The 50,479-nt window shown below is 48.0% G+C and carries 51 protein-coding genes and 1 pseudogene (1 of these 52 cut by a window edge); 38 read left to right on the forward strand and 14 right to left on the reverse strand.

All coding sequences use genetic code 11. The annotated features are described in order from the left end of the window. The 12 genes from AC3WTF_RS15135 to cyoE form a co-directional block, all read left to right on the forward strand. Positions 1 to 318, forward strand: the 3' end of a protein-coding gene (locus AC3WTF_RS15135) for a dihydrolipoamide acetyltransferase family protein (protein ID WP_015239407.1). 876 nt of this gene lie to the left of the window's left edge; the window shows 318 of its 1,194 coding nt (coding positions 877-1,194); its start codon lies off the left edge, out of view; the stop codon is at positions 316 to 318. A 14-nt stretch (positions 319 to 332) separates the two neighbouring features. After that, on the forward strand, positions 333 to 1,712 hold the full coding sequence (lpdA, locus tag AC3WTF_RS15140; protein WP_020955512.1) for a dihydrolipoyl dehydrogenase: 1,380 nt from the start codon (positions 333 to 335) through the stop codon (positions 1,710 to 1,712). A gap of 106 nt (positions 1,713 to 1,818) precedes the next feature. Further along, the gene (locus AC3WTF_RS15145; RefSeq protein ID WP_492314296.1) at positions 1,819 to 3,627 is read left to right on the forward strand and encodes a sigma-54-dependent Fis family transcriptional regulator; all 1,809 of its coding nucleotides are present in this window, start codon (positions 1,819 to 1,821) and stop codon (positions 3,625 to 3,627) included. 65 nt (positions 3,628 to 3,692) lie between these two features. Next, on the forward strand, positions 3,693 to 3,875 hold the full coding sequence (locus tag AC3WTF_RS15150; RefSeq protein ID WP_003155535.1) for an H-type small acid-soluble spore protein: 183 nt from the start codon (positions 3,693 to 3,695) through the stop codon (positions 3,873 to 3,875). A 170-nt stretch (positions 3,876 to 4,045) separates the two neighbouring features. Next, positions 4,046 to 5,395, forward strand: coding sequence for a maltose-6'-phosphate glucosidase (gene glvA / locus AC3WTF_RS15155; RefSeq protein ID WP_007610111.1), 1,350 nt, complete (start codon positions 4,046 to 4,048; stop codon positions 5,393 to 5,395). A gap of 68 nt (positions 5,396 to 5,463) precedes the next feature. After that, the gene (locus AC3WTF_RS15160) at positions 5,464 to 6,225 is read left to right on the forward strand and encodes a MurR/RpiR family transcriptional regulator (protein WP_129003452.1); all 762 of its coding nucleotides are present in this window, start codon (positions 5,464 to 5,466) and stop codon (positions 6,223 to 6,225) included. A gap of 16 nt (positions 6,226 to 6,241) precedes the next feature. Further along, the gene (locus tag AC3WTF_RS15165; protein ID WP_007408531.1) at positions 6,242 to 7,828 is read left to right on the forward strand and encodes an alpha-glucoside-specific PTS transporter subunit IIBC; all 1,587 of its coding nucleotides are present in this window, start codon (positions 6,242 to 6,244) and stop codon (positions 7,826 to 7,828) included. Positions 7,829 to 7,964: 136 nt separating this feature from the next. Next, on the forward strand, positions 7,965 to 9,698 hold the full coding sequence (locus AC3WTF_RS15170) for an ABC transporter ATP-binding protein (RefSeq protein ID WP_007408532.1): 1,734 nt from the start codon (positions 7,965 to 7,967) through the stop codon (positions 9,696 to 9,698). Continuing rightward, entirely contained in the window at positions 9,679 to 11,496 is a 1,818-nt protein-coding gene (locus tag AC3WTF_RS15175; protein WP_492314297.1) for an ABC transporter ATP-binding protein, read from the forward strand. The genes AC3WTF_RS15170 and AC3WTF_RS15175 overlap by 20 nt, the downstream gene beginning before the upstream one ends. 167 nt (positions 11,497 to 11,663) lie before the next feature. Continuing rightward, on the forward strand, positions 11,664 to 12,068 hold the full coding sequence (catD, locus tag AC3WTF_RS15180; RefSeq protein ID WP_032870707.1) for a DoxX family oxidoreductase CatD: 405 nt from the start codon (positions 11,664 to 11,666) through the stop codon (positions 12,066 to 12,068). A 16-nt stretch (positions 12,069 to 12,084) separates the two neighbouring features. Continuing rightward, positions 12,085 to 12,942 (forward strand): catechol 2,3-dioxygenase, encoded by an 858-nt coding sequence (catE, locus tag AC3WTF_RS15185; RefSeq protein WP_020955517.1) that lies wholly within the window; start codon positions 12,085 to 12,087, stop codon positions 12,940 to 12,942. 365 nt (positions 12,943 to 13,307) lie between these two features. Next, positions 13,308 to 14,255 carry a heme o synthase gene (gene cyoE, locus AC3WTF_RS15190; protein ID WP_492314298.1) on the forward strand — a complete coding sequence of 316 codons (948 nt, stop codon included), beginning with the start codon at positions 13,308 to 13,310 and terminating at the stop codon, positions 14,253 to 14,255. A gap of 37 nt (positions 14,256 to 14,292) precedes the next feature. On the opposite strand, the gene AC3WTF_RS15195 is transcribed toward cyoE, so the two are convergent. After that, positions 14,293 to 14,844 (reverse strand): PadR family transcriptional regulator, encoded by a 552-nt coding sequence (locus AC3WTF_RS15195; protein WP_012117104.1) that lies wholly within the window; start codon positions 14,842 to 14,844, stop codon positions 14,293 to 14,295. 231 nt (positions 14,845 to 15,075) lie between these two features. On the opposite strand from AC3WTF_RS15195, the gene AC3WTF_RS15200 reads away from it, so the two are divergent. The 5 genes from AC3WTF_RS15200 to bstA all read left to right on the forward strand — a co-directional run bounded on the left by AC3WTF_RS15200 (position 15,076) and on the right by bstA (position 20,262). Next, positions 15,076 to 15,678, forward strand: a complete 603-nt coding sequence (locus tag AC3WTF_RS15200) for an NAD(P)H-dependent oxidoreductase (protein ID WP_047935460.1) — start codon at positions 15,076 to 15,078, stop codon at positions 15,676 to 15,678. After that, positions 15,669 to 16,757 carry an acyltransferase family protein gene (locus tag AC3WTF_RS15205; protein ID WP_046702350.1) on the forward strand — a complete coding sequence of 363 codons (1,089 nt, stop codon included), beginning with the start codon at positions 15,669 to 15,671 and terminating at the stop codon, positions 16,755 to 16,757. The genes AC3WTF_RS15200 and AC3WTF_RS15205 overlap by 10 nt, the downstream gene beginning before the upstream one ends. A 230-nt stretch (positions 16,758 to 16,987) precedes the next feature. After that, the gene (locus AC3WTF_RS15210) at positions 16,988 to 19,399 is read left to right on the forward strand and encodes a PEP/pyruvate-binding domain-containing protein (protein WP_129003449.1); all 2,412 of its coding nucleotides are present in this window, start codon (positions 16,988 to 16,990) and stop codon (positions 19,397 to 19,399) included. Between the two features lie 22 nt (positions 19,400 to 19,421). Next, positions 19,422 to 19,694 carry a ribonuclease inhibitor Barstar gene (locus AC3WTF_RS15215; protein ID WP_007408543.1) on the forward strand — a complete coding sequence of 91 codons (273 nt, stop codon included), beginning with the start codon at positions 19,422 to 19,424 and terminating at the stop codon, positions 19,692 to 19,694. 25 nt (positions 19,695 to 19,719) lie between these two features. Beyond that, entirely contained in the window at positions 19,720 to 20,262 is a 543-nt protein-coding gene (bstA, locus tag AC3WTF_RS15220; RefSeq protein WP_047935463.1) for a bacillithiol transferase BstA, read from the forward strand. Here bstA and AC3WTF_RS15225 read toward each other — a convergent pair. Both AC3WTF_RS15225 and AC3WTF_RS15230 read right to left on the reverse strand, forming a co-directional pair. Beyond that, positions 20,222 to 21,814, reverse strand: a complete 1,593-nt coding sequence (locus tag AC3WTF_RS15225; protein ID WP_106080353.1) for an MFS transporter — start codon at positions 21,812 to 21,814, stop codon at positions 20,222 to 20,224. The genes bstA and AC3WTF_RS15225 overlap by 41 nt on opposite strands. 108 nt (positions 21,815 to 21,922) lie before the next feature. Then, the gene (locus tag AC3WTF_RS15230) at positions 21,923 to 22,405 is read right to left on the reverse strand and encodes a MarR family transcriptional regulator (RefSeq protein ID WP_007408546.1); all 483 of its coding nucleotides are present in this window, start codon (positions 22,403 to 22,405) and stop codon (positions 21,923 to 21,925) included. Between the two features lie 168 nt (positions 22,406 to 22,573). Here AC3WTF_RS15230 and mprF point away from each other — a divergent pair, with 168 nt between their 5' ends. From mprF to AC3WTF_RS15245, 3 genes are all read left to right on the forward strand, one after another. Continuing rightward, positions 22,574 to 25,144, forward strand: coding sequence for a bifunctional lysylphosphatidylglycerol flippase/synthetase MprF (mprF, locus tag AC3WTF_RS15235; protein WP_039062788.1), 2,571 nt, complete (start codon positions 22,574 to 22,576; stop codon positions 25,142 to 25,144). Between the two features lie 94 nt (positions 25,145 to 25,238). Further along, positions 25,239 to 26,123, forward strand: a complete 885-nt coding sequence (locus AC3WTF_RS15240) for a PhzF family phenazine biosynthesis isomerase (protein WP_197200195.1) — start codon at positions 25,239 to 25,241, stop codon at positions 26,121 to 26,123. 76 nt (positions 26,124 to 26,199) lie between these two features. Next, positions 26,200 to 26,784: a nitroreductase family protein gene (locus AC3WTF_RS15245; RefSeq protein WP_007408549.1), complete on the forward strand. Its 585-nt coding sequence runs from the start codon at positions 26,200 to 26,202 to the stop codon at positions 26,782 to 26,784. 39 nt (positions 26,785 to 26,823) lie between these two features. Here AC3WTF_RS15245 and AC3WTF_RS15250 read toward each other — a convergent pair whose 3' ends face one another. From AC3WTF_RS15250 to AC3WTF_RS15260, 3 genes are all read right to left on the reverse strand, one after another. Then, positions 26,824 to 27,015 carry a YfhD family protein gene (locus tag AC3WTF_RS15250; RefSeq protein ID WP_003155508.1) on the reverse strand — a complete coding sequence of 64 codons (192 nt, stop codon included), beginning with the start codon at positions 27,013 to 27,015 and terminating at the stop codon, positions 26,824 to 26,826. A gap of 70 nt (positions 27,016 to 27,085) precedes the next feature. Further along, positions 27,086 to 27,196: a YfhE family protein gene (locus AC3WTF_RS15255; protein ID WP_003155504.1), complete on the reverse strand. Its 111-nt coding sequence runs from the start codon at positions 27,194 to 27,196 to the stop codon at positions 27,086 to 27,088. A 57-nt stretch (positions 27,197 to 27,253) separates the two neighbouring features. After that, the gene (locus AC3WTF_RS15260; protein ID WP_025284445.1) at positions 27,254 to 28,153 is read right to left on the reverse strand and encodes a TIGR01777 family oxidoreductase; all 900 of its coding nucleotides are present in this window, start codon (positions 28,151 to 28,153) and stop codon (positions 27,254 to 27,256) included. Positions 28,154 to 28,244: 91 nt separating this feature from the next. Between AC3WTF_RS15260 and recX the strand changes: the two genes are divergently transcribed. From recX to AC3WTF_RS15275, 3 genes are all read left to right on the forward strand, one after another. Continuing rightward, positions 28,245 to 29,036, forward strand: coding sequence for a recombination regulator RecX (recX, locus tag AC3WTF_RS15265; protein ID WP_012117114.1), 792 nt, complete (start codon positions 28,245 to 28,247; stop codon positions 29,034 to 29,036). 6 nt (positions 29,037 to 29,042) lie between these two features. Beyond that, complete coding sequence (locus AC3WTF_RS15270) at positions 29,043 to 29,357, forward strand: YfhH family protein (protein ID WP_007408553.1); 315 nt, start codon at positions 29,043 to 29,045, stop codon at positions 29,355 to 29,357. Between the two features lie 144 nt (positions 29,358 to 29,501). Then, positions 29,502 to 30,695 (forward strand): MFS transporter, encoded by a 1,194-nt coding sequence (locus AC3WTF_RS15275; protein WP_076982912.1) that lies wholly within the window; start codon positions 29,502 to 29,504, stop codon positions 30,693 to 30,695. A gap of 39 nt (positions 30,696 to 30,734) precedes the next feature. Here the strand turns inward: AC3WTF_RS15275 and AC3WTF_RS15280 are convergent, their stop codons facing one another. The 3 genes from AC3WTF_RS15280 to AC3WTF_RS15290 all read right to left on the reverse strand — a co-directional run bounded on the left by AC3WTF_RS15280 (position 30,735) and on the right by AC3WTF_RS15290 (position 32,295). Beyond that, entirely contained in the window at positions 30,735 to 31,124 is a 390-nt protein-coding gene (locus AC3WTF_RS15280; protein ID WP_020955526.1) for a DUF2606 family protein, read from the reverse strand. Next, the gene (locus AC3WTF_RS15285) at positions 31,087 to 31,998 is read right to left on the reverse strand and encodes a trypsin-like serine peptidase (RefSeq protein ID WP_020955527.1); all 912 of its coding nucleotides are present in this window, start codon (positions 31,996 to 31,998) and stop codon (positions 31,087 to 31,089) included. The genes AC3WTF_RS15280 and AC3WTF_RS15285 overlap by 38 nt, the downstream gene beginning before the upstream one ends. A 144-nt stretch (positions 31,999 to 32,142) precedes the next feature. Beyond that, positions 32,143 to 32,295, reverse strand: coding sequence for a small, acid-soluble spore protein K (locus tag AC3WTF_RS15290; protein WP_003155495.1), 153 nt, complete (start codon positions 32,293 to 32,295; stop codon positions 32,143 to 32,145). A 123-nt stretch (positions 32,296 to 32,418) separates the two neighbouring features. On the opposite strand from AC3WTF_RS15290, the gene AC3WTF_RS15295 reads away from it, so the two are divergent. The 6 genes from AC3WTF_RS15295 to AC3WTF_RS15320 all read left to right on the forward strand — a co-directional run bounded on the left by AC3WTF_RS15295 (position 32,419) and on the right by AC3WTF_RS15320 (position 38,430). After that, positions 32,419 to 32,688 carry a YfhJ family protein gene (locus AC3WTF_RS15295; protein ID WP_003155492.1) on the forward strand — a complete coding sequence of 90 codons (270 nt, stop codon included), beginning with the start codon at positions 32,419 to 32,421 and terminating at the stop codon, positions 32,686 to 32,688. 127 nt (positions 32,689 to 32,815) lie between these two features. After that, positions 32,816 to 33,343, forward strand: a complete 528-nt coding sequence (locus AC3WTF_RS15300; RefSeq protein WP_015417063.1) for an SH3 domain-containing protein — start codon at positions 32,816 to 32,818, stop codon at positions 33,341 to 33,343. An 85-nt stretch (positions 33,344 to 33,428) separates the two neighbouring features. Beyond that, complete coding sequence (locus AC3WTF_RS15305; protein WP_492314299.1) at positions 33,429 to 33,764, forward strand: SdpI family protein; 336 nt, start codon at positions 33,429 to 33,431, stop codon at positions 33,762 to 33,764. Then, entirely contained in the window at positions 33,757 to 34,617 is an 861-nt protein-coding gene (locus AC3WTF_RS15310; RefSeq protein ID WP_020955529.1) for an alpha/beta fold hydrolase, read from the forward strand. The genes AC3WTF_RS15305 and AC3WTF_RS15310 overlap by 8 nt, the downstream gene beginning before the upstream one ends. 210 nt (positions 34,618 to 34,827) lie before the next feature. Continuing rightward, positions 34,828 to 35,808: a glycosyltransferase family 2 protein gene (locus tag AC3WTF_RS15315; RefSeq protein WP_003155484.1), complete on the forward strand. Its 981-nt coding sequence runs from the start codon at positions 34,828 to 34,830 to the stop codon at positions 35,806 to 35,808. Between the two features lie 36 nt (positions 35,809 to 35,844). Beyond that, the gene (locus tag AC3WTF_RS15320) at positions 35,845 to 38,430 is read left to right on the forward strand and encodes a YfhO family protein (RefSeq protein WP_492314300.1); all 2,586 of its coding nucleotides are present in this window, start codon (positions 35,845 to 35,847) and stop codon (positions 38,428 to 38,430) included. On the opposite strand, the gene AC3WTF_RS15325 is transcribed toward AC3WTF_RS15320, so the two are convergent. Next, a complete protein-coding gene (locus AC3WTF_RS15325; protein WP_003155481.1) occupies positions 38,427 to 39,410 on the reverse strand; it encodes a metal-dependent hydrolase in 984 nt (327 codons plus the stop codon). The genes AC3WTF_RS15320 and AC3WTF_RS15325 overlap by 4 nt on opposite strands. Positions 39,411 to 39,635: 225 nt before the next feature. Between AC3WTF_RS15325 and mutY the strand changes: the two genes are divergently transcribed. Further along, on the forward strand, positions 39,636 to 40,733 hold the full coding sequence (mutY, locus tag AC3WTF_RS15330) for an A/G-specific adenine glycosylase (protein WP_032870730.1): 1,098 nt from the start codon (positions 39,636 to 39,638) through the stop codon (positions 40,731 to 40,733). Between the two features lie 6 nt (positions 40,734 to 40,739). On the opposite strand, the gene yfhS is transcribed toward mutY, so the two are convergent. Beyond that, the gene (gene yfhS / locus AC3WTF_RS15335; RefSeq protein WP_007408563.1) at positions 40,740 to 40,964 is read right to left on the reverse strand and encodes a mother cell protein YfhS; all 225 of its coding nucleotides are present in this window, start codon (positions 40,962 to 40,964) and stop codon (positions 40,740 to 40,742) included. An 81-nt stretch (positions 40,965 to 41,045) separates the two neighbouring features. Between yfhS and fabL the strand changes: the two genes are divergently transcribed. The 5 genes and pseudogenes from fabL to AC3WTF_RS15360 all read left to right on the forward strand — a co-directional run bounded on the left by fabL (position 41,046) and on the right by AC3WTF_RS15360 (position 44,953). After that, a complete protein-coding gene (gene fabL, locus AC3WTF_RS15340; RefSeq protein WP_003155478.1) occupies positions 41,046 to 41,798 on the forward strand; it encodes an enoyl-[acyl-carrier-protein] reductase FabL in 753 nt (250 codons plus the stop codon). An 84-nt stretch (positions 41,799 to 41,882) separates the two neighbouring features. Then, positions 41,883 to 42,035 (forward strand): annotated as a pseudogene (locus tag AC3WTF_RS15345) (gamma-type small acid-soluble spore protein); the annotation flags it as partial. A 160-nt stretch (positions 42,036 to 42,195) separates the two neighbouring features. Then, on the forward strand, positions 42,196 to 42,462 hold the full coding sequence (locus AC3WTF_RS15350; protein ID WP_003155476.1) for a YgaB family protein: 267 nt from the start codon (positions 42,196 to 42,198) through the stop codon (positions 42,460 to 42,462). 135 nt (positions 42,463 to 42,597) lie between these two features. After that, positions 42,598 to 43,128 carry a nucleoside tri-diphosphate phosphatase gene (gene ntdP / locus AC3WTF_RS15355; protein WP_003155475.1) on the forward strand — a complete coding sequence of 177 codons (531 nt, stop codon included), beginning with the start codon at positions 42,598 to 42,600 and terminating at the stop codon, positions 43,126 to 43,128. An 82-nt stretch (positions 43,129 to 43,210) separates the two neighbouring features. Continuing rightward, positions 43,211 to 44,953: an ABC transporter ATP-binding protein gene (locus AC3WTF_RS15360; RefSeq protein ID WP_014417243.1), complete on the forward strand. Its 1,743-nt coding sequence runs from the start codon at positions 43,211 to 43,213 to the stop codon at positions 44,951 to 44,953. A gap of 79 nt (positions 44,954 to 45,032) precedes the next feature. Here AC3WTF_RS15360 and AC3WTF_RS15365 read toward each other — a convergent pair whose 3' ends face one another. Together AC3WTF_RS15365 and AC3WTF_RS15370 are read right to left on the reverse strand one after the other, a co-directional pair. Continuing rightward, positions 45,033 to 46,100 (reverse strand): aromatic acid exporter family protein, encoded by a 1,068-nt coding sequence (locus AC3WTF_RS15365; RefSeq protein WP_007408566.1) that lies wholly within the window; start codon positions 46,098 to 46,100, stop codon positions 45,033 to 45,035. A 209-nt stretch (positions 46,101 to 46,309) separates the two neighbouring features. Further along, entirely contained in the window at positions 46,310 to 47,599 is a 1,290-nt protein-coding gene (locus AC3WTF_RS15370) for a glutamate-1-semialdehyde 2,1-aminomutase (protein ID WP_007408567.1), read from the reverse strand. 157 nt (positions 47,600 to 47,756) lie between these two features. Here AC3WTF_RS15370 and bcp point away from each other — a divergent pair, with 157 nt between their 5' ends. Next, a complete protein-coding gene (gene bcp, locus AC3WTF_RS15375) occupies positions 47,757 to 48,230 on the forward strand; it encodes a thioredoxin-dependent thiol peroxidase (protein ID WP_003155466.1) in 474 nt (157 codons plus the stop codon). Positions 48,231 to 48,354: 124 nt separating this feature from the next. Then, positions 48,355 to 48,792 (forward strand): peroxide-responsive transcriptional repressor PerR, encoded by a 438-nt coding sequence (gene perR / locus AC3WTF_RS15380; protein WP_003155465.1) that lies wholly within the window; start codon positions 48,355 to 48,357, stop codon positions 48,790 to 48,792. Between the two features lie 34 nt (positions 48,793 to 48,826). On the opposite strand, the gene AC3WTF_RS15385 is transcribed toward perR, so the two are convergent. Beyond that, positions 48,827 to 49,180, reverse strand: a complete 354-nt coding sequence (locus AC3WTF_RS15385) for a YgzB family protein (RefSeq protein WP_007408568.1) — start codon at positions 49,178 to 49,180, stop codon at positions 48,827 to 48,829. A gap of 202 nt (positions 49,181 to 49,382) precedes the next feature. Here AC3WTF_RS15385 and AC3WTF_RS15390 point away from each other — a divergent pair, with 202 nt between their 5' ends. Further along, positions 49,383 to 50,267 carry a nucleotidyltransferase-like protein gene (locus AC3WTF_RS15390; RefSeq protein WP_032867647.1) on the forward strand — a complete coding sequence of 295 codons (885 nt, stop codon included), beginning with the start codon at positions 49,383 to 49,385 and terminating at the stop codon, positions 50,265 to 50,267. Positions 50,268 to 50,479: the final 212 nt, after the last annotated feature.

A 50,479-nucleotide genomic window follows, 5' to 3' on the forward strand; every position in this document is an offset into this window, starting at 1 on the left:
ATCAGCACATCGGCACGCCGGGCGCGGGAAGGCAATGCTTCCGGAGATGACCTGCACGGATCGACATTTTCTATTACAAATCTCGGGGGTTACGGAATTGAGCATTTCACCCCGATTCTTAATCCGCCTGAAGCCGGTATTCTCGGAGTAGGCGCAAGCTATGAAACGCCTGCGTTTAAAGGAGATGAACTTGTCAAAAGCACCATGCTGCCGCTGAGCCTTACCTTTGATCACAGAGTATGTGACGGCGCACCGGCTGCGGACTTCCTGAAAACGGTCAAAGCGCTGCTTGAAGAGCCGGCCGGATTGATTTTATAGAGAGGGTGAAGAGATTGACACTAGCCATTATCGGCGGCGGGCCTGCCGGATATGCAGCTGCCGTGACTGCCGCGCGGAGGGGAGAAGAAGTCGTTCTGATTGACAAAGGGCCGCTCGGAGGCACTTGTCTCAATGAGGGGTGCATCCCGACAAAGTCGCTTTTGGAAAGCGCGAATGTGCTCGATAAAATCAGGCATGCAGATACATTCGGCATCGAACTGCCGCAAAACATTACACTCAATTGGGCCCGCATGCAGGGGCGCAAACGGCAAATCGTCAGCCAGCTCGTGCAGGGAATTCAATACTTAATGAAAACAAATCAGATTAAAGTCATCAGCGGGACAGCTTCATTTCTCACAGAGCAGACATTGCTTGTTGAAGGAGAAGGAGGCGCAAAAGACATTCTGGAAGCGGATCGGATATTGATTGCATCCGGATCTGAACCGGCGGAGCTGCCGTTTGCCCCATTTGACGGCGATTGGGTGATCGACAGCAAAGACGCGCTTTCTTTACAGAAAATCCCTTCTTCTCTGCTTATTGTCGGGGGAGGTGTGATCGGCTGTGAATTTGCCTCTTTATTCAGCCGGTTTAAAACGAAAGTGACGGTGATTGAATCGGCTGACCGGCTGCTCCCGGCAGAAGACGGAGAAATCGCTGCCGTTTTCGAAGACTCTTTAAGAGACAGCGGGGCTGATATTCAGACGAAAGCCGCCCTTCAGCGGATTGACAAAGAAAGGAAAACCGCCGTGTGGACAAAAGACGGCAAAGAAATTGAGGCTCAGGCTGATCACGTTTTGGTTGCAATCGGCAGAAAGCCGCGTTTGCAAGGCCTGAATCTGGAGCAAGCCGGCATCCGGTATTCTCCGCGCGGTATTGAAGTCAATGACCATATGCAGACCAATGTGCCTCATATATATGCGTGCGGCGATGCGGCCGGAGGAATGCAGCTGGCGCATGCCGCCATTCATGAAGGAATCACAGCCGCCGCGCATGCCTCGGGAAAGGAAAGCAAAGTCAATATGCGGGCGGTGCCTCGCTGTATTTATACATCGCCGGAAATGGCCGCTGTCGGGCTGACGGAAACACAGGCGAGAGAGACATACGGAGATGTGAAAATCGGAGAATGCTCATTTTCTGCTAACGGAAAAGCGTTAATTAAACATCAGCATGGCGGCAAAATGAAAATCATTGCCGAACCGGAATTCGGAGAAATCGTCGGCGTGTCAATGATCGGGCCGGACGTGACGGAATTGATCGGTCAGGCGGTCATGATGATGAACGGTGAAATGACGGCGGATATGTCGGAGCACTTTATCGCGGCGCATCCGACTCTGTCAGAAACGCTTCAGGAAGCCCTGCTGAATGTCACCGGACTTGCGGTGCATTCCGTATAACCGGAATACCCTTTCTCAGATGAGAAGGGGTATTTTTCGTTGAAAGCGCTTTATTTTTCCCCTACAATATATGAAAAGATGGTCTGAACAGGGGGGAGCGAATACAATGAATGTCATTCGGAATGATTTTAAAACCTGGAAGCGCTTTGTGAAAGAAGGCGTGCTTGATGAATCCCGTATTCAGAAGCGGGTGGCCGCCTCATGGCACCGCTGCAAAAAAGCCGACGTCAACCCTTATCTCGAAAAGGGGCCGAATGTAATGCCGGCAGATCATTTAGAAAGGCAGGCCGAAAAGCATGCGTTATTTTTAGCGGCCTCAACGCCGTATGCAGAAAGAATGAAAACGGCGATGCGGGAAATGGAAATGATGGTTCTCCTGATTGATTCAGACGGCGTTGTCCATTCAGTTGACGGCCACCCGCGCACCATTCATGAAGCGAACCGCATCAATTTCTTAAAAGGCGCCCGCTGGACGGAAACGGCCGTCGGCACGAATGCGATCGGGACGGCTCTTTATACAAAAGAGCCGGTCATGATACACGGCTCTGAACATTATTCGCTCGCTTCTCATCAATGGAGCTGTTCCGCCGCACCGATCCGTTATGAAGACGGGCGGCTGGCGGGTGTCATTGATATTTCCTGCCCCGCCGCCCGCGCTCAGCCGTTTATGCTCGGAATTGCCTCCTCCATCGCTTTTACGGCGGAACGGGAGCTTGCCCTAAAGATCAAAATGACAGAACTTGACATGATCAGCAAATTCGCCGGGCTTACCCGGTCTCACGATCCGATCGTGCTTTGCAATGACATGAGCCGGGTTATCGCCGCAAGCCGTCCCGTTCAGCATTTTACCGGACATACGCTGCGCGAGCTTGAGGAACAGGGCTATCACATCAAGCAGGCGAAGCGGGAGGAGAACGGCTACACATGCGTTTATTTATCCAAACGAGAAGAAAAGCCGTCTTTTATATTCCATGGTGCGGCAGGCAAAAGCCCGTCATCCCGACATATGCTTCAGCAGCTGGAGCTTGTCACCCGAACGGACGCAACCGTTTGTCTTACGGGAGAAACCGGGACGGGAAAGGAGGTTGCCGCCCGGGCGATTCATAACAACAGCTCCAGGAAAAACGGCCCGTTTATCGCCGTCAATTGCGGAGCGGTCCCCGAAAAGCTGATTGAAAGCGAACTGTTCGGCTACTCGGAAGGCGCCTTCACCGGGGCCAAACGGAAAGGACATAACGGCGCTTTGCAAAAAGCCGATAAAGGCACTCTTTTCCTCGATGAAATCGGAGAAATATCACACTCCATGCAGGTCGCTCTGTTACGGGTGCTGCAGGAACGGAAAGTCACCCCGGTCGGCGGGACAAAAGAGATTCCCGTTGACATCAGAATCATCACTGCCACCCACACTGATCTGAGACAGCTTGTCGAATGCAAAAAGCTGAGAGAAGATTTATTTTACCGGCTTCACGTCTGTCCGATCCACCTCCCTCCATTAAGAGAACGCACCGAAGACATTCCCGGCCTCTTCCTTGAATTTCAGCGAAATCGCGGCTGGCGGGGGGAGCTTCCTGATGACTTTTTAGACCTATTAAAGAGCCGGAAATGGCCGGGGAATATCAGGGAATTGTTTAATGTATTTGAACGTCTTTCCGTCATGTTCCCGGACGGACGGCTGTCAGAACGCCCCATCGCAGCCCTGCTTGAAGCGTCAGGTCTTAAAGAGGCGGCCGAGTCTTATGAACAGGAAGAAGCGTCCCCTGTCTCCATCCGGGAGCACATTCAGAAAAACATCATCGTAAACGCCCTTGAATCAGCGAAGGGGAATGTCACGCTGGCCGCCAAAATGGCCGGAATCCCGCGGAGCACGTTTTACAAACGCCTCAAAAAATTCAAACTCACCACCGGACAATTGTAAGAAACAAGCATACTTCTCTTGGCTGCCGGACACGTTATGTGTGAGGCCTAAAGGAGGTTTGAGACGTGAATACACAGCGTGCGAAAGACATTTCGGAATCCGCCGCCATGGCGTATGTGACGTACGAAGGAGTTCCGATTTATATTCAGCATGTCAACGAAGACAAGGAAACAGCCAGAATTTTTCCGATCGGAAATCCGCAATTTGAGCAGGAAGTGCTGCTTTCTGATTTACAAGAGCATTTTTGAGAATGGGTCTGCTGATGACAGCAGGCCTTTTTCGTACCTGTGGGAACTTTCCCGCTTTTTGAGAAAAATAACTAAAAATGATTAAATGATCTAACTCCTCCAAACCCGGTACAGATCGGACCTTCTCATGATATAAATAAAATGTAAACGTTATCAGAGGAGGGCTTCACATGACAGACAAATCATTCTCAATCGTTATTGCAGGCGGCGGCAGCACATTTACCCCCGGAATTGTATTAATGCTTTTGAATCACCTGGAAGAGTTTCCGATCAGAAAGCTGAAACTTTATGACAATGATAAAGAAAGGCAGGAGCGGATTGCGGGTGCGTGTGAGGTATTTATAAAAGAAAAAGCGCCGGACATTGAATTTCTGGCGACTGATGACCCAGAGACGGCTTTTACGGATGTTGACTTCGTCATGGCGCATATCCGCGTCGGAAAATATGCGATGCGCGCGCTTGATGAACAAATCCCGCTGAAGTACGGCGTGGTCGGCCAGGAAACATGCGGGCCGGGCGGAATCGCATACGGCATGCGCTCTATCGGCGGTGTTCTGGAGATTCTTGATTATATGGAAACGTACTCGCCCGACGCATGGATGCTGAATTACTCCAATCCGGCGGCGATTGTGGCCGAAGCTACACGGCGCCTCAGACCGAACTCAAAAATATTGAACATCTGCGACATGCCGGTCGGAATTGAGGATCGCATGGCGAACATCCTCGGATTATCTTCACGAAAAGAAATGAACGTCCGTTACTACGGCTTGAACCACTTTGGCTGGTGGACGTCCATCACAGACCGGCATGGCAATGATTTAATGCCGAAGCTGAAAGAGCATGTCCGTGAATACGGCTACGTTCCGAAGACGGAGGCCGAACAGACTGAAGCAAGCTGGAATGACACATTCAAAAAAGCGCGCGACGTACAGGCGGCTGATCCGGATACGCTTCCGAACACATATCTGCAATATTACTTATTCCCGGATGATATGGTGAAAAAATCAAACCCGAACCATACGAGAGCCAACGAAGTCATGGAAGGGCGGGAAGCTTTCATTTTCAGCCAATGCGATATGATTACGCGCGAACAATCGTCGGAGAACAGTGAAATTAAAATTGATGATCATGCTTCCTATATCGTCGACCTTGCCCGGGCCATCGCTTACAACACAGGGGAGAGGATGCTGTTAATCGTTGAAAATAACGGCGCGATCGCAAACTTTGATCCGTCAGCCATGGTTGAGATTCCTTGTCTCGTAGGCTCAAACGGACCGGAACCGCTCTCAGTCGGGAACATACCGCAATTTCAAAAAGGCCTGATGGAACAGCAGGTGTCTGTTGAAAAACTGACGGCTGAAGCGTGGGAAGAGCGGTCATTTCAAAAGCTGTGGCAGGCGCTGATCCTGTCAAAAACAGTGCCGAACGCCCGTGTGGCAAGACTGATTCTTGAAGATCTGATGGAGGCTAACAAGGACTACTGGCCTGAGCTTGATGTAAGTCCGTCTCCTATTTCCTGATGACAATCTTCCCCGTTTTCTTTATCTGTTATTCTATATAATAGAAAGAAAACGGGGGGATTTTTGGGATGAGTCTTGAAGAACTGGTTAATCAGCATTACGCGAAATTAAATGACAACGATTTTTATATTTTAAAATATATATTGAATCATAAACATACGTGCTACCATCTCGGTATCAATGACATGGCGAAAGCCTGCAATGTCTCTCGGTCTTCCATCCTGCGGCTCGCCCAAAAACTGGGCTTCAGCGGCTACAGTGAATTCCGGGTTTTTCTGAAATGGGAGGATCAGCCTGAAGAGGGCGAGAATATGACGTTTGAAAAGCTGCTGGATGATATTGAAGCCAATGTAAAATACGTGAAGTCAAAAGATATGACGGAGATGTGCCGGCTGATAGATGAAGCAAAACGGATTTTCGTTTACGGATCGGGGACGGCTCAGAGGGTGTGCGCCCGTGAGCTGCAGCGGATGTTTGTATCCCGGCGGAAGTATCTGATTTTAATTCAGGACATCACAGAGTTTAATATCATGTGTGATGATTTTAAGGTTGATGACGTATTCATCATTATTTCATTATCAGGCGAAACACCCGAATTAATTCCGCAGGTAAGGACCCTGTCCGCAAAGGGAGTTCCGTTTATTTCAATCACCAATCTGAAAAACAACGTACTGGCGCAAACGACGCCGTATAATCTTTATGCGACCAGCAAGCCGGTGACGTTAAGCGATAAAACGGAAATCGTCGCATTTGCCCCGTTTTTTCTGGTGGGCGAAGCGTTATTCCGTGCATTTGTTGATTATAAAGAGCTCGAAAATTTTGATAAATAGCGGGAGGTCACGTGAAATGATGCAAAAAGTCCAGCGCTTCGGCAGCGCGATGTTTGTGCCTGTTTTGTTATTTGCATTTTCCGGTATTATTGTCGGTCTGAGTACGCTGTTTAAAAATAAAACGCTGATGGGGCCGCTGGCTGATCCTGACGGGCTTTGGTATCAATGCTGGTACGTCATTGAACAGGGCGGCTGGACCGTCTTTAACCAAATGCCGCTCCTGTTTGCGATCGGCATACCTGTCGCCTTAGCGAAAAAAGCGCAGGCGCGGGCTTGTTTGGAAGCGCTTACAGTTTATCTGACATTCAATTACTTTATCAATGCGATTCTGACGGTTTGGGGCGGGGCTTTTCATGTCGATATGACTCAGGAAGCGGGCGGAACGAGCGGGCTGACGATGATCGCCGGGATCAAAACGCTTGATACGAATATTATCGGCGCCATCTTTATTTCATCTATTGTCGTGTATTTGCACAATCGTTATTTTGATAAAAAACTGCCGGATTTTCTGGGGATTTTTCAAGGATCTTCCTACATCGTTATCATTTCTTTCTTCATTATGATACCGATTTCGCTTGCGGTGGCATACGTGTGGCCGATGGTTCAGTCCGGAATCGGCTCGCTGCAAAGTTTTCTCGTTTCTTCCGGGGCGATCGGCGTGTGGATTTACACGTTCCTGGAGCGGATTTTAATTCCGACCGGCCTGCATCATTTTATTTACTCTCCGTTTATTTACGGTCCGGCTGTGGCTGAAGGCGGTATCGTCACCTATTGGGCGCAGCATCTCGGGGAATACTCTCAAAGCGTCAAACCGCTGAAAGAATTGTTCCCGCAGGGGGGATTCGCGCTTCACGGCAACTCGAAAATCTTTGGCATTCCGGGAATCGCGCTCGCTTTTTACGCCACGGCTTCAAAGGAGAAGAAAAAAATCGTCGCCGGCCTATTGATCCCGGTCACCTTGACGTCCATTGTCGCGGGAATTACAGAGCCGATTGAATTTACATTCCTTTTTATCTCTCCGTTTTTATTTGCGGTTCATGCTTTGCTTGCCGCTTCCATGGCAACCGTCATGTATATGGCCGGCGTCGTCGGAAATATGGGGGGCGGTTTGATCGAAGCTGCGACCTTGAACTGGATCCCGCTGGCGTCAAGCCACGGCTTGACGTATGTATACCAGATCATCATCGGGTTGTGTTTTACCGCTGTTTACTTTTTCGTCTTCCGTTTCCTCATTCTCAAATTCAACATCGCCACACCGGGCAGAGAAAAAGAGGAAGGGCAGGAAACAAAGCTCTATTCGAAAAAGGAGTACAGAGAACGGAAGCGGGCTTCAAAAGAAACAGCGGCGGCAGACGAAACACAGCGGGATACAGCCGCTTTGTATATTGAAGCGCTGGGCGGAAAGGACAATATTACGGAGGTCACCAATTGCGCCACCCGTCTCCGCGTCACTGTCGCTGATGAATCAAAGGTCAAAAGTGACGCCGATTTCAGAGAGCTGGGAGCCCACGGCGTCGTCAGAAAAGGCAGGGCGCTTCAGGTCATTGTCGGATTAGGCGTTCCGCAAATGCGGGAGCGCATTGAACAGCAATTGGATCAATAAGGTCAAAACCTTCCCTTCCCGGGAAGGTTTTATCTTTTTCGCAGATTATTGAAAAAACGGCACACCAAATTTCTTTATTCATTTGCCGGAAAGGCATAAAATAATAATATTGAACAAAGGATTTGGAGGCTTACACATGTCAAAGGCTTTATCATATGTAAAACCGTATTCTCTTTTAGCGGGAATCGCTCTGTTTTTCATGCTCATCGAGCTTGCGGTAGAGCTGATACAGCCCCTGCTGATCGGGAAAATCATTGACGAAGGAATTTTAAAGCAGGATCTCGGTACGGTTTGGCTGTGGGGCGGCGTGATGATCGGACTGACCGCTGTTTCATTCGCATCGGGCATTTTAAATTCATTCTACTCCGCCCACATCAGCCAGAGCTATGCGTATGATACGCGAAAAGGGCTTTTTCAAAAGATTCAATCCTTCTCCTATTCGACGTTTGCGCAATTCTCATCCACATCGTTTATCACCCGGCTGACAAACGATGTGACACAGGTTCAGAATATGCTTTTCATGAGTCTCCGGTTTATGCTTCGTGCGCCGTTAATGATCGCGGGGGGCATTATTCTCTCGCTGACCGTCAATGCGAAACTTGGGTTTTTTCTGCTGATCACGGTGCCGATTTTGCTTTTGTTTTTGCTGTGGGTGCTGAAAAGAGGCGGCGCGCTGTTTCGGTCTGTGCAAAAGCGGCTTGATCAGGTCAACACGATCATGCAGGAAAACCTGACGGCGATCAAACTGATTAAAGCGCTCCTCCGTGCAAACCACGAAGTGAAACGTTTTTTGAAATCGAATACGAAGCTGATGGAAAAAACGGTCTCCGCTTTTCGTCTCGTGGAAGCGGCGATGCCGATTTTAATGCTGCTGATGAACATTTGCATTTTGTTTATCTTATGGTTCGGCGCCAAAAGCATTGCTCAGGGCGGAGCGCAGGTCGGCGATGTCGTTTCCGTCATTAACTATGCGACGCGGATTACAGGCGCGCTGTCCGTCCTTCCTTTTCTCATCATGGTATTTTCCCGGGCGAAGGCTTCCGGAGAAAGAATCGGCGAGGTGCTGGAAACAGAAGGCGGCGAGGGAACGGGGCAGGACCCGGCACGGGCGCTTGCAGGCGGGATTGAGTTTCGCGAAGTGTCCTTCCGCTATCCGGGCATGGAAAAAGACGCGCTGCATCACGTGTCCTTTTCTGCCAGCCCGAAAGAAACGGTTGCCATTATGGGCGCGACAGGTTCAGGAAAATCAACGCTTTTTCAGCTGATTCCGCGCCTGTACACGGCTGATTCGGGCAGTATTTTCATAGACGGCAAACCGATCGGTGAATTCTCCGCTTGCGGGCTGCGCAGGGAAATCGGCTATGTTCCGCAGGAAGTGCTTCTGTTTTCGGGCACCATCCGTGAAAATATCGCCTGGGGGCGGGAGGATGCTTCACTAGATGAAGTAATGGAAGCGGCCCAAGACGCGCAAATCCATGACACGATTATGAAGCTGTCAAACGGATACGACACGGTGCTGGGACAGCGGGGCGTCAATTTGTCAGGCGGGCAGAAGCAGCGGATTTCCATCGCGCGCGCTTTTATCAGAAAGCCGTCCCTCCTGCTGTTAGATGACAGTACGAGCGCGCTTGATCTTCAAACGGAAGCGAAGCTTTTACAAGCGATCAGATCCTATGAATGCACGACACTGATTATTACGCAGAAAATAACGACTGCAATGAAGGCTGACACCATCTTATTGCTTGAAGACGGCGAACTGCTGGCCAAAGGCACGCACAAAGAGCTGATGGCACAGTCTCATCTGTACCGGCAGATTTATGAATCACAATTCGGAAAGGAGGGAGCTGACAATGCAAAAAGACATTCGTAAACCTTTCCGATATCCGAAAATACCGCTCAAATCAAATGAAGGCGGCAGAAAACGCGCGAAAGCAAAAGATACAAAAGGCACGCTGCGCAGAATCTGGTCTTATGTAGCCGAGAAAAAAGGGCTTTTAACCCTTGTGATCATCATGGTAGTCATAAGCGCCATATTCGGCCTGCTCGGACCGTTCGTCATCGGGAAAGCGATTGATCATTTTATCGTCGGACAGACGACAGACGGATTGGCGGGGGTGCTGTTCATCCTGTTTGGGATTTACCTCGTGCAATCATTGTCCTTATGGTTTCAAAACTATTGGATGATCAATATCTCGCAAAGCACCGTGTTTAAAATGCGGAGCGAGCTGTTTACCCATCTGCATGAGCTGCCGATTCCGTTTTTTGATAAACAGCGGCTCGGGGACTTAATGAGCCGGGTCACCAATGATATCGAAAATGTCAGCTCCACTTTAAATACATCCGTCATTCAAGTGCTGTCGAGCGTCATTACATTCGTCGGCACAATCTCCGTCATGCTGTACATGAGTCCGCTTTTAACATTGATCACGCTTTTGATTATTCCGATCATGCTTTTGAGCATTAAATGGATCACCAACCGGACGGGATTGCTGTTTAAACAGCAGCAGAAAAACCTCGGCGAGCTGAACGGTTTTATTGAAGAGTCGATATCAGGGGCGAAGGTCATTAAAGCCTATTCGAGGGAAGACCGCGTCATGAAACAATTTTTAGAAAAAAACGCGGCGTTACAATCATCGGGGTTTTGGGCGCAGACAATTTCGGGATTCATTCCGAAAGTCATGAACTCTTTAAACAATTTAAGCTTTACGATTATAGCGGCGGTCGGCGGGCTGTTTGCGCTGAAGGGATGGATCTCGATCGGTTCCATCGTCGTATTCGCCGAATACTCGCGGCAGTTCACGCGCCCTTTAAATGATTTAGCCAATCAGTTCAATACGATGTTATCGGCCATCGCCGGGGCTGAACGGGTGTTTGACGTGCTGGATGAAAAAGAGGAGCGGGAAGATGAAGAGCATGCGCTGTACCAGCCGATCAAAACGGGAGAGATTGAATTCCGAGATGTCTCCTTCGGCTATCAGGAAGACAGCCTGATCTTAAAACACCTGTCCTTCAGCGTTCCGAAAGGACAGTCCATCGCCTTCGTCGGACCGACCGGAGCGGGTAAAACAACCGTTACGAGCCTGATCGCCCGTTTTTACGAGCCGAATAACGGAAAAATCCTCATTGACGGAACGGACATCAAAAAACTGACGAGATCCAGTCTGAGAAAAAACATGGGGTTTGTCCTGCAGGATTCCTTTCTCTTTCAGGGCACCATCAGGGAAAATATTCGTTACGGCCGTCTGGATGCATCTGATCAAGAGGTGGAGGCAGCCGCAAAAGCCGCCAATGCCCACGGATTCATCGAACGGCTCCCGAAAGGCTACGATACCGTTCTTACCCAAAACGGCGCGGGCATCAGCCAAGGACAAAAACAGCTCATTTCCATCGCGAGAGCTGTGCTGGCGGACCCGGTGCTGCTCATTTTGGATGAAGCGACGAGCAACATTGACACAGTGACCGAAGTGAAAATACAAGAAGCGCTCGGCCGTTTAATGACGGGCAGAACAAGCGTCATCATCGCTCACAGGCTGAACACAATTCAAAAAGCCGATCAGATTCTTGTGCTGAAAGACGGCGAAATGGCTGAAAAAGGAACCCATGCCGAACTTCTAAGCCAGAACGGGTTTTACCGGGAATTATATGAAAGCCAGTTCCGGGAATCATAGATAGGGAAAAAGACCTCCGACAGAGTGCGGAGGTCTTTTTTTAGCGAAGGCAAATAGTACTTTTAAGTTATTTTCGTTAAATGTAACAAAATTACTTGACGTAAATAAGTTATGTATATATACTAGCTTACATAAAGTAAGTGATAATAATTTTCAAGGAGGATTTTATGAATAAATCATTCGAAACAGGAACACTGCTTTTAAGGGTTGTAACAGGTATTATCTTTTTTGTTCACGGTTTATCCAAGTTTCAAGGGTTGGAAGGAACTGCGCAATTTTTCCAGAGCATCGGGCTTCCGGCCTTTATGGTCTATGTCATCGCGACGATTGAGCTTGTCGGCGGGGTTCTGATCTTTTTCGGTTTGGCAACGCGCATTATCGGCGTTCTGTTTGCCGTCACATTAGTCGGCGCCATCTTCACGGCGAAGCTTTCCTCACCATTTATGGGCGGATCGGAATTTGATTTCATCTTACTGGTTGCGTCAATTCATTTAGCGCTTTCAGGAAGCCGTCTGCTTTCATTGGATCAGCTCCTTTTCAAATCAAAAAAGGGAGAAACTTTTTCAGCATAAGAAAGAAGGCGTTCAAATGACCGGCATTCATCAAGATACGGCAATCGGTTATGTCAAATTGACCATTAAAAATATGGAACGTTCGCTCGGCTTTTACCGGAATGTCATCGGCCTACAAGTCATCTCGCAGACAGATCGTTCTGCAAGACTGTCAGCAGACGGAAAACGCGTCCTGCTGGTGCTTGAAGAAAATCCAAGCGCCGTCGTTCTGCCGGAGCGGTCTGTCACCGGCCTTTACCATTTCGCGATACTTCTGCCTGACCGGAAAGAACTCGGCATCGCATTGGCCAGGCTGATTGAAAACGGCATCGCGCTCGGTCAGGGGGATCACGCGGTCAGTGAGGCTCTTTACCTGTCTGATCCGGACGGCAACGGTATTGAAATATACGCCGATCGTCCCCGCAGCACGTGGCAGCGCGATGCAGAGGGCAATTATGTCATGCAAACGGCGCCCGTCGATGTGGACGGGCTTTTGGAAGAAGCCGGAGCTGAACGGAAAAGCCGTCTCCCAGAAGGAACCGTAATCGGTCACATCCATCTTCATGTGACGGATTTACAGGAAGCCAAAGCGTTTTACACCGATATTCTCGGTTTTGACATTGTCGGCAATTACGCGGGCATGTCCGCTCTGTTTGTTTCGGCGGGAGGGTATCACCATCACATCGGTCTGAATATATGGGCCGGAAAACATGCGCCGCCGAAACCGGGAAACGCAAGCGGGCTGGATTATTACACCATCGCGCTGCCGCATCAAAAAGAGCTGTCACGTGTGACAAAAGCGCTGACCGATGCCGGCTTTGAGATCGAAGAAAAAGAAGAGGGCGTATTCGTCAAAGACCCTGTATCAGGGGCGGATATCGCATTTACACTGTAAGAAACAACCCTTGCCGTCTAACCGGCAAGGGTTTTTATTTTTATGAAGTTTTCTTGGGAAGGTTCGGGAAAGAAGAACGTCGATTTGCAATATACACACGGCTTTTGAGTGACTGAAGAAAGCGAACATCTCAGTGAGGCGCAAAAATGACTCGTGGAGCAGCCATCGCCGGCCCGATCTCAGGGCATCCGCTGGATTGAAAAAGCTGTATGGGCAGACTTTGAATAGAAAAAGGCAAAAGCCGCATCCGGTCACAAGATGCGGCTTTTCATACACAATTTACAATTGTGTGAAAAATGCCCAAAATAAATTGTGCTTCCTGATTCTTCCTGATATGATAAGCCGAAAAAGGAGAACCTGAACAAATGAACTCAAATGCAGCACAGACGGAACAGCCGATGAAGCATAACGGAAACCGGGTGACGATCAAGGACTTTATCATTCTTGCCAAACCGGGGATTATCATCTCAAATTCACTCGCCGCATTGGGCGGATTTTGGATCGCGTGGCTTCAGTCGGAAAGGACGGGCGGAGGGCCCGGGATATTTGCCGCCATGGCGGTTGCCATGATCGGAACGGCGTTGGTCATGGCATCAAGCACTGTTTTTAATAACTTTTTTGACCGCGGCATGGACGCAAAAATGGCGCGAACCCGCACCCGTGCCAGCGTCACGGGAAAAATACCGCCGCCGGCCATGATCTTGTACGGCACATGTCTCGGCGCATGCGGATTCATCATGCTTGCTTCACTTAATGTACTGACCGCCGTTCTTGGCCTGCTTGCATTTTTGCTGTATGCCGTCGTTTATACGCTTTGGTTTAAAAGACAATCCGTCTGGAGCACATTTGTTGGCAGCTTTCCCGGGGCGGCTCCGCCTTTAATCGGTTATTGCGCGCTGACCGGGTACATTGATATGCCCGCGATTTTGTTATACGCGATTATGTTTTTGTGGCAGCCGCCGCATTTCTGGGCGATCGGAATCAGGCGAAAGGAAGAGTATCGTGCCGCCGGCATTCCGCTTTTGCCGATCATAAAAGGCAATCGCGCCACAAAAATAAAAATGCTGCGCTATATTGCGGTTCTGACTGCGGTTTCGCTGCTCGTTCCTCTTTATATAGACGTCAGCCCGTTTTATACCGCGTCCGCTCTCCTGCTCGGGGCCATCTGGCTGTACCGGAGCGTCAAAGGCTTTCAGGCGGCGGATGACACGCAATGGTCGAAGGGGATGTTTTTTTATTCGATTGTGTATTTCAGTCTGCTTTTTCTTATTTTAATGGCTGATTCGTTTATCAATGCGGTTCTCAGAACGTAAACAGGCGGCTTGCAGATACAGAGCCGCCCCGTTTTGTTTATGCTTTTTTGATGAGAGCCAAAATATCTTCAAGCCAGGAAATATAATTCCGTTCCCGCTCAAGCGCTTTTGTCAGCACGAGATAATGGCCGAAATCAGGAGAAGAAAATGAATCCGCCTCCGCGGACGATGTCATCAGTTCTTGATAACTGTTTTCCAGATCGGACAATTTCTCCTTCCGCTTTACGAGCTGATCGGTGAATAGCTCATCCGCTTCTTCCTGCGTCAACGCTGAGATGAAATAAGCCTTCAGCATAAATTCATCCTTCACCGTTTCCGGAATCGGGTCTTTTTTCGTCAGCCAGGCAGCAAGCTCCAGTTCTCCCTTGTCAGTCAGCGTGTACATTTTTTTCTCAAGCTTTGTTCCTTGAATCGCAGTGCGAAACGTAATAAATCCCTCAGCCGTCAGTTTTTTTAATTCCGGATAAATCTGGCTGTGCTTTGCGCTCCAAAACTGGCCGAGCTCTTCCTTAAAATAGCTCGATATATCATATCCGCTCAATTCGCCTTTTCGCAAAAGCCCTAAAATCGCGTACTTTAAAATTCTCATGTTGTCCTCCAAGCCATTCATTTGACAGCTAGTATACCATACGGCCGCTCAAAAACGCAGAAGTGCCGGATGCTTGTCATTGAATCTGCGGCGGCAAAATCAGCAAAAATATGCAGAAAGGGGTTATCGAAACGGCAGCAGAACTGGAAAAAGCCTTTCTCATGTCTTTGCCTCATTCATATGACAACATGATATAATCATTGTAAAAATTAAGAAATAATGGAGGGACATATGAAGACGGTGATTGTGTATGCAAACCCGGATGAGAACAGTTTCAATGCGGCTCTCGTAAAATACGTCATCATGGCTTTAAAGGACAGCGGCCAAAGCTATACGGTCATTGACTTATACGCCGACCAATTTGATCCCGTGCTGAAGTACGGCGGCGAAAAAAAGCGCTCTGACATGAACCGGGACGCTGAAACGAAGAAATACCGGAAACTGATGAAAGAAGCGGATCATCTCATTTTCATCTACCCGCTGTGGTGGGGAGGCGTTCCGGCGATTATGAAAGGCTTTTTTGACAGAGTGCTTGTCGCCGGAGAAGCCTACACATATGAAAAAGGCCGCGTAAAAGGACTGCTCCGGGCAGAGACGGCACAGGTCTTTTATACGGCGGATTCCCCGGGCTGGTACTTAAAGTGGTTCCGGAAAAACTCGGACTGGATTACGCTGAAAAAAGGCATTCTGCAATTTTGCGGCATTCAAAAAGCCGAGCGGAACCTTTTTTCTGTCGTCAAAACGAGCACACCCGAGCTGCGGGAAAAATGGCTGCGCCAAGCATACGCTAAAGTCCGGCGCGCTTGTGAAAAAGGAGCGGCCGCATGCAGATAAAAGAAATTTTTGTGATTCGCTGCCTGTCCTGTTTAAGTGTGGTTCTGCTTCACGTAGTTTCAATGGTGCTGATGATTCAGGAAGAGTCCTTAGCCAGTGCCGCCCATACGGTTGATGCTTTTCGGACCCTGTTGATGTTCAGCACGCCGGCGTTTATCTTTATTTCGGAATTTCTGCTTGCCAGGTCATACCCGGGAGGCGTTCCCGCGGGTTTTTTAAAGAAAAGGGGCAAAGTCATTTTCGTGCCGTTTCTGTTTATTGCCGCGGTGGATGCCATTTTAATGAAAAGCGTGGCGGAAGAAGGAGCCGGCTTCGTTTCAGTGATCGGTAAATTTTTAGAGAATGTGTTTTTAGGAAACTTCATCGGCTACTTCATTCTTGTGATCTTTCAATTTTACATTCTCCATATGCTGCTGCACCGCTGGCTGAACAACACATCTCCCATGTGGGTGCTGTCTGTTTCGTTTATCATCAACGCCGTCTATCTGGCTTACTTTTCCATCTTTCATCCGCCGGCATCATCGGGGCTTGATTCTATTTTTCCGTTCTTTTGGGTTCCGTTTCCGGGCTGGGTGTTTTATTTCTGTCTGGCATTTTATTGCGGAAAGGAATATCCGCGTTTTTTATCGCTCATCAATCAGTACCGTTATGCGGTTTACTTCAGTGCGGCCGTATCGGCAATATTGATTGTGGCCGTTTCATATATCAGCGGCGGCTCCATTTCCTCTAAGCGTCCGGATATTATGATTTACGCGGTCAGTATGATCTTTCTGTGTTTTCATCTGTTTTCAAAGCTCAAAAAAGTGCCCGCGATTGTGATGATGATCAGCAACTATTCGTTTTCAATCTATCTGCTGCACTCCTACTTTTTAATCAGCGGATATCTTCTGGAAGGCTATTTGCGATCAATGCCTTTAGCGGCTGCCATCCTTCTTTTATTTTTGATCTGCACGCTCGGTCCCATTTTCTTATCTTGGGTGTGCAACCATTTCAGATACGGATACCTGTTTGTCGGGAAAGTGTATCAGCCGAAGCAGACCAAAAGAAATACGGCGGCGCATCAAGGCCGCACAGTCTGAAAAAAAGGCGGCGTTTCGGCCGCCTTTTTGATACGGAAGTTGACATAACCTGCAAACGAAACCCCCCGCTGCGGCCGTTTTGACGGATGCATTTATGACAACATAACGCCATCGATTTTCTCCCTTGTGAAGACCGATATATTGTATACTTATAGGAAATACTTTCAAAAAAAGTGAAAAAGAGAAAAACTGTGAGCTTGGATGAACGACTAAAAAGGAGCGGGGACATTATGAATGACTGTGTCAAAACATTCGGAGAACTTCCGGACGAACTTTATTCCTTTGCGGGAGGAAAAGGAAGCATTCTCTCTAAAATGTATCAAAGCGGGTATCCTGTGCCTGAAGGGTTTGTGATTTTGCCGTCTGCCTTTCAGGACGGACAGCTGCGCCATCAGGCGAGAGAGGCTATTGATCAATATGTGAAATCCATCCGCAGCCGCCATGCATCTGCGTTGTTTGCCGTACGCTCATCCGCGCTGAGCGAGGATTCAGCTCAGGCTTCCTTTGCCGGAGAATTCGATACGGTGTTGAATGTCAAAACAGATCAAGACATGTCCAGGGCGATTGATGAAGTCCGCCGATCGGCACAGTCAGAAAGGGTGAAAGCGTACAGCGCCGTTCAGGGAATGGAAGATGAGCATGAAATCGCAATCGTCATCCAGCTGATGATACCGTCTGAGATATCCGGAGTGCTGTTTACCGCAGATCCGATTACGGGGAGCAGGCGGGAGATGACAGGCAATTACGTCTACGGTCTCGGGGAGCAGCTCGTTTCCGGGGAAGCCGATGCCTATTCTTTTAAACTGGCACGGCCCAAGAAAAAATATGACGGCCCCGGGGAATTTCGCAAATATGCGTCAAAGCTCTATAAACTGGCGAAAAAGCTGGAAAAAGATCTTGGAGGGCCGCAGGATATTGAATGGGCCGCCGCGGGCGGGACATTGTATATTCTTCAATCCCGCCCGATTACGACCTTACAGGCCGGAAATCTGGAAACCTATGAATGGAATGATTCTTTCAGCGGGGATTTTTTATGGACAAACACAAATATAGGAGAAGCGATTCCCGATGTGATGACGCCGCTGACATGGTCGCTCCTCCGGAATCTGGATGAAGAGTCGGGCATCATTCCGGGTTATTATGTCTGGTCCGGCAATATTTGCGGCAGAGCCTATAACAATATGAGCCAGCCTCTTTCCGTTCTCGCCGCTTTCGGTCTGAATCCGAAAGGCGGAAAAATAGGAAAAATGATGAGCGATACATTGGGAGAAATCCCGGCGGAAATGAAGATTCCTTTATATCCGTTCTCAAAGTATGAACTTTTGAAGATCATCTCGAAAAAACTGAAACCGTATCTGTCGAAAATGAAGCTCGCGAAAAAAAACATGTCCTCCTACTTGGACGAATCGCCGGAGTGGTGCCGGAATATTGAGGAAAAGCTGAAACGGGCCGAAACGGAGCGGGCATTATTAGCGATATGGAACAATGAGATCTATCCGTATTTATGCAACGCGTGGTTTGCGTTAATATCCGGCGGGCGTGATTCTGCGCAATCCTCTTCGTCGTTAACCTCTCAATTAACAAAACTCGCAGGGATAGAAGATGCGAATCTCCTGCTGTCCAATCTGAGGGGAAAAGGCGGACTGGCCAGCCTGGAGCCGATTATCGGCATTGATCAAGTCATGAAAGGCCGTATGAGCGAGGAAGAATATCTCAGGAACCAAGGCCACCGTGGCCCGCATGAATACGAACTTTCCATACCGCATCCGGGAGAAAACCGGGATTGGCTGACGAAGCAGATCAAAGAACACAAGGAGTCGGGTATTGATGCCGAACAATTGCTTTTGAAACAGCAGCGGGCGCATGAACAGGCCTTCCGAAGATTTGAAGAAAAGTTTCCTCATAAGGTCAAATGGCTCAAAGCCAAAATGGAAAAAGCGTCAGAATACGCGAATATGAGAGAGACAACCAGATCCGAATTTGTCAGGGTGTACCGGACAGCCAGAGCATTCGCGCTCAGAGCGGCGGAAATGACCGGCATGAAGGACGATATTTTCTTCTTGTATCTGCATGAAATAACCGATCTGCTCGCGGGGAAAGAGCCGGCGGTTGCGTCAATTCAAGCGAGAAAGCAAAACTATGAAACCTATAAAAAACTGCCGCCGTTCCCATCCGTTATTAACGGAAGGTTCAATCCGTTTAAATGGGCTGAAGATCCTGACAGAAGAGCGGATTATTACGATGCTTTTATGCCGGCGGAAACTGATGATGCGCATACTTTAAAAGGTTTCGCGGGAGCGGCCGGGAGAGTGGAGGGCATTGTCCGTGTCCTTGATGCTCCGGAAGACGGGGATTCTTTTGCGGCGGGGGAAATTTTAGTGACTTCGACAACCAATGTAGGCTGGACCCCGCTTTTTCCAAGAGCGGCTGCTATCATAACGGACGTCGGCGCCCCTTTGTCCCACGCGGCGATCGTTGCCCGGGAACTGGGAATTCCTGCCGTTGTCGGGTGCGGAAATGCAACGTCAAAACTGAAAACGGGGGACAGGGTGGCCGTTGACGGCGGGCAAGGCATTGTCCAGCTGGAACCGCGGCAGACTCCGGTCACTTCTGAAGAGGAAAATGGTAAACTGATAGAATAAAAACATGGGAAAGGAGCCGCGCATGAATAAAGCAGTTATTAACGGGGAGCAAATCAGAAGTATGAGCGACCTGCACCAGACATTGAAAAAGGAACTTGCCCTTCCCGAATACTACGGTGAAAACCTTGACGCTTTATGGGATTGTCTGACCGGCTGGGTGGAATACCCCCTCGTTTTAGAATGGAGACAGTTTGAACAAAGCAAGCAGCTTACAGAAAATGGCGCCGAGAGTGTGCTTCAGGTCTTTCGTGAAGCGAAAGCGGAAGGCTGCGACATCACCATCATACTTTCATAATACGATCAACGGGAGAGAGACAAAAATGGAAAAACAAATCCTCAGCTATCCGATTGGAGAGTATCAGCCGGCTGAATCGATTTCGGCCGGACAGAAACAAGAATGGATCAATACGCTCGAACACGCTCCGGCCAAACTGAAACAAGCTGTCAGAGCGATGTCGGACAGTCAGCTTGATACGCCGTACCGCGAAGGGGGATGGACTGTCCGCCAAGTGGTTCACCATCTGGCGGACAGCCACATGAACGGCTATACCCGGTTTAAATTGAGCTTAACGGAGAATGAACCGGAAATCCGTCCTTATGATGAAAAAGGCTGGGCCGATCTTCATGATTCCAAAACCGCCGCTTGCGGGGATGCGCTTGAGCTGTTAACGATCCTGCACAGAAGATGGGCCGCTCTTTTGCGCTCCATGACGGAAGCCCAATTCAAACGGACATACTTCCATCCTGTATCTAAAGAGACGGTTACGCTGGAACAAGCGCTCGGACTATATGTCTGGCACTCTGAACATCACATCGCTCATATTACTGAGCTTTCCCGGAGGATGGGCTGGCATCTGTCTTAGAGGGTGCCGGCTTTCGGAAAAACGCCAAAACAGCCGCAGATACAATCGTGCATAATGAAATGACGGCGGCTGCCGTATAAAGATGGTGGTAGCCGCTGGCAATGCCCGCTTCAATCGCATCAGAAACCGCTTTTTTGACAGCGGGAACGGGGATTCGGCTCACTTGCTCCTGCAACGAAGAAAGTCCGCCGCCGATATCCGGCGTTTGCGCCTGATCAGCGGGAATGCCGCTTTTCGCTAAACGGTTTTTGATGTCATCTCCGATCCGGTCAAAGCCCGCTGTAATGAAGCCGGCATATAAAGCCGGAGCGAGCGTCAGCCCGACCTGCCTTACGAGTGACAGCGTGCCGAGCGCTGTTCCTTTGTTTTGGCCCGCCGTTTCTGATACAAGCACATTCAGCGGAGCCCCGAGCAGAAATCCGAAACCGATCCCCGCAATGACACTAGATGTAACAAATTCCCATTTATCCGTCACCCATAACGGAAACAGGCTGAAGCCTGCAAATGCGATGGCGCCTGATACAACCGCGGAAAAGACCGGCCCTTTTTTATCCGTGATCGCCCCGCCGAGCCACGCTCCGATGCCTGACGCCAAAGCGAGCGGCGTCATCCAATAACCCGCTTTCTCCGCCGATACGTGCAAATATTGCTCCGCATAAGAAGGAATAAAAATGACCGCAGCGAGCAGCCCTCCCGATAAAAATCCGATGACGAGCGTCCATTGAAACACTTTATTTTGCAGCAGCGAGTAGGCGAGAATCGGATCGCCCCCTCGGTTTTCAACCCGCTTTTCGACCTTAAGCAGCACCAGAAAGAGAAGTGCAGCTCCCAAAAGATACCCGTATACCTTTACGTCCATTATGCTTTCTGACAGCTTCGCCCCATCGAGATTCGTGATACCGATCATGCAAGATAAGATCGCAAGAGACAGCAGCATTGTGCCGGCGAGGTCAAGCCGTTTCGCCTCAGGCTCTTTCGTTTCAGCGATAAACAAACCGCCGCACACAACCAAAGCGGCGGCAATCGGCAGGTTAATCAAGAACAGCCAATGCCACGATCCGGTTACATCAAGCAAAAAGCTCCCGATATTCGGTCCGAGGACGGCCGCCATACCGTTCATCGCCCCTAAAAGCCCGAGAGCTTTCCCCTGTTTCTCCTTCGGAAGCACGGCCAGCACATGCGAACTCCCGATAATAAAAATTCCGCCGCCGCCAAGCGCCTGAATGAGCCGTGCCGCCAAAAACATCGGGAAGCTCTGACTGAGTGCGACAAGCAAAGAGCCGAGTCCGAACAGCCCGACTTCAATCATAAACAGCTTTTTCCGCCCGTATCGGTCCGACAGCTTGCCGACAATCGGCACACTGACACTGAGTCCCAATGTGTAAAGGGTCACTCCCCACGATCCCCATGAAGGAGAAACATCAAAAGAGCTGTTAATCGTCGTCAGAGCAGCGGAAATAATTCCGTTGTCCAGCGCCGCCATGAACACACCGATCGTAAAGAGAGTGATGGCCCGGCTCTGGTTTTTTTCTGTTTGCAATGGCTCCGGCATACTGATCAATCCTTCCGTTTTTAATTCACTTCGAATATATTATTCACTTCAAGTGAATTAAATGTCAAACAAAAAAAGGCCGCCGATACCGGCAGGCCTTTTTCATCTCTATCCCTGTTTGGAAGAATCAAGCGCTCTTGCCAAAATGGAAAGCCCTTGATTGACCGTTTGTTTTTCTTCAGCGGTCAGTGTTTCCAATGAACGCTTCAATTTTACATGTCCTTTTTGATAAAGGCTGCGGAAAATATCTTTCGCGTTTTCCGTTAATTGAACGACGACTGAACGGCGGTCTTCTTCTGACGGAGCGCGTGTAATGAAACATGATTTTTCTAAACGGTCAAGCAGCCCCGTCGTATTTGAAAGGGAAGCGCCCATTTTCTCCGCTATGTCACTCACCTTAAGCGTCCCGTGGTTGTTCAGAAGCATCAGCACTTTCATTTGCGGCATGCTCATATCAAGCTTCATCCACTCCGACACATCGCCGAGCCCCGCCGATGTCATCACTTTCATGTACAGCACCCAAATATCCCGTTCCTCAGGAGAAAAAATATCGCCGCTTAATACTGTTGTATCATGCAGATTATAATCCATCGTCTCACTTCCTCATTTATACTCCTGCATACCATATTACTGATTTTAATCAGAGAAAGAAAGTTGCAGACGAGTTTTGTTTGAATGTGAGGTGGTAGTGTATAATATGTTGGAGATTATTGGGGGAATTATAATAAATAAGCTATTTTATGATGATTGGAGAGAACATTGCTGACTAAAAAGAATGCCTTATCGATATTAAAAGTATTATTTCCTATTGCAGTTTTGCTTTTAGTCATTTATCAGTCCAAAAAGGAATTGACAGACCTTTCTTTTAAACGAACGCTGTACATTATTAACGGGATTGAGCGTTACGATTTATTTATTCTCGTTCTGCTCGGCCTTCTTGCCGTCAGCGCAATGTCCTTTTATGACTTTGTGCTGAAACGGACGCTTCGCCTCAACATTCCGAATTGGAAAGTATTCAGGGTCTCTTTTATCGCCAATTCCTTTAACAATGTCCTTGGATTCGGCGGTCTGGCGGGTGTCGGGCTGCGGACGATGCTTTACAAAGAACATACGAATGACGTAAAACGCCTCGTCGCAGGCATCGCCTGGCTTACGTCCTCAGCGCTGCTCGGGCTGTCCGTCTTCAGTATCCTGACCATCGCCCGCGTTCTGCCGGTTGGAGAGATTACAGGTGAGAAACCGTGGCTGTGGGCTGTTATCGCCGGAGTGGCGCTTATTGTGCCGGCAGCCTTAATCGCCGCTGGGATCAACAATAAAAAAGCTGGCGCAGAAGACGGTGAAGCAAAACCGAGGCATCCGGTTTTTTCTTACATCGGGGCATCGTTTGCTGAATGGTTTGCGGCGGCTGTCGTCATGTATTATTCCCTGTACGTCATGGGAATTCACGCGGATGTCCGCCATGTATTCGGTGTATTTGCCATTGCCGCTATCGGGGGAATCATCAGTCTTGTGCCGGGAGGATTCGGTTCGTTTGACCTTCTGTTTCTGCTCGGCATGCAGAATATGGGCTTTCCGCAGGAGGCGGTTGTGACATCCATCGTCATCTACCGGATTGTGTATTCATTTATTCCGTTTGTGTTCGGGCTGTTCTTTGCGGCTGGCGATTTAACGGAAAATACGCTTAAACGGCTGGAATCAAATCCGAAGATGGCGCCTGCTGTGGAAACGACGAACGTGCTTCTCGTATTCCAGCGCGCTATCTTAATCAGGGTGCTTTACGGTTCGCTGTCGCTTTTGGTTTTCATGGCGGGAGTCGTCGTGCTGGCGTCCGTCGCCCTGCCGATTGACAGGGAGACGGTCATCCCGCATATTCCGCGCCCGGCGCTCCTTGCGTTTAACGCGTTATCGTTAAGCGCGGCTTTGATTCTTTTAATCTTGCCGATTGAATTATACAAACGGACGAAACGTTCTTATTCAATGGCGGTTGCCGCGCTGGTCGGCGGTTTTGTGTTCAGTTTCTTAAAAGGATTGAACATCAGCGCGATCTTTATTCTGCCTGTCGTCATCGTATTGCTTGTGCTGTTAAAGCGGCAGTTTATCAGAGAGCAGGCTTCGTATACGCTCGGCCAGATGATTTTTGCGGCCGCTCTGTTTATTATCGCCTTGTTTAACTACAATCTCATTGCCGGCTTTATCTGGGATAAAATGAATCGGCTCTTGCGCCACGACTATTTCGTTCATAACAATTCGCACATTACATATGCCACGATGACGGCTATTATTGTTGTGCCGCTGTTTTTCCTTTTGTTTACGTTCTTTTATCATAAAAGATCGAAGCCGATCGGAGAAAAGGCCGATCCTGAACGGCTGAAGTCCTTTTTGGCGGAAGAAGGCGGAAACGCGCTCAGCCATCTCGGCTTTCTCGGGGATAAGCGGTTTTATTTCTCAAGCGACGGCAAAGCGCTTTTATTGTTCAGCCAGATTTCCAGAAGGCTTGTCGTGCTCGGTGATCCGTCAGGACAGAGAGACTCTTTTCCGCTTGTGATTGAGGAATTTCTGAATGAAGCGCATAAGCAGGGGCTGAGTGTCATGTTTTATCAGATCGAACGTGAAGATCTGGCGCTGTACCATGACTTCGGCTATAACTTCTTCAAGCTTGGAGAAGAAGCGTTCGTGGATATGGAGGCCTTTACGCTCTCAGGTAAGAAAAAAGCGGGGCTGCGGGCGATTAACAACAAATTTGACCGCGAAGGCTACACATTTCATGTCGGGGAACCGCCGTTTTCCTCCGAGTTTATCGCCAAGCTGAAAGACATTTCGGACGAATGGCTCGGACCGAAAAAAGAGAAAGGTTTTTCTCTCGGTTTCTTCGACTGGGATTATTTGGAACAGGCGCCGATTGCTTACGTGAAAGACGCGGAAGGGGAGATCATCGCTTTTGCCAACCTGATGCCGATGTATCAGGAAGGCGAGATATCCGTCGACTTGATGCGTTATCGGAAAAGCGCGCCGAACGGTATTATGGACGCGCTTTTTATCCGTCTGTTTCTCTGGGCGCAGGAAAAAGGCTATACTACCTTCAATATGGGCATGGCGCCTTTGTCAAACGTAGGAACGGCTTTTACATCTTTCTGGTCGGAAAGAATCGCGGCCGTCATCTTCAACAACGTCCGGTATATGTACAGCTTCAGCGGGCTGCGGGCCTTTAAAGAAAAATACAAACCGGAGTGGCGCGGGAAATACTTGGCGTACCGCAAAAACAGATCGCTGTCCGTCACGATGATTCTCGTCACCCGCCTGATCGGAAAAACCAAAAAAAGACGCCGTTAAAAGGCGTCTTTTTTTTCGAAGAATTAACTAAAAATTCTAATTTCACTCTGTTATACTGAATAACATGATCATAAGGTGAAAGGAAGGCTGATGAATGAAACAGGCAACCGTGTTTAAATATGAAGCGTTTTCCAATATTCCTGATTTGGGAAATCCCGCGGGAATCGTCTTTAACGGAGATGATTATTCAGATAAAGAGATGCAGATGATCGCCGAAATGGCAGGGTACAATGAAACCTCATTTCTCTGCAAAAGCGGAGAAGCCGATCTGCGCATCCGCTATTTTACACCCGGCCACGAAATGAATTTATGCGGACATGCTACCGTCGCCTCTCTTTACGCATTAATTGAAAAGGGAAGGCTTCAGGCTGATCAGACATATCAAATTGAAACAAAAGCCGGCATTCTTCCCGCAAAAGCCGCTGAACGAAACGGCCGGGTATACATCACACTCGAACAGGCTCCCCCGCAATTTCTGCCGTTTACGGGCGACAAAGTGAAGCTTGCCGCCTCGCTCGGGATTACGGCTGAGGATTTTCACAGCGGGCTGCCGATTGTTTACGGATCAACGGGGATCTGGACACTGATTGTTCCGCTGAGATCACTTAAAGCATCACGGAATATGGTGCCGGACAACGCACAATTTCCCGCTATTTTGCGCGATCTTCCGAAAGCGAGCGTTCATCCGTTTTCTCTGGAAACCGTTCATCCGGAAAGTGATATGCACGGACGCCATTTTTCTTCCCCTTTCTCCGGAACGACCGAAGATCCCGTCACGGGAACCGCTTCAGGCGTCATGGCAGCCTATATGCAGCAATACGGAGGCTCCGAAGCCGAATGCCTCACGATTGAACAAGGCCAGGAAATCGGGAAAGACGGAAAAGTGGAAATCAGGATCGCGGAGGAAAACGGAGAGATGAACATCAAGATGACGGGAACGGCCGTGTATGCCGAAACAATCAATTTTCAGCTTCCGTAACGGTTTACAAAAGCCGGTCGTATCCGTTATATTATAAATGATAATCATTTTCATTTGGATAGGAAGGTGAATCGGCATGCCGAAAACCGAACAATTACAGCAAAACGAAAGTCTTGCACATACAATCAGAAACAGAAGATCCATCCGGTCGTTTAAACCGGAAACCGTACCTTCTGAAGTCATATTAGATATGCTTGAAACGGCCGTTTACGCACCGAACCACAGACTGACGGAGCCATGGCGTTTTATCTACGCAGCAAGCGAAGCGGGAAAAGCAAAGCTTGCGGACAGCTACGTCTCATTTTTCAAAAAGATAAAAGATGATTTCAACGAGGAAAAAGAGCGGAACATGAGAAAAAACCTCAGCGCCGTTCCGGGATTTTTACTGGTCGTCTTAAAAGAAGATGAAAATGAATTTACGAGAAACGATGATTTCGCGGCGCTGAGCGGCATGATTCAAAACCTTCAGCTTCTCGCACATGAAAACGGCATCGGCATGGTCTGGAAAAGCGGCCGCATTATGTATGACAAACAGGTGCACCAAGACTTCGGCCTTGCTGACAATGAGCGCTTTGCCGCCATCATTCAAACGGGCTATCCGGATGAACAGCCTAAGGCGAAAGAACGGACGCCGGCAAAAAGCCTGTTTACCGAACTGTAAAAAAAATCCCCGTCTCTATACAGAGGCGGGGATTTCGTATTAGCGGGTTTTGCTTTTAGCTCTGTTGTCAGCGGCTTTCATCCGCGCCTGCGCTTCACGGTCAGCGGAATCAGCAAGCTCGCTTGAATATTCCTCATATGTGCCGTCTGTTTCGCGTTTCAAAGCATCCGGAACTTGAGGAAGTTTTTGTTTGTTTTTATCACGGTTTTTGTGAGTATGATTTCTGCCCATATCAATCGCCCCCTGAAAAAAGTGATATCAAACAAACATAGTATCTGCCCAATCCCGATCTTTATTCAGTTTATTTCCGTTTGGCTGCTCTTTCCGCTTTTTTGAATTCACCGGAATAAAGGACTTCCTGCATTTTTTTCAGATTGGCTCCCTGCTGATGTTTTTCGCGCTTCTTTTCCATAAAAGAAGACCCTCCTTCAAAACAGAATACCAATAGGATTGGCTTTTATTTCCGTTTTTATGCAGATAAGAGATCCTTTAAAGCGGAATCAAGTTCTTCATACGTAAATTGAAAACCGGATGTCAGCGCCTGCTTAGGCAGGGCGCGCTGGCCTTTTACGATCAGCAGGCTCATTTCTCCCAAGGCCTTCTCCAGAAAAAGTTCCGGTACGGGAATCCAATGGGGGCGGTGCAGGACGCCTGCGATCGTTTTTCCGAATTGCTTCATTTCCACGGGGTTCGGCGATGTCACATTCATGGGACCGGACAAGTCATCATGCTCCGCCGCAAAAGCGATAAGTTCCGCGGCGTCATCCACATGAACCCATGACAGCCACTGCCGTCCAGAGCCGATGGTGCCGCCGGCTAACAGTTTATAAGGGAGAACCATGAGCGGCAGGGCGCCTTTTTCACCGAGCATCACCCCGAATCTGGCATATACCGTCCGGATGCCGAGCGCTTCAATTTTCTGGCCTTCACGTTCCCACATATGAGCCGTATGACTGAGAAAATCTTCATTTGACGTATCGGACTGTTCGGTGAACGTTTTTTCTGTGCTTGTGCCGTAAATGCCGACGGCGCTGGCCTGAATCAAAGCCCGGGGTTTTTTCGGCTGCTGCTTCATAATCCGTCTGACTTCTCTCGTCGCTTCTATTCTGCTTGAGATGATTTGTTCCTTCGTTGTGTCCGTCCAGCGGTCAAAGATGGATTTGCCGGCGAGGTTCACCCATACATCAATAGGGGGAAGCTCGCGCTCAGGCGCCGCGTTTTCGGCCAGCCATTGAACATATGTCACATTTTTTTGTTCGGTTTCTCTCTGTTTTCTTGATAAAATATAGACATGATGTCCCCGGCGGGTAAACACACCTGTCAGATGCCGGCCCAGAAAACCAGTGCCGCCTGTCATCGCGATATTCATATCCATCTCTCCTTACACGTTGATACATATACTGTACCTCATTTGCCAAAAAGAAAAACGCCTGAACATCGGGGCGGGAAAGGAGACCGGGATGCCGTTTATTACAAAAATATCGACCCAAAAGAAAAATACCGAGCGCTTCAACATCTTTCTTGATGAGAAATATGCATTCAGCGTCGACGCCGACGTGCTTGTGCGTTTTGACCTGAAAAAAGGGAAAGAACTGGACGAGCTTGACATTCTTGAAATCCAGTACGGCGATGATGTGAAAAAAGCCTTTAACCGCGCCGTAGAATTTTTATCTTACCGGATGCGCTCTGAAAAAGAAGTCCGGGATCATCTGAAGAAAAAAGAAACGCCGGACATGGTCATTTCTGAAGTCATCCATAAACTGTACGATTACCGCTACTTAAATGACAAAGAATTTGCCGAAGCTTATGCGAGCACCCACAAAAAAACAAACGGCAAAGGCCCTGACGTCCTGTTCCGCGAGCTGAAAGCGAAAGGAATAGACGACGATACCATCAAGGAGACGCTCAGTGCGTTTACATTTGATGAGCAGATACAAGAAGCGCTGAAACATATCGGCAAAATCCTGAAAAAAGACAAAAAGCTGTCCACAAAAGAGATCAGACAGCGGGCGCAGATGCAGCTTCAGCGAAAAGGTTTCCCTTTCGACGTCATCAATGCCGCTCTGGAGCAGACGGAGTATGAAAATGATGATGAAGCCGAGATGGAAGCTCTGAAGGCTCATGCGGAAAAAGCGATCAGGAAATACCGCTATGACGGCAGCTATGAAAGCGGAATGAAGGTCAAACAGTACTTATTCAGAAAAGGATTCTCGATTGACGATATTGATCAATTCTTGCAGGAAGAGGAGTAAACTGAAATGGACAAACGATACAGTCAAATGACGCCTCATGAACTACAGACAGAAATTGCGGGACTGACGGAAAAAGCGCGAAAAGCGGAACAGATGGGCATTGTAAATGAACTGGCCGTGCTTGAACGGAAAATTACGATGGCCAAAGCTTACATGCTGAACCCGGAAGACTTTCGGCCCGGCGGGGTGTATCAGATAGAAGGTTCTGATGACACTTTCCGCATTGATTACATCAACGGCGTATTCGCCTGGGGACACAGATCTTCCCCGTCTGACGGGGAAGAAGCACTGCCGATTTCCGTTTTAAAAGAAAAAAAATAACAAAAGAGGCCGGTTCCGGCCTCTTTTTCTTTTCGGGCACATTCGTTTCAACCTTTCAGTAAAAAATGATTGAATTCATTTTTGATATCTTTTAAGATGGAATTCGTTGTTTTTTTAATAAAAAGGAGGCGATTTGCGTTGAATATCAAAATGAAACAGCCATCAGTGAAATTAATGATTTTTGTTTTAATGATTTGCACATTTTCCATCGGGTATACGGAATATGCTGTCATGGGTATTCTGACGTCGATTGCCGATGACTTTCATATACATGTATCTTCAGCGGGCATGCTTGTTACGGCGTACGCGGCAAGCGTCTGCCTGACAGGCCCGATCGTAACCATTATCGCGGTTAAGCTGCCGAGAAAGCCGGTGCTGCTAGGGTTAATGGGCATCTTCGTCCTTGCCAACCTGATGAGCGTCTTTGCGCCAAACTTCGCCGTGCTGGCGATTTCCAGAATTTTATCCGCATCCATCCACGGAGCTTTTTTTGCGATCGCCATGGTGTTTGCGAGTGAAATGGTGCCGCCTGAAAAACGTTCCGCCGCCGCGGCTTCCATGAACGGCGGATTAACCGTGGCGCTGATGCTCGGTGTCCCGTTCGGCTCTTATTTAGGAGATGCCCTTAACTGGCGGGCCGTCTTTTTCATTATTTCCGTTTTAGGCATGATCGGGCTGATCGGACTGATGCTGGTCGTACCGAACCGGAAACCGAAAGTGATTCCGATGCTGATGAATGAATGGAGTGTCTTTAAGCATAAGCAAGTGATTTTTTCCTTTGCGATCACCATTCTCGGCTACTCAGGCGTATTTATCGCTTACACGTTTATTGAGCCGATTTTAAGAGATTCAGCGGGGTTCGGCACAGTCGGCATTACAGGCGCATTATTTGCCTACGGTCTCGGCGGAGTGGCGGGGAATTTCTTCGCGGGGAAAGTGCCGCTCAAACTGCTGACACGCACGATGATCGGTGTGATGATCGGCTTGATCGGCGTCTTGGCGATTTTCCCTTATATCGCTGTTTTTCCCGCCGCCGCCGTTTCAGCGACATTTTTGTTCGGCGCATGTGCGTTCGGCACGCCGCCGCTTTTGCAGACCAAGGTTATTTCTTCCTCAGAAAACGGCACGACAATCGCCGCTGCGGTGAGCGTTTCCGCCTTTAACCTGGCAAACGCGCTCGGCGCCTGGATCGGCGGATTGATTCTCGGGGGAACGGGATCCTACTCATGGCTGTTTGCCGGCGGTGCGCTGATGACGGCTCTCGGCCTTGTGCTTTCCACGTTCGCTCATCTGTCTGAGAAGAAAGATGTTTATGATTACCAAGTGCATAAAGGATAACAAAAAGCTTGCAGGGGATATTCCGCCTGCAAGCTTTTTTCAGTGTTTCAATGTAATGCTGATCACCGTATGTTTATCACTCTCAGCTAAGGACATATTCCGGGTTTCCGGTACTCCGTCTTTTTCAAAAACGACGGCATAGGTTCCTTTCGCGCCGCTTTTCCATGCAATCTCGCCGTGGTGATCAGTCTTGCCTATTATCTCTCCGCGGTCTATATTCGGCTGATGATCTGACTCCGCCGCTTTCATCACGGTGACCGTCACACCGACCGCCGGTGAACCGTCTGCATCCTCAACATGGAGCGTAACGGGCAATGCTTTTTTGGCGGCGGAATCATCCGCTTTGCCGCATCCGCATAAAACGGCCGCGGCGAGAAAGAAAACAAAAGCTTTATTGATTTGACCAATATTGAATGTTGTCGAATACACTGTTTGTCACCCTTGTTCCCAGATTGTAAGACGACCCGCCGTTTGTATGAATCGCAATGGCGGTCTGGCCGGTGTCGCTGTAATTGCGGTAAACGGGCGATCCGCTCTGGCAGCCGTACGTATCTGTCGTATAAGTGAGTTTATATGTCTCGGCAGAACGAATCGGCTTGCTGTCCGACCACATGGAACCGGACACTTTGTCGCACGGATATCCTGTCACGGTTGAGGAAAGCCCGGCCGGACTGGAACTGTTGGTCGTCCGGTAGCCGTACCAGCCGACAGTATTCCCGGGCGACCCGTTTACTTTGATTGCGCCGTAGTCGTAGTTTGTGTCACCGTTTTCTGTCCACCCTTTGACACTGTAGAATGTCTTGCCTGAATAAGAGCCGTACGGGTACGATGATCCGTTGCGGCCCGGAGCTGCCGTAATTTTCGATGCCCAGCCGTTTTTCTGGTCATACACGCAATGTCCCGCCGTAACGATCGTGTCGGCATTGACAAAAAAACCGGTGCATCCGTAGGTGCTTGTGCTGCCGCTGTATGTAACGGTCAGCTGTGCTGTCGCTCGATATGGAAATGATGTTGTAGGAGAAATTCTGATTCGTTCGTCTGTCCCAATAATACTGGAAGGCTTTAATGACTTGATGTCAGCTTTGCTGTTTTGTGCAAGCTGTCTTTTGGTGAGGCCCGTTCCTTCATAAGCGGGGGATGTCTGTGTTGTTTGTACAGGCTGATTCTGATGTGCGTCAAACTCCTCACCGCTGTTTGATACAGATGTCTGCGGGCTGCCCGCTGCTTCAGCTGAAACAGCAAATAATGAAACTGACAGTAAGAATGCGGTAAGGCTCAGCAATCGTTGTGAAACTGTCTTCATTTTATAAAACCCCTCCTTTTTTGTCTACCGGCTTTCGTTTTAACATTTAACATATTATGGAATTTATTTAGCGTTATGACCGCAAAAGGATGTTTTTTTCCGCAAAAAAAAGACCGGGTCATTCCCGGTCTCTTACGGTGTGTGTTATCGTCTGCCTGAAGCTCTCATGCGCTCTTGCGGGTGCGAATTAATTGAACCGTCCGCCCGTTTAGAAGCGTAGTCATCCTTTGCCCGCGGTTCGCCTTCAAACTTATTATTGTTCTGATTAGGAAATCCTTTTGCCTTGTTCCGGACCATTTGTTTTCCCCCTCGGCCAATATCAAAAGGTTGCGCCTTCTGGACTGAAGACGTAAAGTTAGTATATGCCTGTGACAAGCTGCGTAAAAGCAGCAGGTTTTCCCAAGGAAAGGAGACAGAGACATGAATACATATATCGACAAACTGACGAATTTGCTGCTTGAGAAAAATGACATGCTCAGCTATTTGCAAGCGCGAACTTGGGTTGAGCTTTTATGGGGAGATTTCGAAGCGACTTACGCAAAAGCCGGCCGCCCGTATCAAGGAGAGCAAATGACGGAACGCGTCGTCAAGGAATGGATCGAATCATACGGCAGTAAGCTCCATATGTTCCAGAGCGTTCGGGAAGACGTTTCTCATTATTTGGATCAAAGCAGGGGTCTCCTGCATTAACATAGCAGTGCACCCGCCGGATATCGTCCGGCGGTTTTTTTTATAAAAGAAATAGGAAAATCATGTTTGGCGACCGGCGGAATGTGGAAATGTGTAATAACTTATAAAATAGCGGGGAGGAACCACAATGAACATGAAAAAGGGGTTAACCGCATTTATTCCGGCCGCAGGACTTTGCTTATTTTTAGCCGCAGGCACCGTTTTTTTCGATCCGGCAGCGAATGCCGCAGCAGTTCACCAGACAAAAATAGACACCGCAGCAGATACATATATCGTGAAAGCAGGAGAACTTAACGTCCGCAAAGAACCAAATAAACAAGGGTCGATTATCGGCACGCTTCGTTCAGAGGATTCCGTAAAGGTTAAACGGCTTCAAGGAGCAGATTGGGCTGAGATTGACTACAAAGGGCACAAAGCCTATATTTCCACGCATTTTCTGATGAAGCAGCCGGTGAAGGCGGTGACCGCGAAACAAACCGCTTTTTATACGCCGACTTTGGAAACCGGCAAAAAAGGGTCCGTTAAAGCGGGTGAAACCGTCAATGTGCTCGGCTGGGGGTTCAGCCATGACGGAGGGTTTGACCGTAAATGGGCGTACGTCACATACGGCGGGAAAGCAGGTTATGTGAAAACGGCCGACTTAACTCAAAAATAAAGATTCAGGCAGGCGAATGAGCCTGCTTTTTTTCTGAAACCTTCCGCCTTTCCTTTCGTAAAAGATGAAAAGGAGAGTGAGGGATATGATAATGGTGATCGGCGGCCTTCTGATGGCTGCGGCCGGCATTTTAGTCACATTTTTTCCGCCGAAGTCGATCAACAGCCTGTACGGATATCGGACGAAGCGCTCTATGGCGGATGAGTCGCAGTGGAAAGAAGGCAATCGATTCAGTGCGCTTCTCATGATTTTGTTCGGCCTTTTATCGGCGGCAGCTGGATTTGCGGGCAGCCTGCTTATCCAGCTGACTCAGCCGTTCGCCCTGATCGTTCAGGCCGTACTGTTGATTGCGATCAGCGTACTGATCATCGTCTTAACAGAAAGAAGATTGAAACAAACGGGGAGGAGAATCGATGAATGACATTACGTTTCACATGATCGAAACAAACGGAGTGACGCTGCACACGGCTTCAGCCGGTCCGAAAGACGGTCCTTTGGCGGTGCTGCTGCACGGGTTTCCGGAATTCTGGTACGGCTGGAAGAGTCAGATCAAACCGCTGGCGGATGCCGGATACCATGTTGTCGTGCCTGATCAGCGCGGCTATAATCTCAGTGACAAACCGGAGGGCATTGAAAACTATACCATTGATACGCTCAGAGACGACATTATCGGGCTGATCACGCATTTTACAGATGACAAAGCCGTCGTCATCGGCCACGATTGGGGAGGAGCCGTGGCCTGGCATTTGGCATCCACGCGGCCGCAATACGTTGAAAAATTGATCACGGTCAATATCCCGCACCCGGCGGTTATGCGGAAGGTCACACCGTTCTACCCGCCGCAGTGGAAGAAAAGCTCTTATATCGCTTTCTTTCAGCTTCCGGAAAAGCCGGAACGGAGATTGTCTGAAGACAATTACCGCGTATTGGATCACGCGATCGGCTTATCCGAACGACCGGCGCTTTTTTCACGGGAAGATGTCGACAGCTACAAAGAAGCTTGGGGCAGAAAAGGAGCGCTTACGGCGATGCTGAACTGGTACCGGGCGATCAGAGCCGGCGGTTTAGGCCCTGCCGTTCCGCTTAAAATGCCCGTTCCGTACCGATTAATATGGGGCGTCAATGACCGAGCGCTGAGCAAAAAGCTCGCCAAGGAAACAAAACGGATGATTCCAAACGGCGACTTAATCTTCATAGATGATGCCTCACATTGGGTCATTCACGAAAAACCGCGCATTGTCAGCCATTTGATTCATGAATACCTTCAGCAATAAAGTCTGTCCCGCGTACAGACTTTTTCTTTTTTTTCTCATATCTGCCGAAAAACATGACAAAATATAAACCATATGCAGAAAAAATTTTCTTTCCCTGTAACAAAAAAAGGGTTTAAACGTCATTAAAAAAAGGAAAAGCCTTACTGAAGTTTTGCGGACAATTCCTTTAAGGCCGTCCTAAAAAAAGAATAATACAAAGAAGGTGCCTTCATGAAACAAAGGTTAATCTCAATTATTATTCCGTCTTACAATGAAGGGAACAACGTCAAGCTCATTCATGAATCTTTAAAAAAAGAGTTTCAGACGATTCATTATGACTATGAAATTTTCTACATCAATGACGGAAGCGCGGATGACACCCTTCAGCAGATTAAAGAACTGGCCGCCAGAAACCATCGCGTCAAATACATATCTTTTTCCCGCAACTTCGGGAAAGAAGCGGCCATTTTGGCAGGATTTGAACACGTGCAGGGCGAAGCGGTAATCGTGATGGACGCCGATCTGCAGCATCCGACCCATCTGCTGAAAGACTTCATTCAGGGCTATGAAGAAGGGTATGACCAAGTCATCGCGCAACGCAACCGAAAAGGGGACAGCCCCGTGCGTTCCGTGCTTTCTTCCCTGTATTATAAATTTATCAACAAAGCCGTCGAAGTGGACCTGCGTGACGGGGTCGGAGATTTCCGCCTGCTGAGCCGGCAGGCTGTTGATGCCCTTTTGAAGCTGAGTGAAGGGAACCGTTTCTCGAAAGGGCTGTTCTGCTGGATCGGGTTTGACCAGAAAATCGTGTTTTATGAAAATGTCGAAAGGAAGAACGGCACGTCCAAATGGTCATTCAGCAATCTGTTCAACTACGGAATGGACGGTGTCGTCTCCTTCAACAACAAGCCCCTGAGGGTTTGCTTTTTCACCGGTATTCTGATATTGCTTCTGTCGATGGTTTATATTGTAACGACCTTTGTTCATATTCTGACACACGGCGTGTCCGTACCCGGATACTTCACCATTATTTCCGCCGTGCTGTTTTTAGGGGGCATCCAGCTTTTGAGTCTCGGCATCATCGGAGAATACATCGGCCGGATTTACTATGAAACAAAAAAACGCCCGCACTATTTAATTAAAGAAGCGAATATAACATACGGAGAACAAAATGAAACGAATTATACAAAAAAGCGCAAGTGGAACCATTAAACAGCCGCCGCTGTGCGCAGGGTCTGGGGACGTTGTATGAAAAAAAACAAATGGATCTTGCCGGCAGCCTGTGTGCTGGCTGCGGCAGCCGCTCATATTTTTTTCTTAAAAGAGTGGTCGGCAGGCCGCTATATGACGGGGTCTGGAGACGGGATCGCCCAAATGGCGGTCTTCAAAAAGCTGCTGTTTGATCAATATATGAACGGCAGGCTGTTTTACAGCTATTCGTTCGGACTGGGCGGGGGCGTGTACAGTCAGCTCGGCTATTATTTCTCTACTTCTTTTCTATTCCTGTTTATCTCCGCCGCTGTCCGCTTTTTGCAGCTTATTCAGCTGACGGGTGAGGCTGATGCGCTGTTTTGGGCGCAGGCCTCCGTTTTTATCAGCATTGTCAAGCAGAGTTTTATCATATTCACGGCAGCGTGTGTGTTCCGTTATTTCGTTAAACGGACGGTGCCTGCTTTTGCCGGCGCCGTGTTGTACGGGGTCTCAATTATTTACTTCCGGCATGAGGTATATTGGGACTTTTTCACTGACAGTATGGTGTGGCTGCCGTTGCTTGTGTTGGGCGCGGAAAAAATCATCCGGGAAAAAAAGCCGGCGTGGTTTATCTTCGCCTGTGCGCTGACATTGATCAACAACTTTTATTTTGCGTATATTAATCTGATTTTCATCGGCGTTTATATCTTATTCAGGTGGGTGATCCCCCTTGAAGGCAATGAGGCGGAAAGGCTCACTCAATGCAGGATATTTATTCTGTCGGGCCTTCTCGGGTTCGGCATAAGCGCAGTTTCCTTTATTCCTGTCGTATACGGATACCTTCATAATCTGCGGCCTCCGTATTCAGAGCATATTGCATGGCTTGATTTTTCCGACAACATTTTATTTTCTAGCCGGATAATCATCCTGCCGGCGGCTTTTTTGCTTTTTCTATTTACATTTACTTTATACAAAAACCGCTTGTTCCGGCTGTTTGCGGGAATCAGTCTGCTGTATATTCTGTTTCACTTCAGTCCGTTCGCGGCAAGTGCCTTTAACGGTTTTTCAGCTCCGCAGAACAGGTTTGAATACGTCCTGTGCTTCACGATTGCCGGAACGGTTTCAGCCGGGCTTTCTAAGCTTTCAGACATCAGCATGAAGAGTATGCTGATGTCCGCCGTACTCGTCGTTCTGCTCTATTGGAGCCAGGTGAGGCGGTACAGTCTGGATATTTCTGATCACGCCAACCTGCCCGTCATCCTTCTTCTGGTGCTGAGCATAGCCGCTTTCTTTGCAGCAAAGACAAGACTGAAAGGCGCGGTGCCCGCCGTCTATGCCGTCATTTTGCTTACGGCTGTGCTTACGGCTAATACATATGAAAAATATGCTTTATCAGAAGGCGGGAAGATTTATACGGTATCGCATACTTTTATGACGGGTGCTGACTATAAAGGCAAAGAGCAATCAGAGCTCATTCAGCGTCTGAAAGAAAAAGACCCTGATCCGTTTGCCCGTTTAGATTGGATGAACGGTGTCTTCAATAACACCCCGATCATATACGGATTCAACGGATTCAGCGTATACTCAAGCATACTGAACCGCAATCTGCTGTCCTTTTACTGGAACGACCTCCAGATTGACATGGGCAGAGAAAGCGTCAGCCGCTATGCGACATTAGGAAACAGGGCTAATTTATACAGCCTGCTTTACGGAAAATATTATATGACGGAAAAAACAAACGAGGCCGGCGTGCCGTACGGGTTCAAAAAAATCATGGAATCAACCCATTATGCGGTTTATCAAAATCAATATATGCTTCCGTTCGTACGGACAGCCGATCGCGTATATAACGAGGGCGGCCTGAAAAAAGCGCCCGCCCTTGCCAGGGAGCGGGCAATGCTTGACGGGATCGTCATGGAATCAAGCACAACCAACACGAAAAAAGCGCCTGAGGCGAAAAATATGATCCGCCATGCAGAGGTAGCGGCCGAACATGGCGATTATCATAACGGCATCCTGACGGTAAACGAAGACGGCGGCGGCCTGATCATTACGCCGCAAGCCGCTAAGATGGACGGCGGCGATTATTACGTCAGCTTTTATTTGAAGAATAAAGCGAAGGACCAGGGCTTTACTTTAAAAGTGAACGATTACACGACAACGAGAAAATCGAATCAATCCATTTACAAAACAGGTGTCAACGATCTTACTGTCAGAGTGCCGAATACAAAAAACATCCAAATCCGTCTGCCGAAAGGATCGTATCAGCTTGACAGACTGGCGCTTTATGAAGAACGGTACGATATGTTGAAAAGCGCATACCGAAAAGCGGAAAAAGAACCGCGGGCCGATCTAAGCTGGCGGGGAAATACGCTTCAAATCTCGTATGATAACAAAACCCGCGCGCCGTATATCATGCTTCCGATTCCATATGAAAAAGGCTGGGAGCTGAAGATAAACGGCAGAAAAAAGCAGATTGAAAAAGCGGATTATTCCTTTATTGGATTTAAAGCACAAAAAGGAAAAAACGATATTCAATTAACGTATTACCCGCCGTTTTTTAAACCCGCGGCCGCTCTATCGGTGATCAGCCTCGTGTTTGCGGCTATATATGTGAGAAGACAAAAAAAGCCCGGCTCTTAAACAGAGCCGAGCTTTAATTTTTTCTGCAATTTTTCCTCGCTGAAAATCCAGCCCGTGTAAGAAGAGAGAAGCTCTAAATCATGACTGAGGTGGACGATGGCGACAAAAGGATAGTGGCCTTTGCTCCGGTAGCGCAAATCAATAAAGCGCACCTCATAATGATCTTTAAAGGTATCGACCTCCCACCTGTAAACGGGGGAAAATGAAAGAAAGGCTGCAATATTTTCGTCCTGTTTCGCGGCCTTCATCACATCGGTTTCCGGAACGGGCACGCGGTTGAATGTATCCAATATCACGACATGGCCGTCAAGGCTTCTGCCGACATAAAAGGCATGCGCCGTCGTCACGGCGATACGCCACTGCCTGAATTTCATCGTCGGCGAAATAATGATGGTTTCAATCTCCTCTTCAATCATTTCGCGCAGCCTTCGCTTTATCCGCAGCTGCATCAAAAACCGGACGGCGTAATATCCTGCGAGGATGATATAAAGCATCAGAAATGTCACGCCCGGATGACCTCCGATATACCACACGGCAATCGCGGCCAAATGGCTGACGAAAATAAACGGATCAAAGGTATTGATTAAACCGAGAGCGATCCATTTTCTCGAAAATGGGCGGATAGCCTGCGTGCCGTACGCGTTAAAAATGTCAACAAACACATGCAACACGACAGCGAGGAGCGTCCACAGCCACAGGTGCAAAAAGTTCGCTTCCGGATAAAACATAAACAAAATACCCGGAATCAGAACGGACCAAAATAAAACGGCGGGAATGGAGTGCGTGAACCCTCTATGATTTCGAATATAAACGGCATTATTTTTCAGCTTCAATATGGTATCAATATCAGGTGCCTGAGAGCCGGCAAGAGCGGCGATCATAACTGCCTGAGACATGGGGGTGTGCATGCCGACGGCAGGATCAAGAGTTGCGATTCCGCCAAGCGCGATACCCATGACAACGTGAGTGCCAGTATCCATTGTTGACCTCCTAGCAGGCGTTAACAATCAGTCGCCCGCATATTTCGCATTATAAGATATTCCCCATTTTCTGTTTGCCCAATCATGGCGTTTATCCGCCGTTCTCATATGTTTCCGCTTTTTCTTTATCACTATTTAATGTAACATATTATCGTAACGTGCCCTAAGTTTACACCAAAATACGGTGTCAAGAAAAGCGGAACCCGAAACATCTGAGGAGAAGATATGAACGCACTTGAAGAAAAAATGAAACAAAAAGATATAGACAAATTTCGCGAGGACTTAATTACATGGTTCGAAAGAGAACAGAGAATTCTGCCGTGGAGAGAAAATCAGGACCCGTATCGGGTGTGGGTGTCAGAGGTGATGCTGCAGCAGACGCGCGTAGAAACCGTTATCCCTTATTTCCGGCGGTTTGTTGAGCAATTTCCGACCGTTTCGGCGCTCGCTGAAGCCGATGAGGAAAAAGTGCTCAAAGCCTGGGAAGGGCTAGGTTATTACTCCCGTGTAAGAAATCTGCAAAGTGCCGTAAAAGAAGTGCATGAGCGGTACGGGGGAGTCGTCCCTGCCGAGGAAAAGGAATTTGGCGGACTGAAAGGCGTCGGCCCTTATACAAAAGGCGCCGTGCTCAGCATCGCATACAACAAACCGATCCCCGCCGTAGACGGCAATGTGATGCGTGTCATGTCGAGAATTCTTTCCATATGGGACGATATCGCAAAACCTAAAACCAGAACCATTTTCGAACAGGCGGTATCCGCTTTCATTTCTCATGAAAAACCATCTGAATTCAATCAGGGTTTAATGGAGCTCGGCGCGATCATCTGCACCCCGAAATCGCCGTCCTGCCTGCTTTGCCCCGTACAAAAGCACTGCTCGGCATTTGCGGAAGGGACAGAGCGGGAGCTGCCCGTTAAAAGCAAAAAGAAAAAGCCCGGAATAAAAACAATGGCAGCCGTTGTGCTGACAGACGATCAAGACGATGTCTATATTCATAAACGGCCGCCAAAAGGCTTGCTCGCCAACTTGTGGGAGTTTCCGAATACCGAAACCCAGAAAGGAATCAAAACCGAAAGAGAGCAGCTTGAAGCCTATTTAGAAAAAGAGATGGGAACAACCGCTGAAATCGGGGAGCTGGAAGGTATCGTAGAACATGTTTTCACCCATCTCGTCTGGAATATTTCGGTCTTTTTCGGTAAAGTAAAACAAGTGTCGGATACAACGGAATTCATACGGGTCACAAAAGAGGAGCTCGAGGAATACGCATTTCCCGTTTCCCATCAAAAGATATGGAAAATGGCGGAAGAAAGCGGCCGCCTGTAAAAAGCGTCAGTCATAGCTGACGCGAGTGCCGTGGCCGTAATCCGCTTCATTCCGTTTCAGTCCGCCGCGGGCTTCGATTTCCTGAATCAGTTCCCGGTATTTGGACTGGCCTTCTTCGTTTAAATACGGCATAATTTGCTGGAAGGCATGATGGAAATAGGCGAGCTCTGAATCTCTCCAATCTTTTTTGGGCATCATGGCCAATTCGCCCATATCACGTCCGACATACATATAAAAGACCCCTTTCAACACATATTGCTTTTATTGTTTGTTGAATGAAAAGAACTATACACAGCAAGGAGCTGAGGAAAAATGGAACAAAATAAATGCGCACTGATCACGGGAAGCAGCCGAGGCGTCGGGAAAGCAGCCGCCATCAGACTCGCGGAAAAAGGATACAACATCGTCATCAATTACGCCCGCAGTAAAAAAGCGGCATTAGAAACCGCCGAAGAAATTGAAAAACTCGGCGTTAAAACGCTCGTCATTAAAGCCAATGTCGGCCAGCCGGCAAAAATCAAAGACATGTTCCGCCAGATTGACGAAACATTCGGCAGACTGGACGTGTTCGTCAATAATGCGGCTTCAGGCGTGCTGAGACCGGTCATGGAACTCGAAGAAACACACTGGGACTGGACGATGAATATCAATGCGAAAGCATTGCTTTTCTGCGCCCAGGAAGCGGCAAAGATGATGGAGAAAAACGGAGGCGGCCACATCGTCAGCATCAGCTCGCTCGGCAGCATCCGCTATCTTGAAAACTATACGACGGTCGGTGTCTCAAAAGCCGCTTTAGAATCGTTAACCCGTTATCTGGCGGTTGAGCTTTCTCCGAAAAATATCATCGTAAACGCGGTGTCAGGCGGAGCGATTGATACGGACGCGCTGAAGCATTTCCCTAACAGAGATGAACTGCTGGAAGATGCCCGCCAAAATACGCCGGCCGGCAGAATGGTCGAAATTAAAGATATGATCGATACGGTGGAGTTTTTAGTTTCTTCAAAAGCGGACATGATCCGCGGCCAGACCATCATTATTGACGGCGGACGCTCTCTGCTCGTATAAGTTTTAAAAAAAGATGAATAGCCTTATCATCTCCTGCGCATTCTAAAGTGCGTGGAGGTGATAACAATGGCAAACTCAAAATACAGCAAAACAGACGTTCAGCAGGTGAAAAGACAAAACCAGCAATCAGCTTCCGGTCAGGGTCAATACGGCACTGAATTCGGCAGTGAAACTGATGCGCAGCAGGTTAGAAAGCAAAACCAATCTGCTGAACAAAACAAACAGCAAAACAGCTAATCACTGAAACGAAAAAGCACTTCATCTTCGGATGGAAGTGCTTTTTTCTGTTGCCGAAACGACAAAACTTGTGATTCCTCTACAGAATGAGTCAAAGGGTTTTCCGGCGGAAAATCGAAATGGTAAGGAGTATCAACCTAAAAGCCTAAGGAGGAACCCGATGTCAGAGTTTGAAAAGCTTGTAAGTGAACAGATGAAAATCATGGATCAGCTTCTCGAGCTGCAGTCAGAACTTGACCGCTGCCGGCAGGTGGAAGCGGAACTCATCAGTCTGGAAAGAGATGCAAAGCTGGACAATGTACAGGACGAAATTGCGACAAAGCGAAAAGACCTGGCCGGCATACAGGAGTTATTCCAAAGGCAGACAGAGCAAGTCATCCAGTCTTATCGCAGCACGGAAAAGCCGTCTTCCTATGTGCAGAAATGAATGTGCCATTCCGGAAGCGGAGTGGTTCTTTTATTTTCATTTTTTAATTCGTAACGTTATAATAGTGAAAAGACTTGTCGGAAAGCAATTGCGGCTGCATTGACTGCAGGGCTTTACAGAAAGTAGGGGAGAAATATGGGATATCCCAAGGAAGGAGAAACCATTCAAATTCACAGCTATAAGCATAACGGGCTGCTTCATCGAATTTGGAATGAAACGACGATTTTAAAAAGTACGGAATTGTGTATCATCGGAGCCAACGACCGGACAATGGTGACGGAATCCGACGGACGGACGTGGGTGACGAGAGAACCGGCGATCTGCTACTTTCATGCCCGTCAGTGGTTTAACGTCATCGGAATGCTGAGAGATGACGGGGTACACTATTATTGCAACATCAGCTCGCCGTTCGCTTATGACGGAGAGGCCATCAAATATATTGATTACGATTTGGATGTCAAGGTGTTTCCGGATATGACGTATAACATTCTTGACGAGGATGAATACGATGACCACCGCAAATCAATGAATTACCCTAAAGAGATCGACAGCATTCTGAAGGAGTATCTGAATACGCTGCTGCACTGGATTCATCAGCGGAAAGGACCGTTTGCTCCGGAATTTGTTGATATGTGGTATGAACGGTATCTGCGCTATACAAAATAAAGAATACAATAAAAAACCTGTTGGGGTGTCAACAGGTTTTTCACATGGGCTCACACGCCTTAAAGAGAGAGGGGGATAAAGTGTGGGCGTAATCAGACGCTATATGCAATTTGTAAAGCCCTATAAAAAACAAATTTTTATCACAGTGTTAATCGGCATCATAAAATTCTCCATCCCGCTGGCTCTCCCGCTGCTGTTAAAATACGTGGTCGATGACATTATTCAAGGGAGCGGAACGGCAAGCGCTAAAACATCATCGCTATTCACGATAATGGGCATCATGTTCGTGCTGTTTTTAATTCTGCGTCCCCCGGTAGAGTACTATCGGCAATACTTCGCGCAATGGACGGGCAGCCGGGTGCTCTATGATATCAGGGGGGTATTGTTTGATCATATTCAAAAATTGAGCCTGAGGTTTTATGCCAACACGAGAACGGGCGAAGTCATTTCCCGGGTGATAAATGATGTCGAACAGACAAAAGACTTTGTCATAACGGGACTGATGAATATCTGGCTTGATATGATGACGGTGCTGATCGTCATCTGCATTATGTTTACACTCGATGTTAAGTTGACATTGATATCTGTCATTTTGTTTCCGTTATACGGAATTTCAGTGAAATACTTTTACGGCCGCCTCCGAAAACTGACACGTGAGCGTTCTCAGGCACTCGCCCAAGTTCAGGGACATTTGCACGAACGAGTTCAGGGGATGCCCGTCATCAGAAGTTTTGCCATTGAAGATTATGAACAAGCCAATTTTGATGAAAAAAACGGACATTTTCTGGACAGAGCGATCCGTCATACGAATTGGAACGCAAAAACGTTTGCAGTCGTGAATACCATTACGGATTTGGCGCCGCTGCTCGTTATCGCATTTGCGGGTTATTTTGTCATAAACGGTCCGCTGACGGTAGGGACGATGGTTGCGTTCGTCGGCTATATTGACAGAATGTACAATCCGGTCAGAAGATTGATCAACTCATCGACGACGCTGACCCAGTCGATCGCTTCAATGGACCGCATATTTGAATTTATCGACGAGCCGTATGAACTGACTGATAAACCGAATGCAGTAAAAGCTGACGGCATTAAGGGCGAAGTTGAATTCCGAAATGTCTCGTTCCGTTATGAGGAAGGAAAAGAAACGATTTTGCAGGACGTTTCCTTAAAGGTGACAAAAGGGGAAACCGTCGCGCTCGTCGGGATGAGCGGCGGCGGTAAATCGACGCTTGTCAGCCTCATACCGCGTTTTTATGATGTATCCGGCGGCAGCCTGCTGATTGACGGCACAGATATTCGCGATTATGAAGCGAGAAGCCTCCGCAATCAAGTCGGAATGGTGCTTCAGGATACGTTTCTGTTCAGTGAGACGATTCGTGAAAATATCGCCATCGGTAAACCGGGAGCGTCTCTGGATGAGGTGGTTGCGGCTGCGAAAGCGGCAAATGCCCATGAATTTATTATGAATTTCCCCGAAGGCTATGAAACCAAAGTCGGCGAACGGGGCGTCAAATTGTCAGGCGGGCAGAAACAGCGGATTTCCATCGCGCGTGTATTCTTAAAAAATCCGCCGCTGTTAATCTTGGATGAAGCGACATCGGCTCTTGATCTGGAAAGTGAACACTACATTCAGGAAGCGATGGAAAAGCTTGCGAAAAACCGGACGACATTTATCGTCGCCCACAGGCTGTCCACGATTACGCACGCGGATAAAATTGTCGTCATGGAAAACGGCGCCGTCGTCGAAACCGGCACGCACGAGGAATTAATGGCCCAAGGCGGTCAGTACAGACACTTATTTACGATTCAGAATTTGAACTGATACAAAAACGTATGCCGTCCGAATGGGCGGCATACGTTTTTTTAAAATGCAAAAAAACCCGGTTATCTAGAGCACCGGGTTACTCATCATCGTCTGTTTCTAATTCGCTGTCTTTCGGGTGGTATGTCTGAAAACTCGTAATTAATGTATCGAGATGCTCCAGCTGCTCGCGGTATTCCGCAACCGCAGCCATAATGCTGAGCATATTGTAATCAAGCAGTTCATCCTCGCAGTTCTGCTGATTTTTCAAGAAAGACTTCGTCAAAAGCTGTTTATATCTTATGCTTTCTTCAGCATCGTCATCATGCGGTTTGATCTTGCCGACCGTCCGCATCAGAATCCTTTCATGCCAATGAAGCAGATAATCAATTTCTTCTGTCAGCGTCTCCTGAAATTCCTCCGGCATATGATAAATCTCGTTTTCATAGCGGTGCAGCTTTTTCAGCGTATCAAGCGCCCGATTCGCCGTAATAATCGCCTGTCTGAACAATACAAGCTTGCGCGACTTTACATACGTCGTTTTCTTAAAGTAGCTTCTCTCCTCTTTATAAAGAAGGTACGTATGATCAAGCTTCATCATCTTTTCCTTCAGCTTCTCAATATCCTCTTTCAATATCGAGTGTTCCGTGGACTGACGCATCGTCAGCCTGATCCATTTCATGATCTCATCGGTATATTCAACCGTATGATGAGTCAGCTTCGTTTCGTATTTCGGCGGAAGAAACACAAGGTTCACAATAAAAGAAGACAGCACGCCTAAAATAACGGTGCTTGTTCGTATCAGAGCGAACGTCAGGAAGCTGTTTCCCGGTGTTTCTAAAATTGCGATAACCGTCACGAGCGCAATCGAAATGGTGTGTTCAATTTTCAGTTTTAACATGATCGTGATGACAATCACTGCGGTCAATCCGATCATAATCGGACTCGGTCCGAAAATCAGTCCGAATGCCGTAGCGATGACAGCGCCGATGATATTTGCCTGAACCTGATCAATAATGATAAGAAAAGACCTGTAAATAGAGGGCTGTATGGCAAATATAGCTGCAATCCCGGCAAAGATCGGCGACGGAAGTCCGATCCATGATGCTAAGTAGAGCGCGAGCGTAATCGCAATCCCTGTTTTAAAAATGCGGGCACCAAGTTTCATTGGTTTGTGCGTGCATTCCTTTCTCTAATAAATTATGTGCCGAACGAACGGCTGACACTTACATTTCCCTGTCGGCTGATTTGCTAAACAATAAAGTAATATACAGGGATCATACCAATTATTCAAGGTCTTTTTTTGAAAAAACCATTATCTCACAAATCGGACAAAAAGAAAAAGCGGAAGCCCTGGGCTCCCGCTTGTTTCAGCAGTTATTTTTTCATATGTCTGAACGCATCTTCAACGGCTTGTAAAGTGGCGTCGATATCCTCTTCAGTATGTGCGGTTGTGATAAACCAAGCTTCATACTTCGATGGAGCGAGATTGATGCCGCGCTCAAGCATCAGCTTGAAGAACTTGGCGAATGCTTCTCCGTCCGTATTTTCCGCCTGCTCGTAATTGACGATCTTTTCATCAGTGAAGTAAACCGTGAGCGCGCCTTTTAAACGGTTGACGGTGATGGTAATGCCGTGTGTCTCCGCATGGGCGAGAATGCCTTGCTCAAGTCTGGCGCCGAGCTCATCAAGCCGCTCATAAACGCCTTCTTCCTTCAGCACTTCCAGGCAGGCGATGCCTGATAGGATAGATGCCGGGTTTCCGGCCATCGTGCCGGCTTGATATGCTGGGCCGAGCGGAGCAACCTGCTCCATGATCTCTTTTTTGCCTCCGTAAGCGCCGATCGGCAAGCCGCCCCCGATAATTTTACCGAGCGCCGTTAAATCAGGCTTCACTTGAAGAAGATCCTGCGCGCCTCCGTACATAAAACGGAACGCCGTGATCACTTCATCATAAATGACGAGCGCGCCCGCTTTATGGGTCAATTCATTTACCTGTTCTAAAAATCCTTCTTCAGGTTCAACGATGCCGAAGTTGCCGACGATCGGCTCGACGAGAACCGCTGCAATTTCCGAACCCCATTTATCCAGCGCGGCTTTGTAGCTTTCAATATCATTGAAAGGAACGGTAATCACCTCATTGGCGATGCTTTTCGGCACGCCGGCGGAATCAGGAGTGCCGAGCGTAGACGGACCGGAACCCGCAGCGACAAGTACAAGATCAGAATGGCCGTGATAGCAGCCGGCGAATTTAATGATTTTTGTCCGGCCTGTATAAGCGCGTGCAACCCGGATCGTTGTCATTACCGCTTCAGTGCCTGAGTTTACGAATCGTACTTTATCAAGTGAAGGAATGGCCTCCTTCAGCATTTTGGCGAAAGTGACCTCATGTTTGGTCGGCGTCCCGTACAGCACGCCGTTTTCAGCCGCTGTTTTAATCGCTTCAGTAATATGCGGATGGGCATGTCCGGTAATAATCGGGCCGTAAGCCGCTAAATAATCGATATACTGATTCCCGTCTACATCCCAGAAATAAGCGCCGTTCGCTTTTTCCATCGCAACGGGTGAACCGCCGCCTACCGCTTTATAGGATCTGGACGGGCTGTTCACGCCTCCGACGATATGCTCTAACGCTTCCTTATGAAGTTCAACTGATTTTGTATACAAAAAATGACCCTCCTAATATCTCCTTACATCATGTTCTATTGTAGCATGCTTCATTGCGAGCACAACGGTTCATGCTTCCAGAAAAGAGCGGAAGGATAACGGTTGTAATCTTAACGTGAATTGGATACGCTTAATAAAAAACCCGGAGGTATAAGAAATGACGATTGAAATCGGACAAACAGCACCGGATATGAAATTAGTGAATGACAGCGGGGAAGAAGTAGCATTGACGGATTTTAAAGGGAAGTACGTCGTTCTCTATTTTTATCCGAAAGACATGACACCCGGATGCACGACGGAAGCATGTGATTTCCGTGATCAGCACGAAAGTTTCGCGGGACTTGATGCGGTTATTATCGGAGTAAGCCCTGACAGCCGTGATAAACATGAAAAATTTAAGCAAAAACACGATCTTCCTTTCCAGCTCCTCGTTGATGATGAGCACAAATTGGCGGAAGCTTTTGATGTGTGGAAGCTGAAAAAGAATTTTGGGAAAGAATATATGGGTATCGAGCGATCCACTTTTTTGTTAGATAAAGAAGGCCGTCTTGTGAAGGAGTGGAGAAAGGTAAAAGTGAAAGATCACGTTGCCGAGGCGCTTCGAGAATTGGAACAAATTGCGTCTAATTAATGGACAAATGCTGAACTCACGGGGTTTTCTTCAGATTACATTTGACAGGAGACCGGAAAAAGATGTACACTAATTATAAACATTATAAAGTAAGAATCTTTTTTAGAAGAGAGGTGCATGACGGATGGCTGCACATGAATTAAAAGAAGCCTTAGACACGTTGAAGGATACGGGAGTCCGGATTACTCCTCAACGTCATGCCATTCTGGAATATCTCGTGGATTCTATGGCACATCCGACAGCGGACGATATATATAAAGCCTTGGAAGGGAAATTCCCTAATATGAGTGTTGCGACAGTGTATAACAATTTGCGTGTATTCCGGGAAGCGGGGCTTGTAAAGGAACTGACGTACGGAGATGCGTCCAGCAGATTTGACTTTGTCACCTCTGACCATTATCACGCCATTTGTGAAAGCTGCGGAAAAATCGTAGACTTCCATTATCCCGGGCTTGACGAAGTGGAACAGCTTGCGGCTCACGTCACGGGGTTTAAGGTAAGCCACCACCGTTTGGAGATTTACGGCGTCTGCCAAGAATGTTCCAAAAAAGAAAACCACTAAACGAAGCTGACCGCTTTGATACGGTCAGCTTCGTTTATTTTACACTGTTTTTTCTGTTATAAGACTCATCGAACGCTTTGCCTTCCAATCCTTTATCCAATGTAAGCGGCTCTCTGCAATGCATGCACATATCCACTCTGCCCAGAATCTTCGTTTCTTTCTCGCAAGCGGGGCACATCACCCGGACCGCTTTTGTGGACAGCATACCGATCCAAAAATAAACGGCGGTGCTGAGCCCGATCGACAGCAGGCCGAGAATCATAAACAAGCTGGCAAGCAAAACAGACTGCTTAAAGAACAGCCCGATGTACATAATGATAAACCCAACGAAAACCAAACTTAACGCAAACGTTCTGATCTTATTAATTTTGCTTGAGTATTTCGCCATGTCCATCCCCCTCTCGTTTAACTATAGCACAAAACAGATGGCATATTCTTCATGTTTTCGTAAGAAAAGGGAAGAATAAATATGGCACCTGAAAGGAAATTTGTTATAATAGTGCAATGTGTTTAGAAAAAAGGACTTTCATGTTTTATCATAGAAATGTAGAAACAATAGCTAGTGAAACAATCGCATTGGAGGAATCGTAATGGACAATCTTCTCCGTCCAATTTACCAAGAAAGAGCAAGTCATCCCGATACGCTGGCCGTCCTTATGATTGAGAGAAGGAGTAAAGCATCATCCATCACGGATAACTTTGATGCGGTCATGCTTGTCATTGTCAAACAGACTGATGAACCTCTTTTTATAAAGCATTATGAATTCGAACAAAAAACCGCTTCTTTACATATTGTAACGGATGCTCTGCTTCAGGAATGGATTCTGCTTGGGACCAATAGAAGAGTCATAGATTGGATCATCAACGGCAAAGTGCTGTTTGACCGCAATGAATATATATCTGAACTCAATGACCGGCTCAGCACTTTTCCTTTCGCCGAGCGGAAATTAAAGATCGGAATGGAATACGGCAAGCTGATCAGAAGATTTGTAGAAGGAAAAGCGTTTTTTGAAGCTGATCATTTTCTGGATGCTTATTATGCGGTAGTGCATGCTCTTCACCACTTGGCCCGCATAGAAGTGATTGACCGGGGGTTTTATCCCGAAACGACAGTCTGGAACCAGGTCCGTCACATTGAGCCGCAGGTATATAAGCTATATTCCGAACTTGTCGAGAGTCACGAAAGTTTGGAGAAAAGACTCGAATTATTATTCTTAGCAAATGATTTTCTCATCCATTCAAAAGCTGAAATCGGTTCTGCGCACCTTTTTCAAGTGATGAAAGAAAAAGAAATGTGGCAGTTTGGAGAATTGCTTCAGCACCCTGAACTGGTGCACTTCACCCAAGATCTTGGTGTCATGCTTGATTACCTGACGGAAAAAGGCTTTGTTGAAGTATCTCAAATAGAGACCAAAGGGCAGGAAGTATATCATCGAGGATATTCTTTCAAAAAAAGTGTTGACGCTGAATCATAGGCATGGTATATTATTAAACGTCGCTGATGCGCTTCAACAAAAAGCTCACAGCGGCGGAGAAATAAAAACAAAAAAACATTTGACAGCAACTCGCTGAAATGTTATACTGAAAAAGTCGCCTCGAGATGAGGTTGAAATGATCTTTGAAAACTAAACAAGACAAAACGTACCTGTTAATTCAAAGTTTTAAATAAATCGCACAGCGATGTGCG

It is taken from the genome of Bacillus sp. EB106-06-01-XG163, assembly GCF_058791615.1.

Coding starts and splice junctions, on each gene's coding strand:
- AC3WTF_RS15145 (WP_492314296.1), top strand. CDS start 1,819: ATGAATGTCATTCGGAATGATTTTAAAACCTGGAAGCGCTTTGTGAAA.
- glvA (WP_007610111.1), top strand. CDS start 4,046: ATGACAGACAAATCATTCTCAATCGTTATTGCAGGCGGCGGCAGCACA.
- AC3WTF_RS15160 (WP_129003452.1), top strand. CDS start 5,464: ATGAGTCTTGAAGAACTGGTTAATCAGCATTACGCGAAATTAAATGAC.
- AC3WTF_RS15165 (WP_007408531.1), top strand. CDS start 6,242: ATGATGCAAAAAGTCCAGCGCTTCGGCAGCGCGATGTTTGTGCCTGTT.
- AC3WTF_RS15170 (WP_007408532.1), top strand. CDS start 7,965: ATGTCAAAGGCTTTATCATATGTAAAACCGTATTCTCTTTTAGCGGGA.
- AC3WTF_RS15175 (WP_492314297.1), top strand. CDS start 9,679: ATGCAAAAAGACATTCGTAAACCTTTCCGATATCCGAAAATACCGCTC.
- catD (WP_032870707.1), top strand. CDS start 11,664: ATGAATAAATCATTCGAAACAGGAACACTGCTTTTAAGGGTTGTAACA.
- catE (WP_020955517.1), top strand. CDS start 12,085: ATGACCGGCATTCATCAAGATACGGCAATCGGTTATGTCAAATTGACC.
- cyoE (WP_492314298.1), top strand. CDS start 13,308: ATGAACTCAAATGCAGCACAGACGGAACAGCCGATGAAGCATAACGGA.
- AC3WTF_RS15195 (WP_012117104.1), bottom strand. CDS start 14,844: ATGAGAATTTTAAAGTACGCGATTTTAGGGCTTTTGCGAAAAGGCGAA.
- AC3WTF_RS15200 (WP_047935460.1), top strand. CDS start 15,076: ATGAAGACGGTGATTGTGTATGCAAACCCGGATGAGAACAGTTTCAAT.
- AC3WTF_RS15205 (WP_046702350.1), top strand. CDS start 15,669: ATGCAGATAAAAGAAATTTTTGTGATTCGCTGCCTGTCCTGTTTAAGT.
- AC3WTF_RS15210 (WP_129003449.1), top strand. CDS start 16,988: ATGAATGACTGTGTCAAAACATTCGGAGAACTTCCGGACGAACTTTAT.
- AC3WTF_RS15215 (WP_007408543.1), top strand. CDS start 19,422: ATGAATAAAGCAGTTATTAACGGGGAGCAAATCAGAAGTATGAGCGAC.
- bstA (WP_047935463.1), top strand. CDS start 19,720: ATGGAAAAACAAATCCTCAGCTATCCGATTGGAGAGTATCAGCCGGCT.
- AC3WTF_RS15225 (WP_106080353.1), bottom strand. CDS start 21,814: ATGCCGGAGCCATTGCAAACAGAAAAAAACCAGAGCCGGGCCATCACT.
- AC3WTF_RS15230 (WP_007408546.1), bottom strand. CDS start 22,405: ATGGATTATAATCTGCATGATACAACAGTATTAAGCGGCGATATTTTT.
- AC3WTF_RS15240 (WP_197200195.1), top strand. CDS start 25,239: ATGAAACAGGCAACCGTGTTTAAATATGAAGCGTTTTCCAATATTCCT.
- AC3WTF_RS15245 (WP_007408549.1), top strand. CDS start 26,200: ATGCCGAAAACCGAACAATTACAGCAAAACGAAAGTCTTGCACATACA.
- AC3WTF_RS15250 (WP_003155508.1), bottom strand. CDS start 27,015: ATGGGCAGAAATCATACTCACAAAAACCGTGATAAAAACAAACAAAAA.
- AC3WTF_RS15255 (WP_003155504.1), bottom strand. CDS start 27,196: ATGGAAAAGAAGCGCGAAAAACATCAGCAGGGAGCCAATCTGAAAAAA.
- AC3WTF_RS15260 (WP_025284445.1), bottom strand. CDS start 28,153: ATGAATATCGCGATGACAGGCGGCACTGGTTTTCTGGGCCGGCATCTG.
- recX (WP_012117114.1), top strand. CDS start 28,245: ATGCCGTTTATTACAAAAATATCGACCCAAAAGAAAAATACCGAGCGC.
- AC3WTF_RS15270 (WP_007408553.1), top strand. CDS start 29,043: ATGGACAAACGATACAGTCAAATGACGCCTCATGAACTACAGACAGAA.
- AC3WTF_RS15285 (WP_020955527.1), bottom strand. CDS start 31,998: ATGAAGACAGTTTCACAACGATTGCTGAGCCTTACCGCATTCTTACTG.
- AC3WTF_RS15290 (WP_003155495.1), bottom strand. CDS start 32,295: ATGGTCCGGAACAAGGCAAAAGGATTTCCTAATCAGAACAATAATAAG.
- AC3WTF_RS15295 (WP_003155492.1), top strand. CDS start 32,419: ATGAATACATATATCGACAAACTGACGAATTTGCTGCTTGAGAAAAAT.
- AC3WTF_RS15300 (WP_015417063.1), top strand. CDS start 32,816: ATGAACATGAAAAAGGGGTTAACCGCATTTATTCCGGCCGCAGGACTT.
- AC3WTF_RS15305 (WP_492314299.1), top strand. CDS start 33,429: ATGATAATGGTGATCGGCGGCCTTCTGATGGCTGCGGCCGGCATTTTA.
- AC3WTF_RS15310 (WP_020955529.1), top strand. CDS start 33,757: ATGAATGACATTACGTTTCACATGATCGAAACAAACGGAGTGACGCTG.
- AC3WTF_RS15315 (WP_003155484.1), top strand. CDS start 34,828: ATGAAACAAAGGTTAATCTCAATTATTATTCCGTCTTACAATGAAGGG.
- AC3WTF_RS15320 (WP_492314300.1), top strand. CDS start 35,845: ATGAAAAAAAACAAATGGATCTTGCCGGCAGCCTGTGTGCTGGCTGCG.
- AC3WTF_RS15325 (WP_003155481.1), bottom strand. CDS start 39,410: ATGGATACTGGCACTCACGTTGTCATGGGTATCGCGCTTGGCGGAATC.
- mutY (WP_032870730.1), top strand. CDS start 39,636: ATGAACGCACTTGAAGAAAAAATGAAACAAAAAGATATAGACAAATTT.
- yfhS (WP_007408563.1), bottom strand. CDS start 40,964: ATGTATGTCGGACGTGATATGGGCGAATTGGCCATGATGCCCAAAAAA.
- fabL (WP_003155478.1), top strand. CDS start 41,046: ATGGAACAAAATAAATGCGCACTGATCACGGGAAGCAGCCGAGGCGTC.
- AC3WTF_RS15350 (WP_003155476.1), top strand. CDS start 42,196: ATGTCAGAGTTTGAAAAGCTTGTAAGTGAACAGATGAAAATCATGGAT.
- ntdP (WP_003155475.1), top strand. CDS start 42,598: ATGGGATATCCCAAGGAAGGAGAAACCATTCAAATTCACAGCTATAAG.
- AC3WTF_RS15365 (WP_007408566.1), bottom strand. CDS start 46,100: ATGAAACTTGGTGCCCGCATTTTTAAAACAGGGATTGCGATTACGCTC.
- bcp (WP_003155466.1), top strand. CDS start 47,757: ATGACGATTGAAATCGGACAAACAGCACCGGATATGAAATTAGTGAAT.
- perR (WP_003155465.1), top strand. CDS start 48,355: ATGGCTGCACATGAATTAAAAGAAGCCTTAGACACGTTGAAGGATACG.
- AC3WTF_RS15385 (WP_007408568.1), bottom strand. CDS start 49,180: ATGGCGAAATACTCAAGCAAAATTAATAAGATCAGAACGTTTGCGTTA.
- AC3WTF_RS15390 (WP_032867647.1), top strand. CDS start 49,383: ATGGACAATCTTCTCCGTCCAATTTACCAAGAAAGAGCAAGTCATCCC.